56 protein-coding genes and 3 pseudogenes are annotated in these 55892 nt (G+C 73.2%); 36 read left to right on the top strand and 23 right to left on the bottom strand.

What is annotated here, in order from left to right; all coding sequences use genetic code 11:
* Nucleotides 1-168: 168 nt before the first annotated feature.
* The 5 genes from recA to ACR9E3_RS14855 all read left to right on the top strand — a co-directional run bounded on the left by recA (nt 169) and on the right by ACR9E3_RS14855 (nt 5863).
* Nucleotides 169-1209, top strand: a complete 1041-nt coding sequence (gene recA / locus ACR9E3_RS14875) for a recombinase RecA (protein WP_460381067.1) — start codon at nt 169-171, stop codon at nt 1207-1209.
* A gap of 4 nt (nt 1210-1213) precedes the next feature.
* On the top strand, nt 1214-1876 hold the full coding sequence (locus ACR9E3_RS14870; protein ID WP_460381066.1) for a regulatory protein RecX: 663 nt from the start codon (nt 1214-1216) through the stop codon (nt 1874-1876).
* Nucleotides 1877-2157: 281 nt separating this feature from the next.
* Nucleotides 2158-2994, top strand: a complete 837-nt coding sequence (locus tag ACR9E3_RS14865; RefSeq protein ID WP_460381065.1) for a hypothetical protein — start codon at nt 2158-2160, stop codon at nt 2992-2994.
* Entirely contained in the window at nt 2994-5000 is a 2007-nt protein-coding gene (locus ACR9E3_RS14860; RefSeq protein ID WP_460381064.1) for a fumarate reductase/succinate dehydrogenase flavoprotein subunit, read from the top strand. The genes ACR9E3_RS14865 and ACR9E3_RS14860 overlap by 1 nt, the downstream gene beginning before the upstream one ends.
* Before the next feature lie 2 nt (nt 5001-5002).
* On the top strand, nt 5003-5863 hold the full coding sequence (locus ACR9E3_RS14855) for a succinate dehydrogenase/fumarate reductase iron-sulfur subunit (RefSeq protein ID WP_460381063.1): 861 nt from the start codon (nt 5003-5005) through the stop codon (nt 5861-5863).
* A 76-nt stretch (nt 5864-5939) separates the two neighbouring features.
* On the opposite strand, the gene ACR9E3_RS14850 is transcribed toward ACR9E3_RS14855, so the two are convergent.
* The 3 genes from ACR9E3_RS14850 to ACR9E3_RS14840 form a co-directional block, all read right to left on the bottom strand.
* Nucleotides 5940-6386 (bottom strand): nuclear transport factor 2 family protein, encoded by a 447-nt coding sequence (locus tag ACR9E3_RS14850; protein WP_460381062.1) that lies wholly within the window; start codon nt 6384-6386, stop codon nt 5940-5942.
* 89 nt (nt 6387-6475) lie between these two features.
* Complete coding sequence (locus tag ACR9E3_RS14845; RefSeq protein ID WP_460381061.1) at nt 6476-6904, bottom strand: hypothetical protein; 429 nt, start codon at nt 6902-6904, stop codon at nt 6476-6478.
* A 105-nt stretch (nt 6905-7009) separates the two neighbouring features.
* Nucleotides 7010-7708: a GNAT family N-acetyltransferase gene (locus tag ACR9E3_RS14840; RefSeq protein ID WP_460381060.1), complete on the bottom strand. Its 699-nt coding sequence runs from the start codon at nt 7706-7708 to the stop codon at nt 7010-7012.
* On the opposite strand from ACR9E3_RS14840, the gene ACR9E3_RS14835 reads away from it, so the two are divergent.
* Genes ACR9E3_RS14835 through ACR9E3_RS14825 form a run of 3 tightly spaced genes read left to right on the top strand, consistent with a single transcriptional unit; the run spans nt 7614 to nt 11051 of the window.
* Nucleotides 7614-9026 carry an APC family permease gene (locus tag ACR9E3_RS14835; RefSeq protein WP_460381059.1) on the top strand — a complete coding sequence of 471 codons (1413 nt, stop codon included), beginning with the start codon at nt 7614-7616 and terminating at the stop codon, nt 9024-9026. The two genes, ACR9E3_RS14840 and ACR9E3_RS14835, sit on opposite strands and share 95 nt — an antisense overlap.
* 22 nt (nt 9027-9048) lie before the next feature.
* Entirely contained in the window at nt 9049-10605 is a 1557-nt protein-coding gene (gene miaB, locus ACR9E3_RS14830) for a tRNA (N6-isopentenyl adenosine(37)-C2)-methylthiotransferase MiaB (RefSeq protein WP_460381058.1), read from the top strand.
* On the top strand, nt 10602-11051 hold the full coding sequence (locus ACR9E3_RS14825; protein ID WP_460381057.1) for an Rv2732c family membrane protein: 450 nt from the start codon (nt 10602-10604) through the stop codon (nt 11049-11051). Before miaB ends, ACR9E3_RS14825 begins: the two co-directional genes overlap by 4 nt.
* A 7-nt stretch (nt 11052-11058) precedes the next feature.
* Here ACR9E3_RS14825 and ACR9E3_RS14820 read toward each other — a convergent pair whose 3' ends face one another.
* Nucleotides 11059-12279 carry a DUF349 domain-containing protein gene (locus ACR9E3_RS14820; RefSeq protein ID WP_460381056.1) on the bottom strand — a complete coding sequence of 407 codons (1221 nt, stop codon included), beginning with the start codon at nt 12277-12279 and terminating at the stop codon, nt 11059-11061.
* A 478-nt stretch (nt 12280-12757) separates the two neighbouring features.
* Between ACR9E3_RS14820 and ACR9E3_RS14815 the strand changes: the two genes are divergently transcribed.
* Together ACR9E3_RS14815 and miaA are read left to right on the top strand one after the other, a co-directional pair.
* On the top strand, nt 12758-13480 hold the full coding sequence (locus tag ACR9E3_RS14815; protein WP_460381055.1) for a class III extradiol ring-cleavage dioxygenase family protein: 723 nt from the start codon (nt 12758-12760) through the stop codon (nt 13478-13480).
* Nucleotides 13477-14412, top strand: a complete 936-nt coding sequence (miaA, locus tag ACR9E3_RS14810; protein WP_460381054.1) for a tRNA (adenosine(37)-N6)-dimethylallyltransferase MiaA — start codon at nt 13477-13479, stop codon at nt 14410-14412. The genes ACR9E3_RS14815 and miaA overlap by 4 nt, the downstream gene beginning before the upstream one ends.
* Nucleotides 14413-14481: 69 nt before the next feature.
* Here the strand turns inward: miaA and ACR9E3_RS14805 are convergent, their stop codons facing one another.
* Both ACR9E3_RS14805 and ACR9E3_RS14800 read right to left on the bottom strand, forming a co-directional pair.
* The gene (locus tag ACR9E3_RS14805) at nt 14482-16437 is read right to left on the bottom strand and encodes an MDR family MFS transporter (RefSeq protein ID WP_460381053.1); all 1956 of its coding nucleotides are present in this window, start codon (nt 16435-16437) and stop codon (nt 14482-14484) included.
* 59 nt (nt 16438-16496) lie between these two features.
* Nucleotides 16497-17120, bottom strand: a complete 624-nt coding sequence (locus ACR9E3_RS14800) for an acyl-CoA-like ligand-binding transcription factor (RefSeq protein WP_460381052.1) — start codon at nt 17118-17120, stop codon at nt 16497-16499.
* A 107-nt stretch (nt 17121-17227) separates the two neighbouring features.
* Between ACR9E3_RS14800 and dapF the strand changes: the two genes are divergently transcribed.
* From dapF to ACR9E3_RS14765, 7 genes are all read left to right on the top strand, one after another.
* A complete protein-coding gene (dapF, locus tag ACR9E3_RS14795; RefSeq protein WP_460381281.1) occupies nt 17228-18085 on the top strand; it encodes a diaminopimelate epimerase in 858 nt (285 codons plus the stop codon).
* Nucleotides 18086-18156: 71 nt separating this feature from the next.
* Complete coding sequence (gene hflX / locus ACR9E3_RS14790) at nt 18157-19683, top strand: GTPase HflX (protein WP_460381051.1); 1527 nt, start codon at nt 18157-18159, stop codon at nt 19681-19683.
* A 23-nt stretch (nt 19684-19706) separates the two neighbouring features.
* Nucleotides 19707-20669 (top strand): hypothetical protein, encoded by a 963-nt coding sequence (locus ACR9E3_RS14785; RefSeq protein WP_460381050.1) that lies wholly within the window; start codon nt 19707-19709, stop codon nt 20667-20669.
* Nucleotides 20670-21005: 336 nt separating this feature from the next.
* Nucleotides 21006-21341, top strand: coding sequence for a hypothetical protein (locus tag ACR9E3_RS14780; protein WP_460381049.1), 336 nt, complete (start codon nt 21006-21008; stop codon nt 21339-21341).
* A gap of 250 nt (nt 21342-21591) precedes the next feature.
* The gene (locus ACR9E3_RS14775; protein ID WP_460381048.1) at nt 21592-22770 is read left to right on the top strand and encodes a hypothetical protein; all 1179 of its coding nucleotides are present in this window, start codon (nt 21592-21594) and stop codon (nt 22768-22770) included.
* A gap of 26 nt (nt 22771-22796) precedes the next feature.
* A complete protein-coding gene (locus tag ACR9E3_RS14770; protein WP_460381047.1) occupies nt 22797-23681 on the top strand; it encodes a LysR family transcriptional regulator in 885 nt (294 codons plus the stop codon).
* Between the two features lie 64 nt (nt 23682-23745).
* On the top strand, nt 23746-24039 hold the full coding sequence (locus ACR9E3_RS14765) for a hypothetical protein (RefSeq protein ID WP_460381046.1): 294 nt from the start codon (nt 23746-23748) through the stop codon (nt 24037-24039).
* Here the strand turns inward: ACR9E3_RS14765 and lexA are convergent.
* Nucleotides 23970-24737, bottom strand: a complete 768-nt coding sequence (lexA, locus tag ACR9E3_RS14760) for a transcriptional repressor LexA (RefSeq protein WP_460381045.1) — start codon at nt 24735-24737, stop codon at nt 23970-23972. The genes ACR9E3_RS14765 and lexA overlap by 70 nt on opposite strands.
* 211 nt (nt 24738-24948) lie before the next feature.
* Here lexA and ACR9E3_RS14755 point away from each other — a divergent pair, with 211 nt between their 5' ends.
* The 3 genes from ACR9E3_RS14755 to ACR9E3_RS14745 all read left to right on the top strand — a co-directional run bounded on the left by ACR9E3_RS14755 (nt 24949) and on the right by ACR9E3_RS14745 (nt 29577).
* On the top strand, nt 24949-25524 hold the full coding sequence (locus ACR9E3_RS14755; RefSeq protein ID WP_460381044.1) for a LysM peptidoglycan-binding domain-containing protein: 576 nt from the start codon (nt 24949-24951) through the stop codon (nt 25522-25524).
* Between the two features lie 583 nt (nt 25525-26107).
* Entirely contained in the window at nt 26108-26629 is a 522-nt protein-coding gene (nrdR, locus tag ACR9E3_RS14750) for a transcriptional regulator NrdR (RefSeq protein WP_460381043.1), read from the top strand.
* An 83-nt stretch (nt 26630-26712) separates the two neighbouring features.
* Entirely contained in the window at nt 26713-29577 is a 2865-nt protein-coding gene (locus tag ACR9E3_RS14745) for a vitamin B12-dependent ribonucleotide reductase (RefSeq protein WP_460381042.1), read from the top strand.
* Between the two features lie 178 nt (nt 29578-29755).
* Here ACR9E3_RS14745 and ACR9E3_RS14740 read toward each other — a convergent pair whose 3' ends face one another.
* Both ACR9E3_RS14740 and ACR9E3_RS14735 read right to left on the bottom strand, forming a co-directional pair.
* The gene (locus tag ACR9E3_RS14740) at nt 29756-30046 is read right to left on the bottom strand and encodes a hypothetical protein (protein ID WP_460381041.1); all 291 of its coding nucleotides are present in this window, start codon (nt 30044-30046) and stop codon (nt 29756-29758) included.
* A 228-nt stretch (nt 30047-30274) separates the two neighbouring features.
* A complete protein-coding gene (locus ACR9E3_RS14735; RefSeq protein ID WP_460381040.1) occupies nt 30275-31027 on the bottom strand; it encodes an endonuclease/exonuclease/phosphatase family protein in 753 nt (250 codons plus the stop codon).
* A 43-nt stretch (nt 31028-31070) separates the two neighbouring features.
* Between ACR9E3_RS14735 and ACR9E3_RS14730 the strand changes: the two genes are divergently transcribed.
* From ACR9E3_RS14730 to ACR9E3_RS14705, 6 genes are all read left to right on the top strand, one after another.
* Nucleotides 31071-31805 (top strand): HipA family kinase, encoded by a 735-nt coding sequence (locus ACR9E3_RS14730; protein ID WP_460381039.1) that lies wholly within the window; start codon nt 31071-31073, stop codon nt 31803-31805.
* A complete protein-coding gene (locus ACR9E3_RS14725) occupies nt 31802-32179 on the top strand; it encodes a DUF3037 domain-containing protein (RefSeq protein ID WP_460381038.1) in 378 nt (125 codons plus the stop codon). The genes ACR9E3_RS14730 and ACR9E3_RS14725 overlap by 4 nt, the downstream gene beginning before the upstream one ends.
* 115 nt (nt 32180-32294) lie before the next feature.
* Nucleotides 32295-34685: a phosphoenolpyruvate synthase gene (gene ppsA, locus ACR9E3_RS14720; protein ID WP_460381037.1), complete on the top strand. Its 2391-nt coding sequence runs from the start codon at nt 32295-32297 to the stop codon at nt 34683-34685.
* 122 nt (nt 34686-34807) lie between these two features.
* Entirely contained in the window at nt 34808-35770 is a 963-nt protein-coding gene (locus ACR9E3_RS14715; RefSeq protein WP_460381036.1) for an esterase-like activity of phytase family protein, read from the top strand.
* A 51-nt stretch (nt 35771-35821) separates the two neighbouring features.
* Nucleotides 35822-36724 carry a patatin-like phospholipase family protein gene (locus tag ACR9E3_RS14710; RefSeq protein ID WP_460381035.1) on the top strand — a complete coding sequence of 301 codons (903 nt, stop codon included), beginning with the start codon at nt 35822-35824 and terminating at the stop codon, nt 36722-36724.
* A complete protein-coding gene (locus ACR9E3_RS14705) occupies nt 36721-37920 on the top strand; it encodes a CynX/NimT family MFS transporter (RefSeq protein ID WP_460381034.1) in 1200 nt (399 codons plus the stop codon). The genes ACR9E3_RS14710 and ACR9E3_RS14705 overlap by 4 nt, the downstream gene beginning before the upstream one ends.
* 99 nt (nt 37921-38019) lie before the next feature.
* Here ACR9E3_RS14705 and ACR9E3_RS14700 read toward each other — a convergent pair.
* Both ACR9E3_RS14700 and ACR9E3_RS14695 read right to left on the bottom strand, forming a co-directional pair.
* Nucleotides 38020-38622: pseudogene (locus tag ACR9E3_RS14700) on the bottom strand (alpha/beta fold hydrolase); the annotation flags it as partial.
* 31 nt (nt 38623-38653) lie between these two features.
* Nucleotides 38654-39391: a TetR/AcrR family transcriptional regulator C-terminal domain-containing protein gene (locus ACR9E3_RS14695; RefSeq protein ID WP_460381033.1), complete on the bottom strand. Its 738-nt coding sequence runs from the start codon at nt 39389-39391 to the stop codon at nt 38654-38656.
* Between the two features lie 66 nt (nt 39392-39457).
* Between ACR9E3_RS14695 and ACR9E3_RS14690 the strand changes: the two genes are divergently transcribed.
* From ACR9E3_RS14690 to ACR9E3_RS14680, 3 genes are all read left to right on the top strand, one after another.
* Nucleotides 39458-39835 (top strand): VOC family protein, encoded by a 378-nt coding sequence (locus ACR9E3_RS14690; RefSeq protein ID WP_460381032.1) that lies wholly within the window; start codon nt 39458-39460, stop codon nt 39833-39835.
* Nucleotides 39836-39842: 7 nt separating this feature from the next.
* Nucleotides 39843-40331: a GNAT family N-acetyltransferase gene (locus ACR9E3_RS14685; RefSeq protein WP_460381031.1), complete on the top strand. Its 489-nt coding sequence runs from the start codon at nt 39843-39845 to the stop codon at nt 40329-40331.
* 81 nt (nt 40332-40412) lie between these two features.
* On the top strand, nt 40413-40817 hold the full coding sequence (locus tag ACR9E3_RS14680; protein ID WP_460381030.1) for a hypothetical protein: 405 nt from the start codon (nt 40413-40415) through the stop codon (nt 40815-40817).
* A gap of 3 nt (nt 40818-40820) precedes the next feature.
* Here the strand turns inward: ACR9E3_RS14680 and ACR9E3_RS14675 are convergent, their stop codons facing one another.
* A complete protein-coding gene (locus ACR9E3_RS14675) occupies nt 40821-41093 on the bottom strand; it encodes a plasmid mobilization protein (protein ID WP_460381029.1) in 273 nt (90 codons plus the stop codon).
* Between the two features lie 107 nt (nt 41094-41200).
* On the bottom strand, nt 41201-41494 hold the full coding sequence (locus ACR9E3_RS14670) for a hypothetical protein (protein ID WP_460381028.1): 294 nt from the start codon (nt 41492-41494) through the stop codon (nt 41201-41203).
* Between the two features lie 185 nt (nt 41495-41679).
* Between ACR9E3_RS14670 and ACR9E3_RS14665 the strand changes: the two genes are divergently transcribed.
* The 3 genes from ACR9E3_RS14665 (at nt 41680) to ACR9E3_RS14655 (ending at nt 44171) form a co-directional block, all read left to right on the top strand.
* Nucleotides 41680-41955, top strand: coding sequence for a helix-turn-helix domain-containing protein (locus tag ACR9E3_RS14665; RefSeq protein WP_460381027.1), 276 nt, complete (start codon nt 41680-41682; stop codon nt 41953-41955).
* 1133 nt (nt 41956-43088) lie between these two features.
* Nucleotides 43089-43961: a helix-turn-helix domain-containing protein gene (locus ACR9E3_RS14660; RefSeq protein ID WP_460381280.1), complete on the top strand. Its 873-nt coding sequence runs from the start codon at nt 43089-43091 to the stop codon at nt 43959-43961.
* A gap of 3 nt (nt 43962-43964) precedes the next feature.
* On the top strand, nt 43965-44171 hold the full coding sequence (locus tag ACR9E3_RS14655; RefSeq protein ID WP_460381026.1) for a DUF397 domain-containing protein: 207 nt from the start codon (nt 43965-43967) through the stop codon (nt 44169-44171).
* A gap of 96 nt (nt 44172-44267) precedes the next feature.
* Here ACR9E3_RS14655 and ACR9E3_RS14650 read toward each other — a convergent pair whose 3' ends face one another.
* Nucleotides 44268-46313: a prolyl oligopeptidase family serine peptidase gene (locus ACR9E3_RS14650; RefSeq protein WP_460381025.1), complete on the bottom strand. Its 2046-nt coding sequence runs from the start codon at nt 46311-46313 to the stop codon at nt 44268-44270.
* An 87-nt stretch (nt 46314-46400) separates the two neighbouring features.
* Here ACR9E3_RS14650 and ACR9E3_RS14645 point away from each other — a divergent pair, with 87 nt between their 5' ends.
* The gene (locus ACR9E3_RS14645; RefSeq protein ID WP_460381024.1) at nt 46401-47447 is read left to right on the top strand and encodes an alpha/beta fold hydrolase; all 1047 of its coding nucleotides are present in this window, start codon (nt 46401-46403) and stop codon (nt 47445-47447) included.
* Here the strand turns inward: ACR9E3_RS14645 and ACR9E3_RS14640 are convergent.
* The 9 genes and pseudogenes from ACR9E3_RS14640 to ACR9E3_RS14600 all read right to left on the bottom strand — a co-directional run.
* Complete coding sequence (locus tag ACR9E3_RS14640) at nt 47444-48406, bottom strand: alpha/beta fold hydrolase (RefSeq protein ID WP_460381023.1); 963 nt, start codon at nt 48404-48406, stop codon at nt 47444-47446. The genes ACR9E3_RS14645 and ACR9E3_RS14640 overlap by 4 nt on opposite strands.
* Before the next feature lie 100 nt (nt 48407-48506).
* Nucleotides 48507-49289 (bottom strand): PadR family transcriptional regulator, encoded by a 783-nt coding sequence (locus ACR9E3_RS14635; RefSeq protein ID WP_460381022.1) that lies wholly within the window; start codon nt 49287-49289, stop codon nt 48507-48509.
* Nucleotides 49290-49430: 141 nt separating this feature from the next.
* The gene (locus ACR9E3_RS14630; RefSeq protein ID WP_337718912.1) at nt 49431-49688 is read right to left on the bottom strand and encodes a DUF6295 family protein; all 258 of its coding nucleotides are present in this window, start codon (nt 49686-49688) and stop codon (nt 49431-49433) included.
* Nucleotides 49689-50435, bottom strand: coding sequence for a dienelactone hydrolase family protein (locus tag ACR9E3_RS14625; protein ID WP_460381021.1), 747 nt, complete (start codon nt 50433-50435; stop codon nt 49689-49691).
* A gap of 43 nt (nt 50436-50478) precedes the next feature.
* Entirely contained in the window at nt 50479-50967 is a 489-nt protein-coding gene (locus tag ACR9E3_RS14620; RefSeq protein ID WP_460381020.1) for an endonuclease/exonuclease/phosphatase family protein, read from the bottom strand.
* Between the two features lie 76 nt (nt 50968-51043).
* A complete protein-coding gene (locus ACR9E3_RS14615; protein WP_460381019.1) occupies nt 51044-51508 on the bottom strand; it encodes a cupin domain-containing protein in 465 nt (154 codons plus the stop codon).
* Nucleotides 51505-52065, bottom strand: a complete 561-nt coding sequence (locus tag ACR9E3_RS14610; protein WP_460381018.1) for a fumarate hydratase C-terminal domain-containing protein — start codon at nt 52063-52065, stop codon at nt 51505-51507. The genes ACR9E3_RS14615 and ACR9E3_RS14610 overlap by 4 nt, the downstream gene beginning before the upstream one ends.
* Nucleotides 52062-52907 (bottom strand): fumarate hydratase, encoded by an 846-nt coding sequence (locus ACR9E3_RS14605; protein ID WP_285649796.1) that lies wholly within the window; start codon nt 52905-52907, stop codon nt 52062-52064. The genes ACR9E3_RS14610 and ACR9E3_RS14605 overlap by 4 nt, the downstream gene beginning before the upstream one ends.
* 17 nt (nt 52908-52924) lie before the next feature.
* Nucleotides 52925-53644: pseudogene (locus tag ACR9E3_RS14600) on the bottom strand (class I SAM-dependent methyltransferase); the annotation flags it as partial.
* A gap of 26 nt (nt 53645-53670) precedes the next feature.
* On the opposite strand from ACR9E3_RS14600, the pseudogene ACR9E3_RS14595 reads away from it, so the two are divergent.
* The 3 genes and pseudogenes from ACR9E3_RS14595 to ACR9E3_RS14585 form a co-directional block, all read left to right on the top strand.
* A pseudogene (locus tag ACR9E3_RS14595) lies at nt 53671-53757 on the top strand (AsnC family protein); the annotation flags it as partial.
* A 15-nt stretch (nt 53758-53772) separates the two neighbouring features.
* Nucleotides 53773-54609, top strand: coding sequence for an Lrp/AsnC family transcriptional regulator (locus tag ACR9E3_RS14590; protein ID WP_460381017.1), 837 nt, complete (start codon nt 53773-53775; stop codon nt 54607-54609).
* Nucleotides 54610-54698: 89 nt separating this feature from the next.
* Nucleotides 54699-55826 (top strand): baeRF2 domain-containing protein, encoded by a 1128-nt coding sequence (locus ACR9E3_RS14585; protein ID WP_460381016.1) that lies wholly within the window; start codon nt 54699-54701, stop codon nt 55824-55826.
* Nucleotides 55827-55892: the final 66 nt, after the last annotated feature.

The following is a 55892-nucleotide window of genomic DNA, read 5'->3' as shown; positions in this document are numbered from 1 at the left end:
TCGTCTACTCTGCTCCGTACGGCCTCTGCGCGGCGTCAGCGTCGCCGGCGTCCGTCCACAACCGTTCCGTCCGTCCCCAGGGCGACCGGCTCCGGCACCACGCTGTCGGACCCTCCGCCTACCGTCGGCGTCTGAGAGTCGACCCCTGACCCCGAAGGTGACATCCCCATGGCACAGGCACCGGATCGCGACAAGGCGCTCGAGCTCGCCCTCGCCCAGATCGACAAGCAGTTCGGCAAGGGCTCGGTCATGCGGCTCGGCGACGAGGGCCGGGCGCCGGTCAACATCATCCCCACCGGCTCGATCGCCCTCGACGTGGCGCTCGGGGTCGGCGGCCTGCCCCGCGGACGCGTGGTCGAGATCTACGGCCCGGAGTCCTCGGGCAAGACGACCGTGACGCTGCACGCCGTCGCCAACGCCCAGGCCCAGGGTGGCATCGCGGCCTTCATCGACGCGGAGCACGCGCTCGACCCGGAGTACGCCAAGGCGCTCGGTGTCGACACCGACGCGCTGCTGGTCTCGCAGCCCGACACGGGTGAGCAGGCCCTCGAGATCATGGACATGCTGATCCGCTCGAACGCCCTGGACGTCATCGTGGTCGACTCGGTGGCGGCGCTCGTGCCGCGCGCCGAGATCGAGGGCGACATGGGCGACAGCCACGTCGGCCTGCAGGCGCGGCTCATGAGCCAGGCGCTGCGCAAGATCACCGGTGCGCTGCACGCGTCGGGCACCACGGCGATCTTCATCAACCAGCTGCGCGAGAAGGTCGGCGTGATGTTCGGCTCGCCGGAGACCACCACGGGCGGCAAGGCGCTGAAGTTCTACGCCTCGGTCCGGCTCGACATCCGCCGCATCGAGACGCTCAAGGACGGCGCCGACGCGGTCGGCAACCGCACGCGGGTCAAGGTCGTGAAGAACAAGGTGGCCCCGCCGTTCAAGCAGGCCGAGTTCGACATGCTCTACGGCCACGGCATCTCCAAGGAGGGCTCGCTGATCGACATGGGTGTCGAGCAGGCGATCGTCCGCAAGTCGGGGGCCTGGTACACCTACGAGGGCGACCAGCTGGGCCAGGGCAAGGAGAACGCCCGCAAGTTCCTCAAGGACAACCCCGACGTCGCGCTCGAGATCGAGAAGCGGATCAAGGAGAAGCTCGGCATCGGCGCCAAGCTCGATGCCGAGGAGACCGCGCCCGCCCCGGTCGACTTCTGAGCCGGTGGGGCTCCGCGAGAGGTCCGGACGGCGCCGGGCGTCGCCACGACGCCCGGCGCCGGAGCCTCCCGACCCGGACGGCACCGGCAGCACCCACGCCACCGGTGACGACCCGCCCGCCGACCCGGAGTCGGTCGCCCGCACGATCTGCCTGAACCTGCTCACCACGCGCGCCCGGTCCCGCGCCGAGCTGGCCGACTCCCTGGCGCGCAAGGGCGTCGAGGACGACGTCGCCGGCCGGGTGCTCGACCGTCTCGCCACGGCCAAGCTCGTCGACGACGCCGCGTTCGCCGAGCAGTGGGTGTCGTCGCGCCACCGCCACCAGGGCCTGGGCAAGCGGGCGCTGGCCGGGGAGCTGCACCGCAAGGGCGTCGACCGCGAGACGGCGACGACGGCGGTCGAGGAGATCGGCCGCGACGACGAGCGCGCCCGCGCCCGGGCGCTCGTCGACCGGCGACTGCCCTCCCTCGCCCGCCACGACCACGCGGTGGCCGCGCGCCGCCTCGTCGGGATGCTGGCCCGCAAGGGCTACGACGCCGGGGTCGCGTACGGGGTGGTCCGGGAGGCGCTCGCCGATCGGCCCGCTCCGGAGGGTGAGCACGACGCGCTCGACGACGCGCTCGCCGGCGTGGATCCCGAGCCCGACGAGCCCGGCCACGGGCGCTGATCCGGAGGCCGGCGTCCGAGGGGCGACCGGCCGCCGACCCCGTCGTGACCGGCGCGATGATCGCTCTCGATCTCGGACGTGGCCATCGTCACGCCCGGCCACGGGGGTGGCCCGGGCGACATGACGGATTGACGCGTCGTAGTGTGCGGCGCACCACAGAGCGTGGCGTCCGCGGGTTCTCCGCTCCGTCGCCGGCCACGGCCGGGCGCATCGGGCGGTGCCGCCACCCGCCGACGCGTGCGCGTCACCGCAGACGAGACCACGCAGACAGGACCGGTGCCGTGACCACCACACACGACTCCGGGACGTACCGGCCGCCGGCGCCGGGACGCCCCGACATCCGACAGCGCACCCTGCGCACCGACCGCTGGTGGCTGCCGCCGCTGGCGAACGCGCTGGGCCTGGCCACGTTCGTCGTCTACGCGACGATCCGGTCGCTCTGGGGCGCCGCGTACTACGTCGACGAGTACCACTACCTCTCGCCGTTCTACTCGCCGTGCGTGAGCGCCTCGTGCGTCCCGGAGGCGAGCCACCTGGGCCAGTGGTTCGGCGAGATGCCGTGGTTCCTGCCCTACGCGCTGGTCTCGCTGCCGTTCCTGCTGCTCTTCCGGCTCACGTGCTACTACTACCGGAAGTCGTACTACCGGGCGTTCTGGTCGTCGCCGCCCGCGTGCGCCGTGGCCGAGCCGCACACGAAGTACACCGGCGAGACGCGCTTCCCGCTGATCCTGCAGAACGCGCACCGGTACTTCTTCTACGTCGCGTTCGTGATCTCGCTGCTCAACACCTACGACATGGTGCTGGCGTTCCAGAGCACCGACCCCGCCACCGGCCAGACGTCGTTCGGGCTGGGGCTCGGCACGCTGATTTTGCTGATCAACGTGGTCGGTCTGTGGCTGTACACGCTGTCGTGCCACTCGTGCCGCCACATCACCGGCGGGCGGCTCAAGCACTTCTCGAAGCACCCGGTGCGCTACAAGATCTGGACGGGCGTCTCCAAGCTGAACACCCGCCACATGCTGTTCGCGTGGCTGACGATCGGGACGCTGATCCTGACCGACTTCTACATCATGCTCGTCTCGAGCGGCACCATCTCCGACCTGCGGATCGTGAACTGATGACGGACCCCGGCACCACCACCGCCTTCGAGGCGGCCGACGCGAGCACCACCGGCGACACCCCGGTCACCCACCACACGTACGACGTCCTCGTGATCGGGGCGGGCGGCGCGGGTCTGCGTGCCGCGATCGAGGCGCGCCTGCGCGGCAAGCGGGTCGCGATCATCTGCAAGTCGCTGTTCGGTAAGGCCCACACGGTCATGGCCGAGGGCGGGATCGCCGCCTCCATGGGCAACGCGAACCCGCGCGACAACTGGGAGGTCCACTTCCGCGACACCATGCGCGGGGGGAAGTTCCTCAACAACTGGCGCATGGCCGAGCTGCACGCCAAGGAGGCGCCGCAGCGGGTCTGGGAGCTCGAGACCTACGGCGCGCTGTTCGACCGCACGCCCGAGGGCAAGATCAGCCAGCGGAACTTCGGCGGGCACAACTTCCCGCGTCTCGCCCACGTCGGTGACCGCACCGGGCTCGAGCTGATCCGCACCCTGCAGCAGAAGATCGTCTCGCTGCAGCAGGAGGACTTCGCGCGCACCGGCGACTACGAGTCCGACCTCGCGGTCTTCCACGAGTACACGATCACGGAGCTGCTCAAGGACGGGGAGCGGGTCGCCGGGGCCTTCGGCTACCGCCGTCCGACGGGTGAGCTGGTCTGCTTCCACTCGGCGGCCGTGGTGCTCGCGACCGGCGGCGTCGGCAAGTCGTTCAAGGTCACCAGCAACTCGTGGGAGTACACCGGCGACGGCCACGCGCTCGCGATGCGCGCCGGCGCGAAGCTGCTGAACATGGAGTTCGTCCAGTTCCATCCCACCGGGATGGTCTGGCCGCCCAGCGTCAAGGGCATCCTCGTCACCGAGTCGGTGCGGGGCGACGGCGGCGTCCTCAAGAACTCCGAGGGCAAGCGGTTCATGTTCGACTACATCCCCGAGGTGTTCCGCGAGCAGTACGCGACCAGCGAGGCCGAGGGCGACCGCTGGTACACCGACGCCGACAACAACCGGCGCCCGCCGGAGCTGCTGCCGCGCGACGAAGTCGCGCGCGCGATCAACAACGAGGTCAAGGAGGGCCGCGGCTCCCCGGCCGGCGGTGTCTACCTCGACGTCTCGAGCCGCATGCCCGCCGCGGAGATCACGCGCCGGCTGCCGTCGATGTACCACCAGTTCAAGGAGCTGGCCGATGTCGACATCACCGCCGGGCCGATGGAGGTCGGACCGACCTGCCACTACGTCATGGGCGGCGTCGAGGTCGACCCGGACACCGCGGCCTCCGCGGTGCCGGGGCTCTTCGCGGCCGGCGAGGTCGCGGGCGGCATGCACGGCAGCAACCGCCTCGGCGGCAACTCGCTGTCGGACCTGCTGGTCTTCGGCTGCCGCGCCGGCGCGGGTGCCGCGGCCTACCTCGACGGACTCGGGAACGTGCCGGCGGTCTCCGACGCGTCGGTGACCGCGGCGCGGGAGGACGTCGAGCGCCCGATCGAGAGCTCGGGCGGCGAGAACGCCTACACCGTGCACCAGGAACTGCAGCAGACGATGAACGACCTCGTCGGCATCATCCGCAAGGCCGACGAGATGGAGCTGGCCCTCAAGAAGCTGCACGAGCTCAAGGACCGCATCCCGCGCGTCGCGGTCGACGGGCGCCGCGCCTACAACCCGGGCTGGCACCTCGCGCTCGACCTGCGCAACATGCTCATGGTCAGCGAGTGCATCGCGATGGCCGCGCTCGAGCGGCAGGAGAGCCGCGGCGGCCACACCCGCGACGACTACCCGACGATGGACGAGACCTGGCGGCGCGAGCTGCTGGTCTGCTCGCTGCGCGACGGCGAGGTGCATCTCGAGCACCAGGGCCAGCCCGACATGCGCACCGACCTGTTCGACCTCTTCGAGCTCGACGAGCTGAAGAAGTACTACACCGGCGACGAGCTCGGCGGGCACCGCAGCGACGCTCCGGTCCGCAAGGACGAGGTCAACGCCGACGACCCCGGTAGCGAGCACACCGGAGGGGGAGCCTAGGCATGGGATACGCAGCGAGCTTCAAGGTCTGGCGCGGCGACGCCGAGGGTGGCGACTTCGTCGACTACACGGTCGACGTCGAGGAGGGCGAGGTCGTCCTCGACATCATGCACCGCCTCCAGGCCACCCAGGCCGGGGACATGGCGGTGCGGTGGAACTGCAAGGCCGGCAAGTGCGGGTCGTGCAGCGCCGAGGTCAACGGGCGCCCGCGCCTCATGTGCATGACGCGCATGTCGACGTTCACCGAGGACGAGACGATCTCGGTGGCGCCCATCCGGACGTTCCCGGTGATCCGCGACCTCGTCACCGACGTGGACTTCAACTACCAGAAGGCCCGCGAGGTCCCGGCCTTCGCGCCGCCGGAGGGGGTCGCCCCCGGCGAGTACCGGATGGCGCAGGCGGACGTCGAGCGCTCGCAGGAGTTCCGCAAGTGCATCGAGTGCTTCCTGTGCCAGAACGTCTGCCACGTGGTGCGCGACCACGAGGAGAACAAGGAGCCGTTCTCCGGCCCGCGCTACCTGATGCGCTTCGCCGAGCTGGACATGCACCCGCTCGACGTGCGCAACCGCAAGGAGGACGCGCAGGAGGACGCCGGCCTCGGCTTCTGCAACATCACAAAGTGCTGCACCGAGGTGTGCCCCGAGCACATCAAGATCACCGACAACGCGCTCATCCCCATGAAGGAGCGCGTGGTCGACCGCAAGTACGACCCGCTGGTGTGGCTGGGCAAGAAGATCTTCAAGCGTGAGGACCTGGAGCAGGAGCAGCGCGGCGCCACCGGGGCCCGCTCGCTCGAGAACCCGGGACCGGACAACGGCTCGTCGCTCGACGCCGACCGGATCGGCCCGGTCGGCACCACCTGAGGTCGACCCCCCGCGACGGACCCGTGTCCGGAGGGACACGGGTCCGTCGTGTGTCCGTCGTGGATCGGGAGGGGAGTCAGCCGGCGGCGTGCAGCGCCGCGGGCCCGCCGACCGCGGCCCAGAAGCGCTCGTTGGCCTCCCGGTCGCGGTCGTAGGTCTCCAGGCGCGCCCACTGCCCGTCCCGCATCGTGATCACGTACACGGCGTGGTTGTCGAACACCGCGTCGCCGCGCCGTCCGGTCTCGTGGACGAGCATGACCACGCGCTCGGCGTCGCCGTAGATCCCGAGCGGCTCCTGGGCGAAGGTGCCCTCGAAGAATGTCAGCCACCGCCCGTAGAAGCCGAAGAACGCGTCCTTGCCGACGATCTCGGCCTGGTCGGCGGCGCCGTTGTCGTGGTTCACCATGACGAAGTCGTCGGGGAGCATCGCGTCGAACGGCCCGACGTCGCCCTGCTGGGCGGCGAGGAACGCGTCGCGGGTGTGTGTGACGTTCGGGTGCTCGGCGAGGCCGGTGCTGGTCATGGTCGTCCCCCAGGGAAGGCGAGCGGTACGCGCCGGACGCTAGGGACCCCGGGGCGCAGGATCGTCTGCCGGACGGCAGATGCCGCGGATCAGAAGTCGACCCGCAGGCCGATCCGCGCGTCGCCCATCGACTTCGCGACGAACACCGTGTGCGCCCCCGCCCCGACGGTGCAGGTGACCACGCGCGGTGGCTCCGAGGGCCGGATCGTGCCCCGGCACGTGTCCACGTCGACGATCCAGACGTGGTCGTCGTCGCGCTCGATGCCGCGGAGCGCGATCACGTCGATCGTGATCCGCGCCGTGGTCGTCCCCGCGACCGTGAAGTCGGCGGTACAGGGCGCGGCGTTGCCGAAGGCGTCGTAGTACTCCGCGGACACCGGGTGGTCCTCCCCGCAGCTGCGGCCGAGGACGGTGTCGGCGTGCGCGACGCCGGCGGTGCCCGTCGCCGTGCCGAGCCCGACGGCCAGCACGACGGCCAGCACCCGCAGCGCCGCCGACCGGCGTCCCCCTCGGCCCATCTCCCGACCTCCGATCGCGCGGTCCGCCCACCACGCGGGACGGTACGGAGCACGAGGCGGGCGCCGTGGCCGTTCCGGGAAAGTCGTCGCGCCGGACCGCGGTCGCTACAGCGTGCGGCGCATCGCGAGCCGCGGCTGACGGTCGAGGCCCCGGGCGGTCTCGGCGGCCCGGATCGCCCGCAGGCCCGGCCCCAGTTCGTCGTCGGCGAGCGGCCGGAACCCGAGGCGCTCGTAGTACGGCCCGTTCCACGGCACGTCGCGATACGTCGTGAGCGTCACCGCGCCGAACCCGGCCGCGCGGGCGCGGTCGACCAGGTGCTCGACGAGCCGCGCACCGAGCCCGCGCCGCGCGCCGTCGGGGTGCACCGAGACCTGCTCGAGGTGGGCCTCGCCGTCGACGACGTCGTCCATGAGGTAGGCGAGCGGACGTCCGTCGGCCTCGAGGACCCACAGCCCGCCCCGGTCCAGCGCGCCGTGCAGGACGACCGCCGAGGGCGGGGCCTCGTCGGCGACCGCGCCGAGGCCCACGTCGCGGAACAGCGCGCCCGCGGCCACCTCGATCGCGCGCAGGACCTCGAGCTCGTCGGTCCGCGCCGGCCGGATCGTGCCGTCCACCCGCCGGAGCGTACGGCCGGTGCGGCGATCGGCCGAAACGGATACTTCATCCGAAAGCGGAACACCACGGCCCGAATACGGCAGGATGCCGGGCGTGACCACGGACGACACCACGGCGACCCGGGACGAGGGCTCGAGCGACCAGGGCCTCGTGCGCGCGATCGGGCCCAAGCTGCTCGTGTTCTTCATCATCGGGGACATCCTCGGCACGACGATCTACGCGCTGACCGGGACGGTGTCCGAGCGGGTCGGCGGCGCGCTGTGGCTGCCGTTCCTGCTGGCGTTCGTGGTCGCGTTCATGACCGCGTTCAGCTACCTCGAGCTGGTCGGCAAGTACCCGCGGGCCGCCGGCGCCGCGCTGTACACGCAGAAGGCGTTCGGCCGCCCGTTCCTGACGTTCCTCGTCGCCTTCACGGTCATGTGCTCCGGGATCACCTCGGCGGCCTCGGCGGCGCAGGCCTTCGGCGGGCGCAACCTCGAGGCGATCGTCGGCGAGCTGCCGGGATGGGTGACGCCGCTCGTGGTCGTGGCGTTCCTGGTGATGCTCGCGGTGATCAATTTCCGCGGCGTGGGCGAATCGGTGCGGGTCAACGTCGTGCTGACCTGCATCGAGATCCTCGGCCTGCTCATCGTGATCGTCCTCGGCGCCTGGGCCGTGATCAACGGGATGGGCGACGCCTCGCGGCTCACGGAGTTCGCCACCTCGGCCCCGGAGAGCTCGATCTTCTCCGAGCCCGCGGTGCTGCTCGCGATCTCCTCGGCGACCGCGCTGGCGTTCTTCGCGATGGTCGGGTTCGAGGACTCGGTGAACATGGCCGAGGAGACGGTCGACCCGCCGCGGACGTTCCCGCGGGCGATGCTCCTGGCGATGGGCATCACGGCGACGATCTACCTGGTCGTCGCCCTGCTCGCGTCGACGCTCGTGCCCACCGAGCAGCTGGCCGAGGCCGAGAGCGGGGCACTGCTGCGGGTGGTGCAGACCGCCTCGCCGTCGTTCCCGGCGATCGTCTTCGCGGCGATCACGTTGTTCGCCGTCACCAACACCGCCCTGATCAACATGATGATGGCGAGCCGGCTGCTCTACGGCATGGCGCGCGAGCGGATCATCCCGAACATCTTCGGGCGCGTGCACCCGCGCCGCCGTACCCCGTGGTTCGCGATCGTCGTCACCAGCGCGCTGGCCGTCGTCCTCGTGCTGCTGCTCGAGATCTCCGAGCTCGGCAGCATGACGTCGCTGCTCCTGCTGGCCGTGTTCACGCTGGTCAACATCGCCGTGCTGGTGCTGCGCCGCGACGAGGTCGGTCACCGGCACTTCCGCGCGCCGACGGCGATCCCCGTGGTGGCCGCCGTGCTGTGCGCGTTCCTCGCGAGCCCGTTCTCCGGGCGCCCGCCCAAGGAGTACCTGTTCGCCGGGATCCTCATCCTGCTCGGTGTCGTCCTGTGGGGCGCCAACCGCGCGACGGTGGGCAAGGTCGACGACTTCGACGCGGAGAAGCTGGGCAAGTAGCGGGCGCCTACCCTGGGACCCGATGAGCGCAGGAGACGCAGCGCAGCGGAGCTCGACCATCGATGGGGCCCGCGCGACCTTCCACATCCGCACCCACGGGTGCCAGATGAACGTGCACGACTCCGAGCGCCTCGCCGGGGTGCTCGAGGAGGCCGGCTACGAGCACACGCCGGACGCCGACGGCGCCGACCTCGTCGTGTTCAACACGTGTGCGGTGCGCGAGAACGCCGACAACAAGCTCTACGGCCAGCTCGGCCGCCTCGCCCCCGAGAAGGCCCGTCGGCCCGGCATGCAGATCGCGGTCGGCGGGTGCCTCGCGCAGAAGGACCGCGACACCGTGGTGGCGAAGGCGCCGTGGGTCGACGTCGTGTTCGGCACCCACAACACCGGGTCGCTGCCGGCCCTGCTCGAGCGCGCCCGCCACAACGGAGAGGCCCAGGTGGAGATCCTCGAGGCCCTCGAGACGTTCCCGTCGCACCTGCCCGCGCGGCGCGACTCCGCCTACGCGGGCTGGGTGTCGATCTCGGTCGGCTGCAACAACACCTGCACCTTCTGCATCGTCCCTTCGCTGCGCGGCAAGGAGGTCGACCGGCGGCCGGGGGAGATCCTGGGCGAGGTCGAGGCGCTGGTCGCCGAGGGCGTGCTCGAGGTGACGCTGTTGGGGCAGAACGTCAACGCCTACGGCGTGTCGTTCGACGACCGCGCGAGCGGGCGCACCGCGTTCGCCGACCTCCTGCGCTCCTGCGGCCGGGTCGACGGGCTCGAGCGGGTGCGGTTCACCAGCCCGCACCCGCGCGACTTCACCCACGACGTCATCACCGCGATGGCCGAGACCCCGAACGTCTGCCCGCAGCTGCACATGCCGCTGCAGTCCGGCTCCGACCGCGTGCTCAAGGCGATGCGCCGCTCGTATCGGGCGAAGCGCTACCTCGACATCGTCGACGACGTGCGTGCGGCGATGCCGGACGCGGCGCTGACCACCGACATCATCGTCGGCTTCCCCGGCGAGACCGAGGAGGACTTCGCCGCGACGCTGCGCGTGGTCGAGGCCTCGCGGTTCAGCCAGGCCTTCACCTTCCAGTACTCGCCGCGCCCGGGCACGCCGGCCGCGTCGCTGCCCGACCAGGTCCCGAAGGCCGTCGTGCAGGAGCGTTACGACCGCCTCGTCGCGCTCCAGGAGGAGATCTCCCTCGAGCTGAACCGGGAGCAGGTCGGGCGCGAGCTCGAGCTGATCGTCTCCACCGGCGAGGGCCGCAAGGACACCGCGACCCGGCGGATGAGCGGGCGCGCCCGCGACGGGCGGCTGGTGCACTTCACGCCGACGGGGACCGCGGAGGAGATCCGGCCCGGCGACGTCGTCACCGTCCGCGCCACCTACGGCGCGCCGCACCACGTCGTCGCCGACGGCGACCTCCTCACCCACCGCCGCACCCGCGCCGGCGACGCCCACGAGGCGGGACAGCGGCCCAGCACGCCGCGCACCACCGGCCTGGGCCTGCCGACGCTCGGCCCGCCCGCCCCGGCGCCGGAGCCCGTCGCGGCCGGGTGCTCGGCGGCCCTGCAGGAGGTCCCGTCATGAGCGAGAACGGCACCGACACCGACGCCCGCGCGCCGGAGCCCTCGGCCGCAGGCGCCCGCGTCGACTTCGGTCCCGGCGCTCTCGTCGCGGCCGTCGCCGTGCTCGTGCTGCTCCTGGCCGCGGTCCTGCCGTGGACGGGTCTCGGAGCGTCGGGCTGGGAGGTCGTCCTCGGTCGCCCCGGCGTCACCGGCCTGCCGCGGCTGTTCGGCACGCTCGCCGTGGTGTTCGGGGTCGTCGGCACCGCGGTGACGCTGTCGACGCGGCGCTGGCCCGCGGTGTTCGTCACCGCGGCCGGCTGCACGATCACGTCGGTCACGGGGCTCTGGGCGATCTGGTCGCAGAACACCAGCGCGGGCGACGGGCCCGGCGTGGGGCTGTGGCTCGCGCTGCTGGCGATGATCGTGCTCGCGGGACGCTGGGCGTCCTACGCGCTCTCGCGGCGGTAGCGCGCCCTCAGCGGGTGGCCTGTTCGGCGGCGGCGAGCCACTCGCGCCACTGGGCGGCCTGGCGCTCGGCTTCCTTCGCGCGGCGGTGGTCGCCCGCGGCGTGGGCCTTCGCCGCCTGCGCCTCGTACTGCTCGACCCGGCTGCGGAACTGGCCGACACGCGCCTCGGTCTCCGGGTCGGCGGTCTGCCAGCGGCGGTCGACCGCGGCCCGGACGCGGTCCTCGACCTCCTTGAGACGGGTCGAGAACTCCCGGACCCGCTCGCGCGGCACCTTGCCGATCTCGTCCCAGCGCTCCTGCACGTCGCGCAGGGCGGCGCGTGCGGCGTCGACGTCGGCGAGGTCGATGCGCCCGGCCTCGACGAGCAGCTCCTCCTTGGCGCGCGCGTTCGCGACGAACTCCGCGTCCCGTGCCGAGAACGCCTCCGAGCGGCGGGAGAAGAACGTGTCCTGGGCGCCGCGGAACCGTGCCCACAGCGCGTCGTCGGCGTCCTTGCTCGTGCGGCCGGCGGCCTTCCACTCGACCATCAGTTCCTTGTAGCGCCCGGCGGTGGGTCCCCAGTCGTCGGAGTCGACGAGCGACTCGGCCTCGACGACCAGCTCCTCCTTGCGCGCCTTCGCCGCGGTGCGGGCCCGGTCGAGCTCGGCGAAGTGCGCGCCCCGGCGGCGGGCGAACGTCTCGCGGGCCCGGGAGAAGCGCTTCCACAGGGCGTCGTCGGTCTTGCGGTCGATCCCCTTGACCGCCTTCCACTCCTCGATCATCGACGAGAAGCGGTCGCCTGCGTGCTTCCAGCGCGTGGTCTCCTCGGCCAGCGACTCGGCCTCGGCGATGAGGGCCTCCTTGCGCGCGACCGCGTCCTCGCGCGCGCCGGCGCGGGCCGCACGCTCGGTCTCCTCGGCCTGCTCGGCCGCCGTGACGACGGCGTCGAGGCGCCCGCCGAGGCCGACGACGTCGCCGACCACCGCGGCCTCGGCGAGGCGCTCGCGCAGGGCGGTCGCGCTGCGCAGGGTCGAGCGGGCGTCGCCGCGACCCGAGGTCAGGCGCCGGACGAGCAGGTCGACCTCGGTGCGGAGATCGTCGAAGCGCACGGCGAAGTGGGCCAGACCCTCCTGGGCGTCACCGGCCTGCCAGGAGCCGACGGAACGTTCGCCGTCGGCCGTGCGGACCCACACCGTGCCGTCGTCGTCGACGCGGCCCCAGCGCCCGGGATCGGTGGCCGCGGACGTCACGGTCGGGAACGTCGGTGGGGTCGTGTCGGACGCGCCGGCCCGGCCGGTGTCCCCGTCGCCCGCGACGTCGGGAGCGGGGCCCGGGGTCGTCGGGGGTGACGGGGTCGTCGGAGGCGCCGGGCTCGTCGGGGCTGTGGGGGCCGTGGGGGCCGTGGGGGCCGTGGGGGCCGTGGGGGCCGTGGGGGCCGTGGGGGCCGTGGGGGCCGTGGGGGCGGCCTGAGCAGCCGGGACCGCGGGCGCCGATGCCTCTCCGTCCGGCGTCGACGTGTCGTCGGGCTGATCGGCCACGGCACCGTCGGCGGCCCCCGCAGCCTGCTCGTCGGTCATCGGCCCCGACACCTCCCGCTCCTACGGTCCGGGCATTCAAGCAGGTCGGCCGACCGCACAGGAACTCCCTTCCCCCCGTGCGGCGGTGGGGAGCCGTGGCGGAGCGCTCGCCCGCATGCCGGTGCGCGCGGCCCCGGATAGCCTCGGTCCAGTGATCCTCACGGCGGCGGTGGTGCCCCATCCGCCCCTGCTCGTGGCCGAGCTCGCGGGCACGGCGGCGGCCGAGACGGCGGCGCTGCGCGCGGCGTGCTGCGACCTCGCCATCCGTCTCGCGGGTGTCGGCGACCGGTGGCTCGCGGTGGGCGCCGCGCCGGAGGCGTCGACCCACACCCCGGACACCCGGGGCACGTTCGTCGGGTACGGCGCCGACGTGCGCGTCGCGCTCGGGCCCGGGGCCGCGACGCTCGACCCGGAGCTCCCGCTGCCCGTGCTGATGGCCGGCTGGCTGCGGGCCCAGGCCGGGACTGCCGGCGCGCGGGTGCGGATCGAGGCCCACGTCCTCGCCGGCACGACCGACCCCGACGACGCCCGGAAGGCGGGGGAGGAGCTCGCGCAGTCCGACGGCGCCGACGTCCTGCTCGTGCTGGGCGACGGCGCGGCGACGCACACCGCCCGGGCGCCGGGGGCGTTCGACGAGCGTGCCGAGGGCTACGACCGCGTCGTCGCCGACGCCCTCGCGACCGGGGACGCCGCCGCGCTCGCGGGCCTGGATCCGGGCCTGTCCGACGAGCTGCTCGCGGCGGGGCGTGTGCCGTGGCAGGTGCTGGCCGGGGCGGTGCCCCACCCGGCGGCGGCCCGCCTGGAGCACTCCTCGGCGCCGTACGGGGTCGCCTACCACGTGGCGGTGTGGGAGCTGGGATCCTCCGGGACGTGACCACAGCCGCTCGCCCGATCGCCCTGCTCGGGCCGACGGCGACCGGCAAGTCCGACCTTGCGCTCGACGTCGCGGCGGAGCTCGGCCGGCTCGGCGTCGGGGCGGAGGTCGTCAACGCCGACGCCATGCAGCTCTACCGCGGGATGGACGTCGGGACCGCCAAGCTCCCGCCCGACGCCCGCCGCGGGGTGGCGCACCACCTGCTCGACGTCCTCGACGTCACCGACACCGCCACCGTCGCGGCCTACCAGCGGGACGCCCGCGCCGCGGTCGCGGCGGTCCGGGAGCGGGGACGCGTCCCGCTGGTGGTCGGCGGGTCGGGGCTCTACGTCCAGGCCCTGCTCGACGACCTCGACTTCCCCGGCACCGACCCGACCCTGCGCGCCCGCCTCGACGGCGAGCTGGCCGAGGTCGGGCCGGCGGCCATGCACGCCCGTCTCGCCACCCGCGACCCCGACGCCGCCCGCGGCATCCTCGCGAGCAACGGGCGGCGCATCGTCCGGGCCCTCGAGGTCGTCGAGCTCACCGGCCGGCCCTTCGCGGCGAGCCTGCCCCGCCCCGGCCGGCCGCGGGACGACGCGGTGCTGATCGGGCTCGACCGCGACACCGCGGTGCTCGACGAGCGGATCGCGCGGCGCGTCGACGGCATGCTCGCCGCCGGGCTGGTGGACGAGGTGCGCGCCCTCGCGGCCCGTGGTCTCCGCGACGGCGCCACGGCGTCCCGCGCCGTGGGCTACCGCGAGGTCCTCGAGCACCTCGACGGCGCGATCGACCTCGACGAGGCGCGCCGGCGCACGGTCGTCGCCACCCGGCGGCTGGTGCGCCGCCAGCGCTCGTGGTTCCGCCGCGACGCGCGCGTGTGCTGGCTCGACGCCGGCGCCGACGACCTCGTGGCGACGGTGCTGGCGGCGTGGCGGGCACCCGTGGGCTGAGCGAAGGGCACCTTCGGTCGGTCCGGCCGACCGGAGGTGCCCCTCGCTCAGAGACGACGCCGGCCCGAGCTACCGCTCCGCGCCCATCGTCACCGTCGGCGCGTCGAGGGCGTGCCGTCCGGTGGCGGGCCGATCGTCCGGGGCGGGGGTGAGCACGACGTCGCGGTGCTGGGGCCCGGTGGCCCCGCCCAGCGCCTCGACGTGCGGCGTGCCGCGCCACTGGACGACGAGCAGGTGCGGGCTCCCGGTCGCGGAGGCGTACACCGCGTAGCTCCCGTCCCGGCCGGCGACCGCGCGGCCGAGCTGGCGGCCGTCCGCGTCCACCATCGTCAGCACGGCCTTCGCCGCCGGCTCGCCGGCGTGGCGGACCGTCCCGGACAGGATCGGGCGCGCCGCGGGCACCGGCGCGGTGACCAGACCGGTCTCGGGGTCGTGCACGGCCGCCTCCGCCGCGGGCTCGGCGGCGGTCGTGCCCGTCTCCTCGACGTCGATCGTGCGGCGCAGGGGCACCTCGCGCAGGAAGACGATCGCGACCAGCGCGATCAGCGCCAGGGGCGCCGCGGCCAGGAACAGCCAGGCGATGGAGTCGCCGTACGCGTTCTCGATCACCGAGCGCACCGGGGCGGGCAGCGTGGCCAGGTTCGGGATCTGGCCCGACGAGCCCGTCGCCGCGGCCGGGACGCCCAGGGCGGCGAGGCCGTCGCTGATCCGCGTGGTGACCTGCGAGCTCAGCAGCGCACCGAGGGCGGCGACGCCGGCGGCGCCACCGAGCGAGCGGAAGAACGCGACGGTGGAGCTGGCCGCGCCCATCTCCTTCATCGCGACCTGGTTCTGCACGGCGAGCACGAGGTTCTGCTGGGTCGCGCCGACGCCGATGCCGACCATCGCCATGAACACCCCGAGCAGCCCGTAGGGCACGGTCGCGCTGACGAAGAGTCCCTCGCCCAACAGACCGGCGGTGAGCAGGACCCCGCCGCCGACCAGATAGGGCTTCCAGCGGCCGTACCGGGTGATCAGCTGACCCACGATCGTCGAGGACAGGAACAGCCCGGCGATCATCGGCAGCGTCAGCAGGCCGGCCTCGGTGGCCGTGGCCCCGCGGGCGAGCTGGAAGAACTGGGAGAGGTACACCGTCGAGCCGAACATCGCGACGCCGACGAACAGCCCGGCGACGGTGGCCAGCGCGACGGTCGGGTTGCGGAACAGGTGCAGCGGCACGATCGGCTCGCGCACCGTCGACTCGACGACCACGGCGAGGACGAGGGCGAGGACGCCGCCGCCGACCCAGGCCACCGACGCCCACGAGCCCCAGGCGAACTGGTGGCCGGCCAGGGAGGTCCAGATGAGCAGGGCCGAGACGCCCGCGGCGATGAGGACCGCGCCGAGGTAGTCGATGTGCACCTCGCGCTTGACGGTGGGCACCGTCAGCGTGCGCTGCAGGACGACGAGCGCCACGACGGCGATCGGCACGGTGACGTAGAAGCACCAGCGCCAGCCGATGGTGTCGACGATGACGCCGCCGATCAGCGGGCCGCCGACCGTCGCGACGGCCATGATCGCGCCGAGGTAGCCGGAGTACCGGCCGCGCTCGCGTGGCGGGATGATCGCCGCGATCACGACCTGGGCCAGCGCCATGAGCCCGCCCATGCCGAGGCCCTGGATGATGCGGAAGCCGATGAGCTCGGCGGTGCCCGTGGTCAGGCCGCAGAGCATCGAGCCGACGATGAACAGCGTGATCGCGATCTGGACGAGCAGCTTCTTCGAGAAGAGGTCGGCGAGCTTGCCCCAGATCGGCGTCGAGGCCGTCATCGCCAGCAGCGAGGCGGTGACGACCCACGTGTACTGCGCCTGGGTCCCGCCGAGGTCGGCGAGGATCCGCGGCAGCGCGTTCGACACGATCGTCGACGAGAGGATCGCGACGAACAGGGCCATGAGCAGGCCCGACAGCGCCACGAGCACGTGGCGGGTGGCCGGCGCGGCGTCGGGAGCGGACGTCGCGGGTGCGGACGTCGCGGGTGCGGACATGAGCGTGTTCTCCGGGAGGGGAGCGGCGTGGGTGGTGGGCGGTGCGCAGGGGGCGGCCGTCAGGGCGCTCGTGAGGACGCGTGGCCCGGGACCGGCGGGTTCTCCAGACCGTGGGCCAGCAGGTCGAGCGCCTCGTCGAGGCAGGCGGTGAGGTCGGCGCGCCCGTCCGCAGCGAGCCAGCGGGTGGTCGCGGCCCGCGTCGCGGACATGACGGCCGCGGCGGTGACGGCGGGGTAGAGGTCGTGCGCGTCGAGCCCGGTGCGCTCCGCGATGACCTCCGCGAGGTGCGACTCGATGGTCGCGTAGGCCGCGAGCTGGTGGGGCACGAGCGTCGGGTTGGCGCGCACGAGGCGGACCTGGCCGATCCACTCGCGCTGCCGGTCGCCGGCGCCGGCGACCATCTCGCGCACGACGGCCCGGACCGACGACAGGACGGGCTCGTCCGCCGGCCGGGCCGCGAGGCGCTCACCCATGAGGCGGGCGCGCTCGACGTCCGCGGCGACGATCGCCTCCTCCTTGGAGGAGAAGTAGTTGAAGAACGTGCGGGGCGAGACGTCGGCGGCCTCGGCGATCTGCTCGACGGTCACCTCCGCCAGGCCGTGCCCGACCGCCAGCTCGAGGGCGGCCGCGCCGAGCGCGTGCCGCGTCCGCAGCTTCTTGCGCTCGCGCAGTCCCGTGGTCATGTCCCGGACACTACGCCGATCTTGCAGTCCGTGCACTTTTGCGGAGAGCGTTGTTTTGCAGATCACGCAGTCGACGCCTCGCGGGCCTGACGGACGGCGTCGCTACCCTGGGTGGTGTGGAGTTCGTCAAGGGGCACGGCACCGAGAACGACTTCGTCGTGCTCACCGACCCCGACGGCGAGATCGACCTCGACGGCGACCTGGTACGCGCGCTGTGCCACCGCCGCCGCGGCATCGGCGCCGACGGCGTGCTGCGCGTGGTGCGCACCGACGCGCCCGCCGCGGTCGCGGCCGGGGTCGGCGGCGGCGAGGCGACGTGGTTCATGGACTACCGCAACGCCGACGGCTCGCTCGCCGAGATGTGCGGCAACGGCATCCGGGTCTTCGCGCGCCATCTGCTCGTCGCGGGCCTCGTCGCGCCGGGCACCCACCCCGTCGCCACCCGCGCCGGCACCCGCTGGGTCACCGTCGACCACGAGGGCCCGGTCACCGTCGACATGGGCCCGGCGATCCTCGGGCCCGCCTCCCGCGCCGTCGTCGACACGCTCGAGATGGCCGGGGTCGCGGTCGACGTCGGCAACCCGCACCTGGCCTGCGTCCTGCCCGCCGACCTCGCGGGCACCCTCGACGACCTCGATCTCGCCCGCCCGCCCCGCCACGACGGGGCGCTGTTCCCGCACGGCGTCAACGTCGAGGTCCTGACGCCGCTGGTCGACGGGGCGGTGCGCCTGCGCGTGCACGAGCGAGGCTCCGGCGAGACCCGCTCGTGCGGCACCGGGACCGTCGCCGGCGCCGTCGCCGCGCTGCAGGCCGACGGGCGGGGCACGGGCTCCGTCACGGTGCACACCCCGGGCGGCGTGCTCGTCGTCGGTGTCGACGGCGCCACCACCACGCTCACCGGGCCCGCCGAGCTCGTGGCCCGCGGCACCTGGGGTGCGCCCGTCCCCGCGGCGCACCGAGGCTGATCGACGGCGCCGCTCCGTCTCCCGCGCGAGGTGGTTTTCGCGTTGCCCGTCGTGGAACCATGGGCGGCAACATGACAGAACCCGCACCGCAGGCCCCCCGCACCGCGACGCCGCACGCCCCCACGGGCCGTCGCGACCGCAGCAGCGACATCCGGCTCGATACCGGAGCGGCCGCCCCCGACGAGTCGCTCGAGCCCACCGGCGGTGCGCTCGACCTCGAGGAGCGCTCGTCGCTGCGGCGCGTCCCAGGTCTCACCGGCTCGTCCACCGAGCTCACCGACGTCACCGAGGTCGAGTACCGGCAGCTGCGCCTCGAGCGCGTCGTGCTCATCGGTGTCTGGACCCAGGGCACGTCCCGCGAGGCGAAGGCCTCGCTCGTCGAGCTCGCGCGCCTGGCCGAGACGGCGGGGTCCGAGGTGCTCGACGGGCTCGTCCAGCGCCGGCAGACGCCCGACCCCGGCACGTTCGTCGGCTCGGGCAAGGTCGCCGAGCTCCGCGAGACCGTGCAGGCCACCGGCGCCGACACCGTGATCGCCGACGGCGAGCTCTCGCCGGGCCAGCTGCGCCAGCTCGAGGAGAAGCTCAAGGTCAAGGTCGTCGACCGCACCGCCCTGATCCTCGACATCTTCGCCCAGCACGCCCGCTCCAAGGAGGGCAAGGCCCAGGTCGAGCTCGCGCAGCTGCGCTACTTCCTCCCGCGCCTGCGCGGGTGGGGCGAGTCGCTGTCCCGGCAGGGCGGCGGCGCCGGCGGCGGTGGCGGCGCGGGCGGCGGCGGAGTCGGCACCCGCGGGCCCGGTGAGACCAAGCTCGAGACCGACCGCCGGCGCATCCACCGCCGCATCGCCAAGCTCCGGCGCGAGATCGAGGCGATGTCGACGGTGCGCGAGACGAAGCGCGGCGGCCGCCGGCGCAACGCCGTGCCGTCGGTCGCGATCGCCGGGTACACGAACGCCGGCAAGTCGAGCCTGCTCAACGCCATCACCGACGCCGGGGTGCTCGTCGAGGACGCCCTGTTCGCGACCCTCGACCCGACCACGCGGCGCTGGGAGACCGGGGACGGGCGCGAGGTCACGCTCACCGACACGGTCGGCTTCGTGCGCCACCTGCCCCACCAGCTCGTCGACGCTTTCCGCTCGACGCTCGAGGAGGTCGCCGACGCCGACCTGCTGCTCCACGTCGTCGACGGCTCCGACCCGTCGGCGCAGGACCAGATCGCCGCGGTCCGCGAGGTGATCAACGGCCTCGACTCCCCGGCGCCGCAGGAGCTGCTCGTCGTGAACAAGGTCGACGCCGCCGAGCCGATGGCGCTCGCGGAGCTGCGCGGGGCCCTGCCCGGCGCGGTGTTCGTGTCGGCGCGGACCGGCGAGGGGCTCAACCGGCTCCGCGCCCGCCTGGCCGAGGAGCTGCCGCACCCCGACGTCGAGCTCGAGGTGCTCCTGGGCTACACCGACGGCGCCCTCGTCGCCCGCGCCCACGCCGAGGGTGAGGTGCTCGCCGAGCGCCACACCCCCGAGGGCACCGCGCTGCACGCCCGCGTCTCCGAGGAGCTCGCCGCCTCGCTGCGCGCCGCGGCCGTCGACCCCGCGCGCGTGCCCTGAGGCAGGTCGCGCTCGTCCTGCTCGTGCTCGTCGGGGTCCTCGGGCTCCCGGCGGTGGCGGCGGCGGACCCGGCCGTGCGCTGCACCCTCGACGACGAGCGGCTCGCGGAGGCGTCCGGGCTCGTCGCCGATCCGGCGGGCGGCTACGAGGTCGTCGACGACAGCGGCAACCCCAGCACCGTCTACCGGCTCGACGACCGCTGCGCCGTGGTCGGGGAGCGCGCCGTGCCGCACCGGGGCCGCGACGTGGAGGACCTCGCCCGCACCCCCGACGGCACCCTCTGGCTCGCCGACGTCGGCGACAACGGGCGCCGGCGGGACACGGTCGCGGTGCTGCGCCTCGACGCCGCCGGGGCGGAGACCGTCGAACGCCTGACCTACCCCGACGGCCCGCACGACGCCGAGTCGCTGCTCGTGCCGGCCGACGCCCGCCCGGTCGTCGTCACCAAGGACCTCAGCGGGCGCAGCGGGGTCTACGTCGTCGACGGGTCGACCCTGCGGAAGGCGGGCGAGGTCGTCGTGCCCGGCGAGGCGATGACGTCCCTGGGCGCGGGCACCTTCACCGGCGGCGCCCTCTCGGCCGACGGGCGTGTCGTCGCCCTGCGTACGTACACCGACGCCTGGCTCTACCCGGCGCCGCGGGGCACGGCCACCGCGGAGGACGTCGTCGCCGCCCTGGGTGCCGCGCCCGTGCGCGTCCCGCTGCCCGGCGAGACCCAGGGCGAGGCGCTGGCCTTCGCGCCCGACGGCACGCTGCTGACCACGGGGGAGACGCCCGCCGGGGAGGCGCCCGCGCCGCTGCACGCGATCCCCGGGGCGACGGCCCTGATCGGCGGGGCACCGACGTCGCCCTCCACCGCGCCCGCGCCCACCTCGGAGCGCGCCGGGCTGCCCCAACCGCTCGCGAGCATCGGCGTCGTCCTCGCCGTCGCCGTGGCGGTCGTCGCGCTCCTCGCCGTCGTCGCCCTGGTGCGTCGCCGGCGATAGGTGTCGCAGCGCACGCCCTCCCGGCGTGCTCAGCTGGATGTTCGCTCCTTCCCGGCGTCCGGAGTCCCCGGTCGCTCGCACATCTGTCGCCACCGCGCCACCCGGTCGGAGCAGCGTCGTCGCCCGGACGAGGGTCGGGGCGCCCCGGCCCTCCCGGGCCCTCCACGGAGATCCGGAGGGCACGTCGTCGCGGGCGTGCGGCGGTGTCACCGATCGGATCTTCGTGGTCTCGCCCACGGTGTCCGCGACCCCGGTCCGGGCCAGCCTGGGGCTGCGGATCGAGATCGATCCGTGCCCCGCCGGGACTCCGGTGGGGGCGTCGATGGAAAGGTGATCATGCCTGAGCTGCACAGCATCGAGCTCGACGAGCAGTCCGTCGAGTTCCTGCCCGCACGCACGGTCATGACCGTCCTGGGTCTCGGTGACGACGGCGACGCCGGCGGTGGCACCGACTCCGGTGACTCCGGTGACTCCGGCGACGGCGGTGACGCCGACGGCGGCTCCGGTGGGCTCGCCGTGAACGCGGCGAACATCGGGGACGACCAGGCCAACAGCGCCGGTGCGGACGCCGGTGACGCCGGCACCGCCGGCGACGCGGGGGACTCCGGTGACTCCGGGGACTCCGGTGACGCCGGCGGCGGTGCCGACTCCGGCGACGACGGCCTCCTGTAGGAGGCCGCACCCGTGAGCGAGGGCGGGGCGGGGCTCGACCCGCGAGCCCCGCCCCGCCCGCTCATCCTCGCGCCACCCGATCCCGGGAGTCGAACTGAGCACCCGCGCCGACACCCCGACGACCCGGCCGACCGCTGCGCCGGCGCCGGTACCGGGCGTCGAACTGCTGGGGCCGTACCAGGGCTCCGGTTTCCGCGAGACCCGCTACCTGGTCCGCCGCGGCGACGGGCAGATCGCGCAGCTGCCGGCGGTGCTGTACCGGATCGCCTGTCTCGCCGACGGCCGTCGCGACGCCGACGCCATCGCGGCCGCGCTCGCCGCCGAGTTCCCCGAGCACGCCGACGACCTCGCCGGCGAGCAGGGCCGCGACCGCGTGACGACGCTCGTCGAGCGACGCCTCGCGCCGGCCGGGATCACGACGGGGACGTCCGTGCCCGCGCCCGGGGACGGCCCGCCCCCGCGCCGCGACCATCTCCTCATGCTGCGCCTGCGGCGCGCGCTCGTGCCCGCCCGCGTCGTGTGGCGGATCGCCGGACTCTTCGCCGTCCTCTTCCGCCCGGTCGCCGTGGCCGCCCTGCTCGCCGCCTTCGTCGGGGTCGATCTGCTCGTCGCGGCCGGCTCCGGCTGGTCCGCGTTCGTCGGGAGCGGCCACCACCTGATCAGGGACCCGGTCTGGACCCTGGCCGTGATCGGGGTCGTGGTCGTCGCCGGGATGTTCCACGAGTGCGGGCACGTCGCGGCCTGCCGCTACGGCGGCGCGGTGCCCGGCACGATGGGCGTGGGCCTCTACATCGTCTGGCCGGCGTTCTACAGCACCGTCACCGACGCCTACCGGCTCCCGCGGCGCGGTCGCCTGCGCACGGACCTCGGCGGCGTCTACTTCAACGCGATCGCCATGACCGTGCTCGGGGCCGCCTTCCTGGCGACCGGCACGCCCTGGCTCCTGGCCGCGCTCGCCCTGCTCCACCTCGAGACCGCCTGGCAGTTCCTGCCCTCGCTGCGGCTCGACGGCTACTACGTCCTGGCCGACCTGGTCGGCGTGCCCGACCTCTTCGCCCGCATGCGCCCGATCCTGCGCGCGCTCGCCCGGCCCGGCCGCACGCCGCCCGCGGCCGTGCGCGAGCTCAAGCCGTGGGTCCGCCACACCGTCAGCGCCTGGGTGGTGCTGGTCATCCCGTTCCTGAGCTGGTGGGTGGTGCTGTTCGTCGTGCTCGCCCCCGAGCTGGCCCCGGCCGCGTGGGACGCGCTCGGCGCGCAGGCGGCGACGGTGGTCCGCGAGGCCGCGGCGCTCCGCCCTGCCGGTGCCCTGCTCGCCGTCGTGCAGATCGTCCTGCTGGTCCTCCCGTGGGTCAGCGGCACCGTGCTCGCCGTGAACCTGGCCCGCCGTCTGCTCCGCGCCCCCGTGCGGGCGCTGCGCCGTCGCCGCTGACTCTCCCTGCGCCGTAGGCTCAACGCGTGCGGTACGACCTGCTCGACCTGCGCCTGTTCCGCGCCGTGGTGGCGGAGGGGTCGATCACCGCGGGCGCGGCGCGGCTGCACCTCAGCCTGCCGTCGGCGAGCGCTCGCATCCGGGTGCTCGAGCACCACGCGGGGGTCGACCTGCTGCTGCGCGGGCGCCGCGGGGTCCGTCCCACCCCGGCCGGCAGCGCGCTCGCGCGGCACGCCGGCGAGGTCCTCGACGGCCTCGCGCGCCTCGAGGGCGCGGTCGCCGGCTACCGGCGCGCGGCCGGCACCCCGCTGACCCTGGTGGCCGGGAGCTCGGCGATGCGCCGGCTCGTGCCGCGCGCGCTCGTGGGCTTCCTCGTCGCCCACCCGGACGTCGACGTCGTGACCCGCGAGCGCCGCAGCGCGGACTCGGTGCGCCTGCTCGCCGACGGCGACGCCGACCTGGGCGTCGTCATCGCCGACGCGCGGCACGACCCGCCCGCCCCGGAGGACCGGCTGGCCGACGACTCGCTCGTGGTCGTCGGCCCGCCCGGAGGTGTCGCGTCCGCCCGGGACGCCATGACGTTCCGGGAGGTCGCCGAGCACCCGCTCGTCGGGCTCGAGCCGGACGCGCCGCTGGCGCGCACCCTCGAGGCGAACCTCGGGGACGGCGCGCCCGTCGCCCGCTACCGGGGCCGCGCGGTCGACCTCGGCACCGTCGTCGACCTGGTCGCGGCCGGCGTAGGCCTCGCCGTCGTGCCGCGCCACACCGTCGACCCGGCGCGGGGCCTCGCGGTCTGCGACCTGGCGGAGCCGTTCGCCCGGCGCACGCTCGTGCTGCGTCGCGGGGCCCGCCCCGGACCCGGCGTGGACGACCTCGCCGAGCACCTACGGCGCGCTGCTGCCTCTGCCTGAGCCGAAGGCAGGGTTCCGCGATCGCGCATGGTGCCGGCGGGCGGTGAGAGCGACGCTCGACCACGTGGAGCGCTCACCCCGGCCCGTCGCCCGCCGCGACCCGTCGCCCGCGCTCGGGACGGCGGTGCGGCGCGCCCTGCCGTCGCTGCTCGTCCCGGCCGTGCTCGTCGGTGGGGTGCTGGCCTCGCGGGGCGGGTCGGCGGAGCGGGCGCTCGGTGTCCTCGTCCTGCTCGCGGTGCTCGGCGGCGCAGCCCTCGTGGCCGCGGCCGGCCTGTGCGCCGCCGCGCGTCAGAGGCGACGCAGGACGGCCACGACCTTGCCGAGCACGGTGGCGTCCTCACCGGGGATCGGGTCGTAGTCGGGGTTGTGGGGCAGCAGCCAGACGCGCCCGTCCGTGCGCTTGAACGTCTTGACCGTGGCCTCGCCGTCGATCATCGCGGCGACGATCTCGCCGTTGTCGGCGACGGGCTGCTGGCGCACGACCACCCAGTCGCCGTCGGTGATCGCGGCGTCGACCATCGAGTCGCCGGCGACGCGCAGGAGGAACAGCGACCCCTCGCCGACGAGCTCGCGAGGCAGCGGGAAGACCTCCTCGACGGCCTGCTCGGCGAGGATCGGGCCACCGGCGGCGATGCGGCCGACGACCGGCACGAAGGTGGGCGCGGGGCGGTCGGCCCGGAGCTCCTCGGTGTGGTCCGCCGCCTCGGCGCCCTCGAGCTCCTCGGGGAGGCGGACGTCCAGCGCGCGCGGACGGTTGGGGTCGCGCCGCAGATAGCCCTTCTTCTCGAGGGTGCGCATCTGGTGGGCCACCGACGACGTGGACGTCAGCCCGACCGCGTCGCCGATCTCACGGACGCTCGGCGGGTAGCCGTTGCGCTCGACGTGGTCGCGGATGACCTCGAGGACCTTGCGCTGACGGGGCGTCAGCCCGGGGGAGGCGTCGGCGTCGGCCGGCTCCGGGAACGGGTGCACCCGGGCGGGGACGACGGCGTCGGCCATCTCGGCCCGGGCCCCGGGCTCCTCGGGGCCGTCCGGGCCCTGGGGCGTGCGTGCCATGGCCGTGTGTCCTTCCGACGGTCCTGTCCTTCCGTCCCGGCGGGCGGCACGCCCGCAGGGGTCTCGAGCAGCGAAGTTAGCGCCGCGGACCGGCGGGATCAAACACGTGTTCGAACGACACGCCGTGCGATCCGTCGACGTTGTCGGGGGTCGATGCTAGACATCGCACACGCGTTCGATCGAACGCGTGTGCGAGCCGAGGAGGTCGACCATGTTCGTCGGGACGAGCCGCTGCGACGTCGAGGTGCCGGGTCCGCGCGAGGAGGGCCCGTCCGGGGCGAGCCCCGCCCGTGCCGTCGCCACCCGCCCCGCCGCGCGGCCCCAGCCCGCCGGGTCGCGGCCCGCGCGGCCGGAGGAGACGCGGGGGCCGGTGCGTCCGGCCGGCCGGCGCTCCCCGGCGGCGCTGCCCCCGGTCCGCCCCCGGGTCGCGGGCGGCGGCGTGCACGCCCCGGTCGCCGCGCCCTCGGTCGCGACCCCGGCGGTGCTGCGGCGGCGGCGGGTCGCCGCCGTCCTGGTCCTCGGGGCCCTGCTGGGTGTGCTGGTCGGGGTGCTCGTCGGCCTCGTCGTGCCCGACGCCGCGGCGCCCACCGTCCCCGTGCCCGCGGGCACCTCCGTGGCCGTCGTCGGTGCCGGCGAGTCGCTCGACGACGTGGCCGGCCGTGTCGCCCCGGGTGCCGACACCGGGGCCGTCGTGGCCCGTATCCGCGAGCTCAACGGGCTCGAGGGGTCCGCCGTCGCGACGGGGCGCCCGCTCGTGGTCCCGGGGTCCTCGTCCCTCGCGGGGTGAGGCCCGGGGTCGCCCCGGCCGGCGCCGGAGGCTCGCGGAGATCGCCGATCCGATGACGATCGGCCGCCCCGTGGCGGCATCTCGTCACCCGATCCGTGCTCTCCGACCCACCTCCGCCGCGCCGTTCCCGACGGCCGGCATCGCGGCCCGCGAGGCGGCCGGCGCCCTCTGCTGTCCGGTCCGCGCCGCCGCCCGAGGTCCGTGTCCACCCACTCGGGCACCGCCCGTCTCCCTGGTCCCCGCGGAGATCCGCTGATCCACGGGTGACGGCCGTTCGGCGCCCGGGTGTCCGGCAGCGGTCCGGTGGCTTGCGCGGCGTGTCCGCGCGTCGCTACCGTCCCACCCCAACATCTAGTGGTTACACTGGTGTAGTTAGTCCACAGCTTGTGCACACCGGTCGGGCGGCTCTCCACAGGGCTTTCCACCGGAACGGCGGTGGTGCTCCACCGGCGGGGGCGCCCGATCCACGGACCGGGCCCGGCGATCCCCAATCCGTCCCCAGGGCGGAGGGGAATCCAGGCGCGGTCCACGCGTGGGTGGGGACAACTCCGGTCGGGGCGCCCACGGGGGAGGAGGAGTCCGCATGCGCTGTCCGTTCTGCCGGCACACCGACTCCCGCGTGGTCGACTCGCGCGAGGCCGACGAGGGTCAGGCGATCCGGCGACGCCGGTCGTGCTCGTCGTGCGGGAAGCGGTTCACCACCGTCGAGGAGCCGGTGCTCGCCGTGCTCAAGCGCAGCGGGGTCACCGAGCCGTTCAGCCGCGACAAGGTCGTGCGCGGCGTGGCACGGGCCTGCCAGGGACGCCCGGTCGACCCGGACGCCCTGGCGCAGCTCGCGCACAAGGTCGAGGAGACCGTCCGGGCCGGGGGCACCGCCGAGGTGCCCAGCCAGGAGGTCGGCATGGCGATCCTCGGCCCGCTGCGCGAGCTGGACGAGGTGGCCTACCTGCGCTTCGCGAGCGTCTACCGGAACTTCTCGTGCGTCGCCGACTTCGAGGCCGAGATCGCCGACCTGCGCGGATCGCGGGGCGGCGCTGTCGGGGGTGCGGGCGACACTGCGGACGAACCGGCGGCGGACACCGTCGGGGCACGGGCCGGGGACTGACAGTCGGGGACACGGGTGACGGGTCGGAGCGCGGGGAAGCGCCGCCGGACCGTCGCAGAACGACGAGTAGAGGGATGACACGGATGACGGAGACCGTCGGCACCACGTCCGGGGAGTCGGACACCGCCGCGCCGCGGCGGGGCCTGACCATCGAGCGCGTCCACACCACCCCGGGTGTCCACCCGTACGACGAGGTCGTGTGGGAGCGCCGTGACGTGGTGATGACGAACTGGCGCGACGGCTCGGTCAACTTCGAGCAGCGTGGTGTCGAGTTCCCGCAGTCGTGGTCGGTCAACGCCGTCAACATCGTCACGAGCAAGTACTTCCGCGGGGCGCTCGGCACCGAGGCGCGCGAGTCGAGCCTGCGTCAGCTGATCGACCGGGTGGTGGGCACCTACACCGGGTCGGGCACGCACCACGGCTACTTCGCGACGCCGGAGGACGCCGAGGTCTTCTCCCACGAGCTGACCTGGATGCTGCTGCACCAGTACTTCAGCTTCAACTCGCCGGTCTGGTTCAACGTCGGCACCAGCTCGCCGCAGCAGGTCAGCGCCTGCTTCATCCTGTCGGTCGACGACACGATGGAGTCGATCCTCAACTGGTACCGCGAGGAGGGGCTGATCTTCAAGGGCGGCTCCGGGGCCGGCCTCAACCTCTCGCGCATCCGCTCGTCGAAGGAGCTGCTGTCCTCGGGCGGCACCGCGTCGGGCCCGGTGTCGTTCATGCGCGGGGCCGACGCCTCGGCCGGCACCATCAAGTCCGGCGGCGCCACCCGGCGCGCGGCGAAGATGGTCGTCCTCGACGTCGACCACCCCGACGTCGCCGAGTTCGTCGCCACCAAGCGCGACGAGGAGCGCAAGATCCGCGTCCTGCGCGACGCCGGGTTCGACATGGACCTCGGCGGCAGCGACATCGCCTCGGTGCAGTACCAGAACGCCAACAACTCGGTGCGCGTCTCCGACGAGTTCATGCGCGCCGTCCAGTCCGGCTCGGAGTTCGGCCTGCGTGCGCGGATGACCAATGAGGTCATCGACTCCGTCGACGCCAAGCAGCTCTTCCGCAGCATGGCCGAGGCCGCCTGGGAGTGCGCCGACCCGGGGCTGCAGTACGACGACACGATCAACGACTGGCACACGTCGCCGGAGTCGGGGCGCATCACCGCGTCCAACCCGTGCTCGGAGTACCTGCACCTGGACAACTCCAGCTGCAACCTCGCGTCGCTGAACCTCATGAAGTTCCTCGACGACGACAACACCTTCCGCGTCGACGACTTCGTGCGCTCGGTCGAGCTGGTCATCACCGCGATGGACATCTCGATCTGCTTCGCCGACTTCCCCACCGAGGCGATCGGGGACACCACCCGCGCGTTCCGCCAGCTCGGCATCGGCTACGCCAACCTCGGCGCGCTGCTGATGGCCACCGGCCGGGCGTACGACTCCGAGGGCGGCCGCGCCCTCGCGGCGTCGATCACCTCGCTGATGACGGGCACCGCCTACCGCCGCTCCGCCGAGCTCGCCGGCGCCGTCGCGCCGTACGACGGCTACGCCCGCAACGCCGACGCGCACCGCCGGGTCATGCGCAAGCACGCCGCGGCCAACGACGCCATCCGCACCATGCACCGCGAGGACGGGCGCATCCGTGACGCCGCGACGCAGCAGTGGCAGACCGGTCTCGAGATCGGGTCGAAGGACGGCTGGCGCAACGCGCAGGCCAGCGTGCTCGCCCCCACCGGCACCATCGGCTTCATGATGGACTGCGACACCACCGGGGTGGAGCCGGACTTCTCGCTGGTCAAGTTCAAGAAGCTGGTCGGCGGCGGCTCGATGCAGATCGTCAACCAGACCATCCCGCGCGCGCTCGACCTGCTCGGCTACCAGGCCGAGCAGAGCGAGGCGATCGTCGAGTACATCGCCGAGCACGGCCACGTCATCGACGCCCCGGGCCTGCGCCCCGAGCACTACGAGGTGTTCGACTGCGCGATGGGCCAGCGCTCGATCGCCCCGATGGGCCACGTGCGCATGATGGCCGCGGTCCAGCCGTTCATCTCCGGCGCGATCTCGAAGACGGTCAACATGCCCGAGCAGGCGACCGTCGAGGACGTCGAGGAGATCTACTTCGAGTCCTGGAAGATGGGGCTCAAGGCGCTCGCGATCTACCGCGACAACTGCAAGGTCGGCCAGCCCCTGTCCACCGGCAAGTCGGGCAGCGGCGAGAAGGCCACCGAGACCGCCGCTCCGGCCGTGGTCGAGCAGCGCCCGGTGCGCAAGCGCCTGCCGAAGAAGCGCCCGAGCGAGACGGTGTCGTTCACCGTCGCGGGCGCCGAGGGCTACATGACGGCGGGGTCGTACCCCGACGACGGTCTCGGCGAGATCTTCGTCAAGATGTCGAAGCAGGGCTCGACGCTCGCCGGCGTGATGGACGCCTTCTCGATGTCCATCTCCATCGCGCTGCAGTACGGGGTGCCGCTGGAGACCTACGTCTCGAAGTTCGTCAACATGCGCTTCGAGCCCGCCGGCATGACCGACGACCCCGACGTCCGCATGGCCACCAGCGTCGTCGACTACCTGTTCCGGCGCATCGCGCTCGACCACCTGCCCTACGAGAAGCGGGCCCAGCTCGGCATCTTCTCCGCGGACGAGCGCTCGGCCCAGGTCGCGGCCACCGACTACGGCACCGGGGCCCCCACGGCACCGGCGCCGGCGGCCGATCCCGCGATCGACGTCGACGCGCTGCGCACGTCGCTGGACGTGTCGACCTCGGAGTCCGAGGAGCGCACGCCGGCGCAGCGCAAGGCCGACGTCTCGGTCGGCAGCTCCACGGAGCTGCTCGAGCTGCAGCAGGGGAAGGCGGCCGACGCGCCGCTGTGCCTGACCTGCGGCACGAAGATGCGTCCGGCCGGGTCCTGCTACGTCTGCGAGGGCTGCGGCTCCACCAGCGGCTGCAGCTGACACACCCCGGATCCGCTCCCCGGCACCGCCGGGGCGCCCGGAGCCCCCGTCCGGCTCCGGGCGCCCCCGGTGGGGGACCGTGCCCGCCGCCATTGTGTGTCGAATTGCTCGGGGCAGCTGGAACGAGTTCCCCGCCCCGGTCGGGAAAGATGTCCCGGCCGAGGCGGGAAATCCTGCCCTACGAGAACTTCGACCACTCCGTCCACGCGGCGTTCGGATCCGTCGACACCTTCCACATGCTCCAGTCCTGGTTGTCCACGTCGACCGCGAAGACCTGGATACGGCCGTCCTCGAGCCGGCCTGCGGTGATGGAGCGCAGGGACGCGGGCGAGGCGAACTGCTGCCAGCCCGACCACGGCCCGTCAGGGCTGGTCGTGGTCTTGAAGCGGGTCCACAGATTGTTGTTCGTGTCGATCTCGAAGATCTGCAGACGGCCGTCGGACAACTGCTCGACAGTCAGGTCACTCATGTCTTCCCCCTCGATTCCCCGGTGTCGTGCGACATCGCGGTTCGCCGAGGTTAGGGAGGTTCGATCAGGGCGGGAACTCCGCCAACCGGGGAGTATGCGCACTGCTCGCGATCAGTAGCGCGTCGTGGCGATTGATTGTCCGTGTTGTCGTTCTCGGTCGGCCATCAATGTCCCTCTTGGGCCGATTCGGAGTATCGCCGAAGCGTGATACGCAATTCTGCTTATCTCTCAGCCGGCGGGGACCACGGTCGCCGAGAGCGCCCGGTGGTCCGACAGCGGCGGGTGGTGCACGCGCGGGGCGGAGGCGAGGACGCCCCGGCCCAGCAGGTGGTCGATCTGGCGGCGGGGAGCGTCGGCGGGGAAGGTGCGCCCGCTGACGAGTCCGGTCAGGCCGCCGACGAGCCGGGCGCGCCGTACGCCGAGGTTGAGGTCGCCGGTGAGCACGAGCGGGTCCTCGGTGCGCAGGCGGCGCGCGAGGTGGCGCAGCTGGACGAGGTTCCAGCCCGGGATGAACGACAGGTGCGTGGTCACCACCGTCACCGGCCCGTGGGGGCCGACGACGCGGGCGGCGACGGCGGTGCGGGGCTCGTCGCGCACCACGACCAGGCGGCGGGGATGGCCGAGCACCAGGGGCACGTCGCGGGGCAGCCGCGGCAGCGTCACCACCCGCCAGTCGACGACGGGCAGCCGCGAGAGCAGCGCGATGCCGTACGCCGGCGAGCTCCCTGCCCCGTTCTCCGGCGTCCACGCCTCGGGCACGCCGTGCAGGGTGGGCACGAACCGGTGCTCGACCGCCCCCATCGCGTCGGCGGCGACCCGGGTGAGGTCGAGGCCGCCGGACCGCGGCTGGGCGCGGTCGACCTCCTGGAGCCCGAGGACGTCGACGTCGAGGCCGGCAACCGCGTCGGCGAAACGGCCGCCGTCGACGGGGCCGTCGGCGGTCGCGGCGCCGTGCAGCACGTTCCAGGTCCCGAGGCGCACGGCCCCCAAGGTTGCCCGGTGGGCGACCGGGGAGGATGACCGGGTGTCCGCACTGCGCCGGGTGACCGCCACCCGGTACGTCACCCCGCTCCGTGAGGGCGGCTCGCTCCCGGGGCTCGTCGAGGCCGACGACCTCGGCACGTACGTCGCCAAGTTCACCGGTGCCGGACAGGGACCCACGGCGCTGGTCGCCGAGGTCGTCGCCGGGGAGCTCGCCCGGCGGCTCGGGCTGCGGGTGCCCGAGCTGGTGGTGCTCGACCTCGATCCCGTCATCGCCCGCGCGGAGCCGGACTGGGAGGTCCAGGAGCTCCTCGCCCGCAGCGGCGGCGCGAACCTCGGCATGGACTTCCTGCCGGGCGCGATCGGCTTCGACCCGGTCGCGCACGCCGTCGAGCCGCTCGAGGCCTCCCGGGTCCTGTGGTTCGACGCCTTCGTCGAGAACGTCGACCGCTCCTGGCGCAACCCCAACCTGCTGCGCTGGCACCGCGAGCTGTGGCTGATCGACCACGGCGCCTGCCTGTACTTCCACCACAGCTGGGCCCGCGCGGCCGCGGTGGTCGCCCGTCCCTACGACCTCGCCGACCACGTCCTGGCACCGGTCGCGACCGCCCGCGCCGAGGCCGACCGCGAGCTCGCCGCGCGGATCGACCGGGCGCTGCTGACCGAGGTCGTCGCGCTCGTGCCGGACGAGTGGCTGGACGACGGCGGTCAGCGCGCCGCCTACGTCGAGCACCTCCTGGCCCGGCTCGCCGAGCGAGAGGCCTGGGTGCCGACGTGAAGGACACCTTCGAGTACGCCCTGCTGCGCGTGGTGCCCGACATCGAGCGCGGCGAGCTGGTCAACGTCGGCGTGCTCCTCTACTGCCGCCACCGCGAGCACCTCGCGGCGCGCATCGCCCTCGACGTCGACCGCGTCCGCGCGCTCGACCCGCACACCGACCTCGACGCCGTCCGGGACGCGCTCGACGCCTGGGAGCGCGCGGTGCGGGGGGAGGGGCCGGCCGGCGTCCTGTCGGCGGGCGAGCGGTTCCGCTGGCTGACCGCGCCGCGCAGCACCGTCCTCCAGCCCGGCCCGGTGCACACGGGGCTCACGGCGGACCCGGAGGCGGAGATCGACCGGCTGGTCACGCGACTGGTCCGCCCGACCTCCTGAATCGGTCCGCCGTTTCCCGGGGGTGCCGGGGCGGGGACTCCGCCCGGTGCTCGGCCGTGCGCAACCGACGTGGCGGGAACGTCGGAGCGCCCGGCCCACGACGGAGGAGGACACGGTGGCGGACGAGGTCCGGTGGCTGGAGTCGGTGGGGTCCGGCGACGTCGAGGAGGTGGGCGGCAAGAACGCCTCGCTCGGCGAGATGATCGGCAACCTGTCCGAGAGGGGCATCCGCGTCCCCGGCGGCTTCGCGACCACCGCGACGGCGTACCGGTCGTTCCTGGCGGAGAACTCCCTCGACGAGAAGATCGCCGACATCCTGTCCGAGCTGTCGGACGGGAAGCGCGAGCTGGCGGACGCCGGGCAGGCGATCCGCGACCTCTTCGCCCAGGCCGAGTTCCCGGCGTCGACCGCCGAGGCCATCCGGTCGGCCTACGCCGAGCTGGGCGAGCGCCACGGCACCGAGGACATCGACGTGGCCGTGCGCAGCAGCGCGACCGCCGAGGACCTGCCCGACGCGAGCTTCGCCGGCCAGCAGGACACGTACCTCAACATCACCGGCGCCGACGCGCTGCTCGCGGCGTGCCAGGACTGCTACGCCTCGCTGTTCACCGACCGCGCGATCAGCTACCGCGTCGAGCAGGGCTTCGAGCACACCGACGTCGCCCTCTCCATCGGCATCCAGACGATGGTCCGCGCCGACCTCGGCTCCGCGGGGGTCATGTTCACGATCGACTCCGACACCGGCTTCCCCGACACCGCGATCATCAACGCCGCCTGGGGCCTCGGCGAGAACGTCGTCGGCGGTGAGGTGACCCCGGACCAGTACACGGTCTACAAGCCGTTCCTCGACCGCGAGGAGCTGCGGCCGATCATCGCCCGCACGGTCGGCGCGAAGGAGCGCAAGCTCGTCTACACCGACACCTCCGACCCGTCCGACGAGCCGACGGAGAACGTCGACACCACCGACGAGGAGCGGCGGTCCCTCGTCCTCGACGACGACGAGATCCTCCAGCTCGCCCGCTGGGGCACGGTCATCGAGGAGCACTACGGCCGTCCGATGGACGTCGAGTGGGCCAAGGACGGGCGCAGCGGCGAGCTCTACGTCGTCCAGGCCCGCCCGGAGACCGTGCAGTCGCGCACCGGCGCCGGGACGCTGTCGACGTTCCACCTCACCGAGTCCGGCGAGGTGATCGTCTCCGGGCTCGCGATCGGGCAGCAGGTCGCGGCCGGCGCAGTCCAGGTGATCGCGTCCGCCGACGACGTCGACCAGTTCACCGACGGCAAGGTCCTGGTCACCGAGATGACCGACCCGGACTGGGTGCCGATCATGCGGCGCGCCGCCGCGATTGTCACCGATCGGGGCGGACGCACGTCGCACGCCGCGATCGTCAGCCGCGAGCTCGGTGTGCCGGCGATCGTCGGGACGGGCAACGCCACCGAGATCCTCGGCGAGGGCCGCGAGGTGACGATCTCCTGCGTCGAGGGCGACGAGGGTCACGTCTACGAGGGCCTGCTCGACTACGAGGAGCGCGAGCTCGACCTCGACGGTGTCCCCGAGCCGACGACCCGCGTGATGATGAACATCGGCAGCCCGGCGGCCGCGATGCAGTGGTGGCGCCTGCCTGCGCACGGCATCGGGCTGGCGCGCATGGAGTACCTGGTCAACAACGTCATCCAGGCCCACCCGCTGGCGCTGCTGCACCTCGAGGACGTCGAGGACGACGACGCGAAGCGGCAGATCGAGGAACTGACCGCCGGCTGGGACGACAAGGGCGAGTACTTCGTCGACCACCTGGCCCGCGGCATCGCCACGATCGCCGCGTCCCAGTACCCGGAGCCGGTGGTCGTGCGGCTCTCGGACTTCAAGACCAACGAGTACGCCGGGCTGATCGGCGGGACGCAGTTCGAGCCCGACGAGGAGAACCCGATGCTCGGCTGGCGCGGGGCGTCGCGCTACTACAGCGACGACTACAAGGAGGCGTTCGCGCTCGAGTGCCGCGCGCTGCACCGCGTCCGCACCGAGATGGGCTTCACCAACGTCATCGTCATGGTCCCGTTCTGCCGCACCCCCGAGGAGGCCGACCGGGTCCTGGAGACGATGGCCGAGTTCGGGCTCGAGCGCGGCCGGGACGAGCTGCAGGTCTACGTCATGGCGGAGATCCCGTCGAACATCCTGCAGGCCGACGAGTTCGCCGACCGCTTCGACGGCTTCTCCATCGGCTCCAACGACCTCACCCAGCTGACCCTGGGCATCGGGCGCGACGACGACCGCCTCACCCACCTGTTCGACGAGCGCAGCCCCGCGGTCAAGAAGATGATCACCATGCTGCTCGAGGCGGCGCACGCCAAGGGCCGCTACGTGGGCATCTGCGGCCAGGGCCCCAGCGACCACCCCGACCTCGCCGAGTTCCTCGTGGAGCAGGGGATCGACAGCATGTCGCTGAACCCCGACAGCGTGCTGACGGTGATCGAACGCGTCGCCGAGGCGGAGTCGCGTCGGGGCTGAGGTGTGTCAGCGAAGTGCCCCTATCGGCGTGCTCCTCTCATCGACACTCAGAGCGTCCGTATCGGTACTTCGATCACCGAGGAAGCACGCGCCGTTCACCCTGATGCGGCACGGTGGCGGGCATGAGGAGAGCAGCGCTGCTCGGGGTGCTGCTGGCCGCGCTCGGCGCGTGCGGCGGGCCGCCCGCGTCCGCCGTCCCGCCCCTACCCGAGAAGTGCTCGGCGAGCGTCGCGATCGCCGGGTACTCCGACGTCCTCGACGGGGCCGAGTACGGCGCGCGACGGGTCTGGCCGGTCATGGGGCTCTCGGGACTCGCGGTCGACCGGGGCGGGTCGCTGCTGGCGCTGAGCGACCGTTCGGTGCTGTTCGCCCTCGACCCGCGCACCCGGCGGCCCGTCGGCGCGACGCCGCTCGCGGACGAGGCGGGCCGCCCCCTCGACGCCGAGGGTCTCGCCGTCGATGCGGACGGCACGCGGCTGGTCACCTCGGAGACCGAGCCGTCGGTCCGCCGGTACGCGCCCGACGGCCGGCTGATCGGGCGCCTCGACCTCCCGCCCGACCTCGCCGGCCGGGCGACGCCCAACGAGTCCCTCGAGGGCGTCGCGGTGAACCCCGGCGAGACCGTCGTCGGCGCCCTGGAGGGCGCGCTCGCCGGTGACGACCCCGGCCTCCGGCGGTTCCCGACGTGGAACGGCCCGGCGCCCGGCCCGACGTACGCCTACCGGCCCGACGCCGGCCTCGACGTCTCCGAGATCGCGGCCGTCGGCGACGGCCGGCTCCTGGTGCTCGAGCGCTCGTACACCGACGGCGTCGGCAACACCGTGCACCTCGCCGTCGCCGACCCCCGCCGCGGCACCGACCCGATGCCCCGGACCCTGCTCGCCGACCTCGGCACCTGCCCGACGCTCGGGGCCACCGCGCAGCAGGCGCAGGCCAACCCGTTGCTCGACAACATCGAGGGGATGACGGTGCTCGGTCGAGCCCCGAACGGTGCCCTGCGCGTCCTGCTCGTCAGCGACGACAACCAGGACCCGACGCAGACGACCCGTCTCTACGACCTCGTGGTGACCGTGCCCGCGGCGTGAGATGCCCGATCCGGCCGTGCGGAGCGGGCCGCGCGGGTGGAGGGTGACCCGGTGACCGCCGACGCTCCTCCCTCGATCACGCGCGCCCTCGTCCTCGGGGGAGGTGGACTCGCCGGGATCGCCTGGGAGGTGGGTGTCCTCGTGGGCCTCGCCGAGGGTGGCGTCGACCTGGCGCTCGCCGACCGGGTCGTCGGCACCTCGGCCGGGTCGGTCGTCGGGACGTTGCTGACGACGGGCGTGGACCTCGCGGAGCTGCACGAACAGCACCTCGCGGGCGAGGCGGCCGGTACCTCCGGACCGCCCGCGACCCTCGACATGGAGGTCCTCGGGACCGAGCTCGCCGCCGCGATGGACGGTGCCCGCGACGCCGCCGACATGCGGGCACGCCTCGGCGCGTGGGCGCTGGCGGCCGACACGCCGCCCGAGTCGGAGCGGCGCGAGGCCATCGACGCCCGCCTGCCGGTCAAGGAGTGGCCCCCGACGGATCTGCGGATCTCGGCCGTGGACGCGGAGACCGGCGAGCTCGCGGTCTTCACGCGCGACGCCCGCGTCGGGCTGGTCGACGCCGTCGCGGCGAGCTGTGCCGTGCCCGGGGTCTGGCCGCCGATGACGGCCGCCGGCCGGCGCTACGTCGACGGCGGCGTCGCCTCGATCGTGCACGTGGCGCGCGCCGACGACGACGGCTTCGAGATCGTCGGGCCTGCCGACCGCGTGCTCGTCGTCGCTCCGCTCGACCCGCCGGCCGGCGGCCCGTTCCGCTCGGTGACCCAGGAGATCGAGTACCGCCAGGAGCAGCATCCCGAGACGTCCGCCGCCTCGATCATCGCCGACGAGACCTCCGTCGGGGCCTTCGGCACGAACGTCCTCGACCCCGCGACGATGCCGGCGTCGGCGAAGGCGGGGCGGGCGCAGGGCCGGGCGCGGGCCGAGGAGATCGCGCGGTTCTGGACGTGAGCACGTCCACCACGTCGCCGACGGCGGTCCGTCGCGGCGGCGCGCTGGCCGCCTTCGCGGTCCTGCTGCTCGCGGCCAACCTGCGGCCGCCGGTCGTCGGGGTCGCGCCCCTGGTCGACCAGGCCCGCGAGGACCTGGGCGTCTCCAGCGGCGTCGCCGGGCTGCTGACGAGCCTGCCGGTGCTCTGCTTCGGGCTGCTGTCGCCGGTGGCACCGCGGCTCGCGCGCCGGTGGGGTCTCGAGCGTCTCCTCGTCGCCGCCCTGCTCGTGCTCGGGGTGGGCATCGCCCTGCGCCTCGTCGACGCGCTCCTCGTCATCCTCGTCGGCAGCGTGCTCGTGGGGACGGCGATCGCCGTCGGCAACGTGTCGCTGCCGACCCTGGTCAAGCGCGACTTCCCGCACCGCACCGGTGCGATGACCGGCGCCTACTCGATGGTGCTCACCGGCGGCGGCGCGGTCGCCGCCGCCGTCACCGTCCCGCTGCAGCGCATCACCGGGCTCGACTGGCGCTGGACCCTCGGCCTGTGGGGCCTCCTCACGGTGGCGACGCTGGTCGTGTGGCTGCCGCGGGCCCGTCGTCGCACGGTTCCGCCGCCCCCGCGCGAGGGTCCGCCGCTGTGGCGGGCGCTGGCCCGCGACCGCCTCGCCTGGCAGGTCACGCTGTTCATGGGCCTGCAGTCGTTGCAGTTCTACGCGATCACGGCCTGGGTCCCGACGATCTTCGTCGACGCGGGGCGCGAGCCCACCGAGGCCGGGCTGCTCCTGTCGCTCGCGGGGTTCGTCGGGCTGTTCTTCTCCGCGATGGCGCCGTCCCTCGCGATGCGCCGCCCCTCCCAGGGCTGGCTCATCGTGCTGACCTGCGCGTTCTACGTGGTCGGCTACATCGGCCTGATCACTGCTCCCGGCTCGCTGGCCGTGCTGTGGATGATCGTGCTCGGGATCGCGCAGGGCTCGAACATCGCCCTCGGGCTCCTGCTGATCACGCTGCGCTCGCCCGACACCGAGCACACCGCCGAGCTGTCGGCGATGGCGCAGGGTGTGGGCTACACGCTGGCGGCGATCGGGCCGTTCGCGCTCGGTGCGCTGCACGACCTCAGCGGCGGGTGGACGGTGCCGCTCGTCGTGATGCTGGTGCTCGTCGTGCCCACCGTCCTCATGGGCGTCGGCGCCGGCCGGGACCGGCACGTGCTCAGCTGACCAGCGCCAGGAGCACCTGCGCGGTCTCCTCCGGATCGGTGACCATGGCGTCGTGGCCGGTGTCGAGGACCTCGACACCTCGCCACCCCGCGGCGGCGGCGAACCCGGCGAAGGCGTCGCCTGTCGGCTTGTCGCGGCAGTGGACGAACCAGCGGGGGAGTGCCGATGCCGGGCCGTCCGGGAGCGGATCGGCGAGCCCGCGCCGCGGGTGGGGACGCAGTCGCGGGCCGACCCAGGCCCGGGCCGCCGGGCCGCCGGGTCGCGGATCGCCCAGCCGTCCATGGCGACGTCCGGGTCGAGAGCGATGCGGTCGTCGGCGTCGACGTTGTCGAGGAAGAAGGCGCGGCGCGCCGCCGGGAGCAGGTCGAGGACCGACTGACCCGGCTCCGGCACGAACGCGTCGAGGTAGACCAGCCCGGCGAGCCGCGCGGCGGCCCGCTGCGCGACGCCGGTGACGACGGCGCCGCTCGAGCTGTGCCCGACGAGCAGCACGTCGCGGAGATCCTCCATGACGAGCGTGGCGACGACGTCCTCGACGTGCGTCGCGAGCCCGACGTGCGGTCCGTGCAGGTGCGCGCGTTCACCGACCCCCGTCAGCGTCGGCGCGTGCACGTCGTGGCCGGCCGCCCGGAGCCGCGCCCCGACCGGGCGCCACACCCAGCCGCCGTGCCAGCCACCGTGCACGAGGACCACCGCCGCCATCGGTCCATCGTGCTCGATGGGTCGGTCCGGTTCACTCGACCATCGCCCCGAGACCGTCGAGCACCCGGGCGAGGCCGAACCGCCACGCGTGGTCGGGCGCGCGCGCCGACCCCTGCGCCGCGCCCGCGGCCGTCCCGACGCGGACCGCGCGCGGGTAGCGCTCCGGGTCGAGGACGCGGGCGAGCACCGGCGCCCGCGCGGCCCACCAGGCGCCGGTGTCGTCGCCGGCCGCGCCCTGCTCGACGAGGGCCGCGGCGCGGGTGACGTCGAGCAAGAAGGTCAGCGCGGCGTCCCGGTCGACGTCGTCGAGCCCGGCGAGCTCCGCGAGCTCGTCGAACGCGGCGAGCTCGTGCTCGTACTTGCCGGTCTCGCCGGGACCCAGCACCGGCCGTGACGGGTCGACGCGGGCCGCCCACGGGTGCCGGCGGTGGAGTGCCCGGTTCTCCTCGGCGATCGCCGTGAGGCGCTCGCGCCAGGGGCGGCCCGTCGTGTCGGACCGGGGCATCGCCGCGTACGCGGCGTCGACGACGAGATCCGCCAGCTCCTCGCGGCCGGGCACGTAGGTGTAGAGCGTCATCGGCGCGACCCCGAGCTCTCTCGCGAGGGCGCGCACGGTCAGCGCGTCCAGGCCCTCGGGGCCGCCCGCGTCGGCGAGCGCGGTCGCGCGGGCGACGACGACGTCGAGGTCGAGGCCCCGCCGCGGACCACGCGTCCCGGGCTCGTCGATCCGCCAGAGCAGGGCGAGCGTGCGGGACGGGTCGTCGCTCATCGGCCGCATGCTCCCACGATTTCCTGTACAACGTACGATGTACAGCGTACGGAGAAACGAGGAACCATGAAGATCACCGCCTCCGCGGTCTCCCTGAACGTCGCCGACCCCGCCGCGTCGGCCGCCTTCCTCGTCCGGCACTTCGGCTTCACGCAGGCGATGGCTGCCGACGGGTTCGCCTCGCTCGCGCGCGACGACGCCGGGATGTCCGTCGTGTTCCTGCGCACCGGCCTCGACTCCCTGCCGGCCGACCAGCGTGACGACCATGCGGCGGGGCTGATCCTCGCGTTCGTCGTCGACGATCTCGAGGGCGAGCTCGCGCGGCTCGAGAGCGAGGACGTCGTGATCACCATGCCTCTCACGGTCGAGCCCTGGGGCGAGCGCGCGTTCCAGGTCCGCGATCCGAACGGGGTGATCGTGCAGCTCGTCGACTGGAACGGATGATGGGCGTGTGGAGATCGTCCTGGCTGCCGTGCGCCCCGACTCGCCCGACGGGCTGACCGCCCTGCGCGCCTACGCGGGAGAGCTCGCCCGGCGCTGGCCGGAGAAGGCGCCGGAGCCGTCGTGGTCGGAGGATTTCCTCGCCGACGACCCGTTGGCGTTCGCGCCGCCGCTCGGCGTCTTCGTCGTCGCGAAGCGGGGCGACCGGGTCGTGGGCTGCGCCGGCCTGCGGTTCGAGGGCGCCGACGTCCCGCCGGGGGCGGGCGAGATCAAGCGGATGTGGGTCGATCCCGGGACGCGGGGCCACGGCCTCGGGCGACGCCTGCTCGCCCATCTCACCGACCTCGCTCGCGAGGCCGGCCTGCGTCGTCTCGTCCTCGACACCGCCGGCGACCTGACCGAGGCGCGCGCGCTCTATGCCGCCGAGGGTTTCGTCGAGACGGAGCCCTACAACGCCAACCCGTACGCCCACCACTGGTTCAGCCGCGACCTCTGGTGACGAGCGATCACGTCCGACCCCTGTCGTTCGGCCGAGTGAATGCCTACCGTTCGTGCAGGTGCTGGATCGGGGGGTGACCGGGTGCGATCCGAGGGCGACAAGCCCCAGGAGGTGCTCGACCTCCACGGACTGTCCGGTCGTGTCTTCGAGGCGCTGCGCGACGGGTTCGACGTCCCGGCCCAGTTCCCGCTCGCCCTGCACGACGTCGACCACGTCGTCGACGGCGCCTCGTCCGTGGAGATCGCGGCGTACGCGATGCGCTACCTGCAGATCGTGCGGCACTACGCGGCGCCGAACCAACCGGTCGACACGGAGAGCCTGGTCGGCGTGCTGGTCCTGCTCAGCCCGGTGCTCGAGGATCTCGCCGCACGGTCGAGCGAGCACCGCGCGCTGTTGAACCTCGCCCGCGATCGTCTCTACGAGGCGGCCTGGTCGATCGTCCGCGACACCGGCGGCCCGCCCACCGGGCTCTTCACCGTCCGGTAGTGCTCAGCGGGTGTCGTCGTGCGACATCTCCCGCTGGTGCTCGAGAGCCCGGCGCCGTTCCTCGATCGTGAGCCGGCCCTTCTGGCTCCACTCCCGGTCGCCCTCGAGGACCGCTTCGGGTCCGGCGTCGTCGACGACCTTCCGGGCGAGGACGAGCGCCGCCTCGCGCACGAACGCCGACATCGTCTTCCCGGTGTAGTGCGCCACGGCTTCGAGGAGATAGCGCTCCTCCGGGCTCACGCGGAACGTCGCCGGCGACGAGTCGGCGGCCGCCATCAGTCGGTTCCCGGAGTGCGCATCGCCCGACTGTATTACGTAGCACAGACGACAGTCCAGGAAGGTCGGACGTCAAATGCAACGGCGTCTGATCAGGGCGTCTGCGCTCACGCCGGTTCGAGCGTCGACGGGGGAGCGGGCCGCGGGTCCAGGTCGGGGAGGCGCGCCCGCAGGCAGCTGAGCTGGTACGCCATCACCGTGCACCGCTGATCGTCCGGTCCCAGCTCTTCCTGACGGCCGAAGGCGCGCATGTTGGCGAGCATCGCCTCGACCCGGCGGCGGAGGTTGAACTCGACTCCCGCGGCTCGCTTCGCCCGCTCCAGCACGTCGCGCGGTCGCCGTGACCGCTGCTCGGGTGCTGCTGTGCCGGGTACGTCGTCGCCTGCTGGAACCGGTGCCATGTGAGTGCCTCCCCCGCGAGGTGGTGCTGGTGCGTGCTCTCCCAACCGTGTGTCGTCGTTCTGTCGAACCCTGAGCCCCTGTGTCGTGCCCACGTGGTGCGACGGTGCGATGACTCGACGCTAGGGTGCGCCGTCGCGGGAATCAACGTTTGAGCAAGGGTCTAACGTGCAAGTTGCACGGCTGAATGCTTGCAGAAGTCCGCACTTATGGGTCGGTGGACGCGAGGAGAAGGTCGGTGGCTGAGGGCTCCTTCGGGCCTGTTGTCGTCCGGCGGCGTCTGGGCTCGGAGCTGCGTCGGCTCCGAGGGCGCGCCGAGATGAGCTTGGAGCAGGCTGCTCGCGCGCTCGAGGTCTCCCCGAGCAAGATCAGTCGGCTGGACTCCCGGCCGCGGTTCGGGACGTCGCCACCTTGCCGAACTCTCATGTCGAGGGCCAGGACTAAATACGCTGTGGAGCGGTGAGCCGGGAAGCAGCGAAATCGCGCCACCCCTTCGAGCCGACCCAATGGGCCTGGCCAAGCATCTCTTTCGAATCGAAGGACGAGGTGCGTGACGCCACGTCGGTGCCTTGGCGGCAAGTACTGCAGCGCGGTCGATAGTGGCTGCCCTGAAAGCAGTTCCTGGCCCTCGCTTCTTAGTCTCTAGGACATTCTACGGCGTCGAGGCCTGAGCTCGATGTCGGGGCATCGCACATTTCAAATGCCTTCAGGGGTGTATTGCCAGCGCTTCGGTTTGGAGTCTCTGGGGCGCGCTCGAACGGCCTGCACGTCGCGTACTCTGCTTGGGCACCGTCAGTCCTGCGCATACCCCAATCTAATGGGTGAGAGCAACTGCATGCGTTGCATCAACACGATGACGACTCACTTGTCTGGCGAGTAGCTCGAGCCCCTGCAGGCTCTTTGAATTCGCTTTCCACGACTCATAATGAAAGACACTCGCAAGAAGGTCCTGGCCCTGAAGGGGTCACAGGAGGCCCGCGGCGAACTCAAGCGAGATACGAGAGAAGGTGAGATCATATCGAAGGATCGAAGAACGAATACCGGCTCGGACGCCATGATCGTGCGTTTCGGTCGAGTAGTTCCGCCGCCGGTCACCGGAGGAGAGCGAAGCACGGGTTTCGTAAGCTCCTCAAGAGATATGTCGCTTGTACGATCCATTCTGGTGGTGCCGCCGTGCTGGATGATTGAGAGATCTTTCAGCAAGAGAGTCGATCTCCTGACGCAGTAACTCGTGGGGTCGATTCGCACGAATGGGACCGGCTCCACAAGCCTGGGCGGCTGGATAGCTAGAACTTGGTGCGGTCTGCAAGATCCTGTTGTTTGCAGCACAAATCTCACAGCGATTTGCAGCCTTGGAGGTCCCGGCGCAGCCGTGCGCGGCCGGCTTCTTTGATCTCTAGCGGGTGGTAGAGGATCGGGGCGGCGTGTCTCGTCGCACCCAGCGTTACTGCAGGGCCCGAGTGCGCTACGGTCCGTGCTCGTGAGAAGGTGCGGCCGCGCACGCGGCCGTTGGTGCAGGCGGCTGCTTGTGCAAGATGCATAGCCCATGTCCGCAGCGTCGGGCTCTTTGGAAACTGGCTCTGACTTGGGGGGTTGGTGGCAGAGCGATCTTTCGGGCCGGTCGTCGTCCGGCGCCGCCTGGGGTCCGAGCTGCGTCGTCTCCGGGACCGTGCCGGCATGAGCCTCGACCAGGTCGCCCGCGAGCTCGAGGTCTCGCCGAGCAAGATCAGTCGGCTGGAGAACGGCCAGTCCCCTGCGAAGGTCTGGGACGTCCGCAATCTGCTGACCCTCTACGGCGTCGAGGACGAGGACTACCGCCGTCGCGCGGAGCGATGGGTCAACGAGGGCAAGTCGCAGGGCTGGTGGCATCCGTACTCCGACGCCACTCCCGCGGACCTCGACTATTACGTCTCGTTGGAGGCCGAGGCGGCAGAGATTCGTTCGTACTGCGCCCCGTTTCTGTACGGCCTCCTGCAGACGCGGGAGTACGCCGAAGCGTTGATCCGTGCACTGAGCCCGAATCTCACCGAAGATTCGGTGGCCGGTCTCGTGACAGTGAGGATGGGCCGCCAGGAGATTCTCGAGGCTGCAAGCCCTCCGACGGTGAGGGTGATCGTCGACGAGTCGGTGCTCTGGCGCTTCGTCGGTGGCGAGGCCGTCATGCGGAGACAATGGGAGCGGCTCGCGGACCTGACCGACCGCTTCGATATACGCATTCGCCAACTGTCCGCGGGGCCACACGAGGCGCTGTACAGCCCGTTCACCGCATTCATGCCCCGCGAGACCGAGATCGACCCGACGGTGGTCAACCTCGAGGGTGCGCTGCACGACGCGTACTTCGAGGACAAGGAAACCGTCGGGCGCTTTCTCGTGTCATTCGAGGAACTCCGGAGTTCCTCGCTGTCCCCCGAAGAGAGTGATGACCTCGTGCGCCGACTCGTGCGCGAGGGAATCCCGAGAGAAAGGTGAAGAGTGTCATTCTCGGCTCCCCGTTTCCGGAAGTCTTCATTCAGTGGTATGGGTGGTTGTGTCGAGGTCGCGAGACTTCCGGCCTCCGGTCACTTCGCCGTGCGCGACTCCAAGAACCCCGAGCTCGAGGCCCGCGTGTTCACCCTTCGCGAGTGGAACGCGTTCATCGACGGCGTGAAGGCCGGTGAGTTCGACCCGGAGACTCTCTAGCACGCTGCGGCAGTCCAGGCACCGAGTGTGCGTCCATCGTGGTCGACAAGCTACGTTGATCATTATGGACGCACGCTCGGTGTCCGCTGACCCTCCTCAGCCCACCTGCCGCCAACAGAACTCGAACACCAGCGCCCACTGGAAGGCGCGTTGCTCGTTGTCCGCCGCGCCGCCATGGCCGCCTTCGATGTTCTCGTAGTACTCGACGGCATGCCCCTGCTCCCGCAACCGCGCCACGGCTTTCCGGGCATGCCCCGGGTGCACGCGGTCGTCGCGGGTCGACGTCGTCACCAGCACCGGCGGGTAGGCATCACTGGCCGAGAGGTTCTGGTACGGCGAGTACTGCGCGATCCACGCCCACTCCTCCGGAACGTCCGGGTCCCCGTACTCCGCCATCCACGACGCCCCGGCCAGCAGCAGGTGGAACCGGCGCATGTCGAACAGCGGCACCATCACCACGATCGCCCCGAACAGCGACGGGTAGCGCGTCAGCATCACGCCCATGAGCAGCCCGCCGTTGCTGCCCCCGTGGATCGCCAGTTGCGACGCTGTCGTGATGCCGCGGGCGACGAGGTCCCGCGCGACGGCGGCGAAGTCCTCGTACGCGCGGTGGCGGTGCTCCCCGAGGGCGGCGGTGTGCCAGGTCGGCCCGTACTCGCCGCCGCCGCGGATGTTCGCGACGACGTAGGTGCCGCCGCGCGCGAGCCAGCCGCGACCGATGACCCCGCTGTAGCCCGGGGTCAGCGCGATCTCGAAGCCGCCGTAGCCGGTCATCAGCGTCGGGCCGGGGACGTCCGCGACCTGCCCGACCACGAAGTACGGGATCTGCGTCCCGTCGTCCGAGACGGCGAAGAACTGCCGCACCTCGAGCCCGGTCGCGTCGAAGCGCGCGGGCGCCGTCCGCAGCACCTCCGGCTCCGGATCGGACTCCGAACCCAGCTCACCGCGCAGGAACGTCGACGGCTGCACGTAGCTGTCGGTGTCCAGGAAGTACTCGTCGCCGCGGTCCGGGTCGACCCCGATGAGGTCGACCGATCCGAGCTCCGGGCCCGCGGGCAGCTCCCGGCGGGCCCAGTCCTGCGCCGGGGTCAGCACCTCGAGACGCGTCACCACATCCGTGAGCACCGCCAGGACCAGGTGGTTCTTCGTCCAGGCGTGGTAGCTCAGGGAGCTGCTCGGGGTGGGGGAGAAGAGCACCCGCGAGGTCCGGTCGCCGGCGAGATAGGCCTCGAAGTCGAAGCACAGCAGCGATCCGGCCGGGTGCTCGACACCCTCCACCGTCCACGGCGACCTCGTCCGCACGAGCAGCCACTCGCGCTCGACGTCGGTCTCGGCGTCGGGCGGGACGTCGATGAGCACCTGCGTCCCGTCCGGGCGCAGGAGGAACTCCTCGGTGGTGTGGAAGTCGGGGCTGCGGCCGACGAAGTCGCGCTCGTAGCCGGGGGTGTGGTCGTGGCCGGCGAAGGCCGACACGTCGGTCTCGTCGGCCGTGAACACCACCTCGGCGTCGGTGACGTCCTGGCCGCGTCGCCACCGCCGCATCACCCGCGGGTAGCCCGACGTGGTCTGCGATCCGGGCCCGAGGTCGGTGCCGACGAACACGGTGTCCTCGTCGATCCATCCGACGCGGCTCTTGGCCTCCGGCAGCGTGAACCCGTCGGTGATCCACTCCTTCGATCCCAGGTCGAACTCCCGCACGACCGTGGCGTCGGCCCCGCCGCGTGAGAGCTGGACGAGCGCGCGCGAGTAGTCGGGGTAGCGCACCGCCGCGCCCGCCCACACCCAGTTCTCGTCCTCGGCCGTCGCGAGGTCGTCGACGTCGAGCAGCAGCTCCCAGTCGGGGTCGCCCGTGCGGTAGCTCTCCAGGGTCGTGCGCCGCCAGAGGCCGCGGGTGTGCGTGGCGTCCTGCCAGAAGTTGTAGAGCAGATCTCCGCGACGGCGGACGTAGGGGATGCGGTCGTCGGCGTCGAGCACCGCGCGCAGGCCGTCGCGGGTCCCGCTGAACCGCTGCGAACCGGTCAGGACCTCGAGCGACTCGGCGTTGCGCTCCCGGACCCAGGCCAGGGCGTCGTCACCGGTGACGTCCTCGAGCCACAGGTAGGGGTCGTCGGTGTCGGTGGTCGGGGAGCTCGCGGAGGTCACCGAACCATCCTCACCCATCGCGGGACGGCGACGCTCGCAGCCGTGATCTGATGACCTCCCGCGAGGCGACGACGTGAGGGGCGAGGGGTGACCGACGGGCGCGGTTGGTACACGCACGCACAGCAGGGCGAGCACGAGTACCTCGACCTCGGCCCGTTCGTGCTGCAATCGGGCTACACGCTGCCGAACGCGTCGCTGGCGTACCGGACGCACGGCACGCTGAACGCCGCGAAGGACAACGCGGTGCTCGTGCCGCACATGTACTCGGGGTCGCCGTCGTCGCTCGACATGCACATCGGGCCCGGGACGCCTCTGGACCCGGCGAGGTACTTCGTCATCTGCCCCGGCCAGATCGGCGGCGGGATGTCGAGCTCGCCGTCCAACACCCCGGCGCCCTTCGACCGCGGGCAGTTCCCGCCCGTGGCGATCGCCGACGACGTCGTCGCGCAGTACCGTCTCGTCACCGAGCACCTCGGCATCGAGCGCCTGCACGCCGTGCTCGGGTGGTCGATGGGCGCCCAGCAGACCTACGAGTGGGCGGTGCGCCACCCGGACATGGTGCCGCGGGCGGCGGCCTTCGCCGGAACGGCGAGGACTCCGGCCCACAACCGGATCTTCATCGACCTCCACCTCGAGCTGTTGCGCTCCGACCCGGCCTTCGCCGGCGGCTTCTACGCCGACTCCGGCGACGTCCGGCTCGGCCTGACCCGGCACGCGCTCGCGTTCTCGCTGCTCGGCTTCACCCCCGCGTGGTACCGCGACGAGCACTGGCGCCGGCTCGGCTTCGCGTCGGTCGACGACTTCCGCCAGGGCTTCATCCGCGGCTACTTCGCGCCGATGGACCCGAACAACCTGGTCACGCAGGCGTCGAAGTGGTGGCGCGCCGACCTCTCGCCGCACGGCAACGGCTCGCTGCACAAGGCGCTCGGGAAGATCCCCGGGCACTTCTTCGTCGTGCCGTTCGGCGGCGACCAGTTCTTTCCCGTCGAGGACTGCGAGATCGACGCCGGCCACATGCCGCACGGCGAGCTGCGCGTGATCGACACGCCGGCCGGGCACTTCGCGATGTTCGGTCTCCTCGACGAGGACACCCGGCGCATCCACGAGGTGATGGCCGAGATGCTGGCGAGCTAGCGGCCCCGGCGCAGCAGGTCCCGCCACTCCGCGGCGCTCCAGTGTGCGGGCTCGCTGCCGGCGAGGAAGGCGCGCATCGCACCGAGCACCTTCTCCGGGTGGGAGTGGAACGGGAAGTGCCCGGCACCCTCGAACACCTCGAGCCTGCTGCCGGGCATGGCGTCGTGCGCCATCTGCGCGTGCTCGACCGGGACGATCATGTCGTCGGAGCCCCACAGCAGCAGCGTCGGCATGCCGGCGGTGAGGTAGCAGCGGTCGAGCATGGTGACGACCTGGCCGCGCCAGTCGACCACCGCGCGCAGTGTGCGCAGGAAGGCGCTGCGGCTGGTGGCGTCGGGGAGGGCGTCGACGAGACGCACGAGGTCCTCGGCGTCGCGGCCCAGCGGGTGGTCGAGGCGGGTCAGGGCCCACATCACGGCCTCGGTCTGGGTGCGCATGCCGGGCAGGCCGAGCATCCCGAGGACGATCTGCGCGCCGGGCAGCGAGGCCGCCCGCAGCGCGGGGCTCACCGACTGGGAGACCCCGCCGGCGCCGATCAGGATGATCCGCTCGGTGCGTTCGGGGTACTGGTACGCGAACTGCATCGCCACCCCGCCGCCGAGCGAGTGCCCGACGAGCGTGGCCCGGTCGATGTCGAGGACCCCGAGGAGATCCCGCATCCCGTTGGCGTAGGCGGCGACCGAGTAGTCGCCGCGGGGCTTGTCCGAGCCGCCGTGGCCGAGCAGGTCGGGGGCCAGGACCGTGTGGTCCCTGGCGAGGTCGTCGAGGAGCGGACCCCAGGTCGACGAGTCGTCGCCGATGCCGTGGATCAGCAGGAGGACCGGCCCGGACCCGGCCATGCGGAAGGCACGGCGGTACCCGTGGACGGTGCGGTACTGCAGGGCCCAGTCCTCGCCCGGAACGTCCCGGAGGACGGGTCCGGGCGAGGGGGGTCCCGACGGGGGTCGGCGCAGGAGCACGGCCGGTCCTCAGGCCTCCTCGATCTCGCGATCAACTCCGCCCGGAGCCTAGGCCGGGCGTGTGACGTGGTGTCACACGCGTGTTGCCGGCCCGTGACGCTCACCCGGCCGTTCCCGCCTCGTCCCCGTCCTCCGACGGGGTGGCGGTGTCCTCACCCGCGAGCAGCAGGTAGAGGCGCCGGCGGGTCTCGTCGAGCAGCCGGACCGCCTCGGCGATCTGCTCCTCGCTGCCGACCTGCGCGACCTGCGCGACGGCGCCCATGACGGAGCGCCCGGACTCGCGCAGACCGGTGAAGCCGTCCTCGGCCGCGGCCGTGTTCCAGACGGCGTCGAGCTCCTCGCGGTGCTCGTCGACATACGTGCGCCCGGCGTCGGTCAGGTGGATCACCGACCGGCCCTCGGACTTCTCCGTGCGCACCAGGCCCTCGTCGGCCAGCTGCGACACGGTCGGGTAGACCGAGCCGGGGCTGGGGCGCCACGCGCCGCCGGACCGCTCACCGATCTCCTGGATGATCTGGTAGCCGTGCATCGGCTCCTCCGCGAGGAGGGCCAGCACCGCCGTGCGCACGTCACCGCGCGCCCGACGCCCGCGGTGACCACCGCGCGGGCCGCCGAAGCCGCCCGGGCCGCCGAAACCGCCGGGGCCACCGAACCCACCCGGGCCGCCGAAGCCGCCCGGTCGGCCGAACGGGCCGCCCCGCCGGCCACGGCGGAACTTCCCCCGCGGACCGCCGGGGAACTCGCCGCCGAACATCGCCTCCCGGCCGAAACCGGGGTGCCGGCGCGGGCCGTGCCCGCGTCCGTGCTCACGCCCGCCGGGGCCGTCCCCGAACGGGCCGTCTCCGAAGTCCCGGCGTCCGCCGGGAGTCTCGTAGCTCGTCATGTCGCTCCTCCTTCTTCGTTCGTTCGCGACACTTCAACGATATATCGCGACTGTCGGCATGGCAAGCCCCTCGTCGACGAGCGAAGGGCCCCGTCGATCGATTGGTTCGATCGACGGGGCCCTTCACTCAGGTCCGCGGGCTCAGTGGTGGGCGGCGCGCTCCACGGTGACGGCGAGCGCGGCCAGCAGCTCGCGGGCGGAATCGAGGCTCAGCTCGACGGCGACGCGGGCGCCCGGGCCTCGGTCGGGGTTGAGGAAGTCGATGTTGACGGTGTGCTCGTCCGGGGCGTGGACCGGGTGGTCGTAGTAGACCGTCGCGGTCTCGAGCGGGAACCAGCCGTCGGGCCCCTTGCCGCTCGACTTCGCCAGCGCCAGCTTCTCGGTGCTGTAGGTGCACATCTAGTCCCCCAGGTGGCGCGCGAGGAAGTCGCGGATCTTCTCCCAGCCGTCGACGGCGGCGGCGACGCGGTAGGCCGGCCGGTCGACGGAGAAGAACGCGTGCCCGGCGTCGTCGTAGCGGTAGAACTCGTAGGGCTTGCCGTTCTCCTGCAGCAGCTTCTCGAGCTCGTCGACCTGGTCGGGGGAGGGGTAGGAGTCCTCGTTGCCGAACAGGCCGAGCAGCGGCGCCGAGAGCTCGGGGATGCGGTCGGCGAGGGGCGAGACCTGCAGCGGGAAGCCCTCCGGGGGTGTGCCGACGACGAACGCCCCGTAGCAGTCGATCGCGGCCTGGACGTCGACGGCGATGCCGGTGAGCACGGCCTGGCGCCCGCCCGAGCAGAAGCCGATGGCACCGACCTTCCCGTTGGCCGTCGGCAGCGACCGCAGCCAGCGCGCGGCGCCGGCGGCGTCGCCGACGAACCGCTCGTCGGGCACGCCGCCCTGCGCGCGAGCCGTGGCGGCGGCGTCGTCGGGGTCCGCGCCCGGCGCCTCGCGTGTGTAGAGGTTCGGGCAGATCGCGTGGTAGCCCATGGTCGCGAAGCGCCGCGTGATCTCCTTGGTCGCGGCGTCGTAGCCGGGCATGTGGTGGATGACGATCATGCCGCCGCGCGGCGCGCCGTCCATGGGGCGTGCGGTGTAGGCCTCGATCTCGTCGTCGCCGTGCCCGCGGATGCCGATCGTCTCGGCCAGGACCGCGTCGTACTGCATGCTGCGACCTCCGCTCTCGTGCTGGTGTGCTCGATCAGAGCACTCAGGGGCCCGTGCGGCACGGCGGGGGCGAGGTTCGACCGGAGTGCCCCGTCCGCAGGTCGACCACCACGCCGGCGTGGTCCGACGGCCACACCCCGACCTCGGGACCCGTGCCGACCAGTCCGACGCGCTCGACGCGCACGGGCACCGGTCCGCGTCCGAGCCCGAGCAGGACGCGGTCGACGCGCGACGGCGGGTCGCCCAGCGCGGCGACGTACGGGTTGTCGGGCCGCCAGGTCGCCCTGTCGAAGGGGTCGGCGCCGTCGGCCCACCGCCACGCGTCGGCGAGCAGCAGGCCGGGCTCGGCGGGTGCGGTGAGGTGTCCTTCGAGCAGGCGCATCTCGTCGGACGCGGGCTCGGCGTTGAAGTCGCCGGTCACGACCGGAGGCAGGTCGGTCGGGTCCGCGCCCGCCACGTGTCGTGTGATCGCCCGGACCTGGAGGACGCGGAGGGCGGAGTCGGTCAGCGCCGGGGTGAGGTGGGTCGTCACCAGACGCACGGAGCCGGCCGGGGTGTCGGCTCGCCGAAGCGCCACCAGAGGTTCCAGGTGGCGATCCGCAGCACGGTCACCGGTCGCCTGCCCACCGCGCGAGCAGCGCCCAGAGCAGCCGTTGCGGTCGGTCGGGGAGACCGGCCACGGTGAACGAGAAGCCGTGCTCGGCGTTGATGCGGGCGAGCTCGCGCAGCGGCGGGCGGCCCGGCGCGGCGGCCATGGCCTGGAGCTGGGCCTGCAGCGGTCCCGCAGGTGTCTCGATCGTCCGGAGACGGACCGGCTCGTCGAACGGGTTGGCGAACGCGTGGGTGGTCCCCGGCGGGACGGCGACCGTCTCGCCCGGCTGCACCAGCCGTCGCTCGGGACCCAGCCGCACCACGAGGAGACCCGACGCGACGGTGAACACCTCGCGCTCGCGACGGTGCCGGTGTGCGGGCGGGCCGGCGTGGCGCGGCGGCAGGACCGCGGAGAAGACGAAGTCCGGGCCGGAGGCCTCGACGGAGATCTCCTGGCCGTCGGGGAACGCGATCGTGCTCACGGCGACGACGGCGCGCGGCGCCAGCGCGCCGGGCCGTCGCGGTAGAGGTCGCCGCCGTGGAGGTCGTTGACGACGAGGGCGGGGAAGTCGCGGACCTCGAGGCGGCGCACGGCCTCGGCGCCCAGGTCCTCGTAGGCGATGACCTCGCTGGCGGTGATGCACTGGCTGAGCAGCGCCGCGGTGCCCTCGATCGCCCCGAAGTAGACGCAGCCGTGCTCGAGCATCGACTCCTTGACGGTCTCCGAGCGCCGGCCCTTGCCGATCATGCCGCGCAGCCCGCGCTCGACGAGCAGCGGCGACCACGCGTCCATCCGCGACGCGGTCGTCGGTCCGGCGGCGCCGATAGCGTGGCCGGGCCGGGCGGGCGTCGGGCCGACGAAGTAGAGCGTCTCGCCTGCCGGGTCGAAGGGGAGCCGCTCGCCGCCCTCGACGGCCCGCGCGAACCGTTCGTGGGCGGCGTCCCGCCCGGTCACCAGGGGGCCGGAGAGGAGCACGGAGTCCCCGCTGTGCAGCGCGCGGATGGCTTCGGCGTCGAGGGGCAGGGACAGCGCCGTCACAGGGTCACCGTCCGGACGCGGTGGGAGTGGCAGTCGAGGTTGATCGCCACGGGGAAGGCGGCGATGTGGGTCGGGTAGGCCTCGACGTGCACGGCCACGGTCGTCACCGTGCCGCCGAAGCCCGCGGGCCCGATGCCGGTCGCGTCGATGGCGTCGACGAGCTCGGCCTCCAGCTCGGCGAGCTTGGGGTCGGGCGACGGGGAGCCGGTGGGCTCGCGCGTCAGTGCCTTCTTCGCGAGCACGGCCGCGCGGTCGAAGGTCCCGCCCATCCCGATGCCGACGGTGACCGGCGGGCTCGCGCTGGGCCCGGCGGCCTCGATCGTCTCGACGACGAACTTCCGCATGCCGGCGACGCCAGCGGCCGGTGTGAGCATCCGCAGCGCCGACATGTTGTCGCAGCCCGCGCCCTTGACCAGCAGCGTCAGGCGCACACCGTCGCCCTCGACGAGGTCGTAGTGGACCATCGCCGGGGTGTTGTCGCCGGTGTTGACGCGGTCGACGGGCGAGCGCACCAGCGAGGCGCGCAGATATCCCTCGCGGTAGCCCTCGGCGACACCGCGGTCGAGCGCGGCGGCCAGCGAGCCCCCGGTGAAGTGGACGTCCTGGCCGATCTCGAGGAAGCACACCGCGTAGCCCGTGTCCTGGCAGAACGCGATCCGCTCGCGGGCGGACACCTCCGCGTTCGCCAGCAGGCGGTCGAGCACCTCCTGCCCGATCGGCGACCGCTCGCGGTCACGGGCGCGCTGCAGCGCCTCGACGTGGTCGCCACGCAGCTCGTGGTTGGCCTCGACGCAGAGCTTCCGGACGGTGTCGGCGACGTCGTCGACCGCGATCTCCCGCACGCGCCCGTCCTACCGCCTCAGCGGGTGGCGTGCACGAGGTAACCGTCGGGCCCGCCCTCGGGGGTCGCGGGCGGTCGGCCGAGGGCCGCCGACACGGCGGTCACGGTGTGGATGTCGCTGCACCATCCGTGCGCGGCGAGCAGCGCGGCCGGCGCGTCGGTCCCGAACACCCACGGCATGCCGAGCCGGGCGAAGCGCTCGAGCATCGGGGTCGTCGCGAGCAGGTCGAGCAGCGCCCGGCCGACGACGTCGGTGAGCAGGTGGCTTCCGGGCGACGAGAGCTGGGTGACGCGGCCGAGGAGGCGGTCGACGTCGTCCGCCGCGAGGTACTGCAGCAGGCCCTCGAGGAGCCAGCAGGTCGGTCGCGCGGGGTCGACGCCCGCCGCGAGGAGGCCGTCGCGCCAGTCGTCGCGGAGGTCGACGCCCACGGCGACGCGTGCGGCGGCGGGCGGGGCCGCATCCGTCAGCAGGTCGGCCTTGAGGGCCAGGAGCTCGGGCCGGTCCAGCTCGACCACCCGCGTTCCCGGGCCGACGCCGAGCCGCCAGGCGCGGGTGTCCATGCCGGCGGCGACGACCACCACCTGGTCGACGCCGGCGGCGACGGCCGCGGTGATCCGGTCGTCGAACCAGCGGGTGCGCACCGGGATGACGTCGCCGGAGATGTCCTGGGCGGCCATGGCCTCGCCCTGCTCACCCGCGAGCAGGGCCGCGAGGGGGTCGTCGACGAGGCGGTCGGCGCGGCGGGACTCCCGACGCGGTCGACCGCCGCATCGTCCACGCCCTGCACCTCGACGGGCGCGTCGCGTTCGCCGACGTCGCCCCCGTCGTCGGGCTCTCCGCCCGGACGGTCGCCCGGCGGTACGGCGTGCTCCGCTCGTCGGGCACGGTGCGGGTGGTCGGCCTGCCCGACCCGCGCGCCGTCGCTCGGACGGACTGGCTGGTCCGCCTGCGCGGCGACCCCGCCACCTGCCGGCGCACGGCCGGAGAGCTCGCCCTCCGGGACGACGTGCGGTGGGTCGGCCTCGCCTCCGGGGGCACCGAGGTGACCGCCGTCGTACGGGCGGCGGCCGGGAGGACGCCGCTGCCCGTGGCGCCGCGGGGCCCCACGGCGGTCACCGCCCAGTGCCTGATGCGGCCGCTGGCGGGCGTCGGCGGCTGGCCCGGGAACCTCGACGCGCTGACCGCCGCCGAGGCGGCGCCCCTGCGCCGGACGGCCGTGCCGTCCTCCCGGCCGACGACACGGCCGCTCGACGCGGCGGAGCACCGGTTGCTCGACGCCCTGGCACGCGACGGGCGCACCCCCGCGCCGGCGCTCGCCTCGGCGACCGGGTGGTCCGAGTCCTCGGTCCGCCGGCACCTCGACCGCCTGCGCGACGAGGGCGTCCTGCGCTTCGAGGTGGACGTCGAGCCCCGTGCCGTCGGCATGGCGTGCGAGGCGGTGCTGTGGCTCACCGTCGCCCCGTCCCGTGTCCCCGCGGTCGCGTCGGCGCTCGACGAGCACCCGGCCGTCGCGTTCGCGGCGTCCACGACGGGCGCCACCAACGTGGTCGCCTTCGTGCTCTGCCCCGACATCGACGCCCTGCACGAACTGCTCGTCGGGGACCTCGGCGCGACCCCGGGGATCGACGGGGTGGACACGGCGCCGGTGGCGCGCCACGTGAAGCGTGCCGGCGCCCTGGTCCTCCCACCGGCGGGGCGCTGAGGCATGTGCCGGCGGGTGTTCGGGTAGGCGGAGGGCAACCCCGAGACACGACCCCGCGAACACCCGCGGGCCCAGAGGAGGAACACCGGATGGACCTGTCGCGCACGCGTGAGATCTTCGAGCGGCCGGGACCGTTCGCGACGGTGTACCTGGAGGCCGTGCAGGCAGGGGAGAACTCGGCGAAGCAGGTCGAGCTCCGCTGGCGGGATCTGCAGAACCAGCTGCAGCAGCAGGGCGCCGACGACAAGACGATCGCCGCGCTCGACGACGAGCTCGGCGACGACCGCGCCGGCTCCCTCACAGAGGTCGGGCGGGTGCTCGTCGCCTCGGCGGACGGCGTGCTGTTCGACGACGAGGTCGAGGCCGTCGGTGCGGCGGGTGACGTCGCGATCTGGAGCCCGCTGCCCGAGCTGGGGCGCTACTACCGGTCGCAGTCGAGCTCGGTGCGCACGCTCCTGGCGATCGTCGACCAGACCGGTGGCGACCTCTACGAGCTCGTCGCCGCCTACGAGACCGGCGCGCGCGAGCTGGACGAGCAGCACATCAGCGGCAGCGCGGTCGAGAACGTGCACAAGGCGCGCGAGGGCGGCAACGCACACAAGCAGCGCCAGCGCCGCCACGAGAAGGCGACCTACCAGAACGCCGAGGAGGTCGTCGCCGGGCTGCGCAGCGCCGCCTCGTCGTTCCGCCCGCAGGTCCTCGCCCTCGCCGGCGAGGTCCAGGGCCGGCAGGCCGTGCGCTCGCAGCTGCCGACGGAGCTGTCGGAGATCACCCAGGAGCTCGACGCCGGCAGCCGCGCGGCGGGCGCCTCGGAGTCGGCGCTCGAGGACGAGCTGCTGCGCGTCGCCGGCACGATCGCCACCGGCGAGGAGGGCCGCGTGCGCGAGCAGCTCCTGGAGGGCAAGGCGCACGCCAACGCCGTCGAGGGCCTCGAGCCCGTGCTGGAGGCCGCGCGCACCGGCGCCGTCGACACCCTCGTGCTCGTCGACGGCCAGGAGATCCCCGGTGAGCTCTACGTCGGTTCCTCGCCCGAGCAGATCTCGACCGACCCGAAGAACCTCGCGCAGCTCTCCGACACCGAGCCCGTCGCCCGCCCGGCCGAGCAGGTGCTCCTGCGCGCGGTCGGCGCCCTCGGCGGCAGCGTGTCGGTCCTCGGCGGCGGCACGTCGCTGCAGGACGGCGTCGGCGCGCTCCTGCGCTTCCCGACCGGCAGCTGATCGGAGTAGCGCCAGGTGACCAGCGAAGTGGGGGGGGGGGGCCGCCCCGGGGCGGGGGGGGGGCGC

The organism is Actinomycetospora sp. C-140, assembly GCF_054796175.1.
This window is presented reverse-complemented; position numbering and strand designations above follow the sequence as displayed.

Coding starts and splice junctions, on each gene's coding strand:
- recA (WP_460381067.1), top strand. CDS start 169: ATGGCACAGGCACCGGATCGCGACAAGGCGCTCGAGCTCGCCCTCGCC.
- ACR9E3_RS14860 (WP_460381064.1), top strand. CDS start 2,994: ATGACGGACCCCGGCACCACCACCGCCTTCGAGGCGGCCGACGCGAGC.
- ACR9E3_RS14855 (WP_460381063.1), top strand. CDS start 5,003: ATGGGATACGCAGCGAGCTTCAAGGTCTGGCGCGGCGACGCCGAGGGT.
- ACR9E3_RS14850 (WP_460381062.1), bottom strand. CDS start 6,386: ATGACCAGCACCGGCCTCGCCGAGCACCCGAACGTCACACACACCCGC.
- ACR9E3_RS14845 (WP_460381061.1), bottom strand. CDS start 6,904: ATGGGCCGAGGGGGACGCCGGTCGGCGGCGCTGCGGGTGCTGGCCGTC.
- ACR9E3_RS14840 (WP_460381060.1), bottom strand. CDS start 7,708: ATGAAGAACACGAGCAGCTTGGGCCCGATCGCGCGCACGAGGCCCTGG.
- miaB (WP_460381058.1), top strand. CDS start 9,049: ATGAGCGCAGGAGACGCAGCGCAGCGGAGCTCGACCATCGATGGGGCC.
- ACR9E3_RS14825 (WP_460381057.1), top strand. CDS start 10,602: ATGAGCGAGAACGGCACCGACACCGACGCCCGCGCGCCGGAGCCCTCG.
- ACR9E3_RS14805 (WP_460381053.1), bottom strand. CDS start 16,437: ATGTCCGCACCCGCGACGTCCGCACCCGCGACGTCCGCTCCCGACGCC.
- ACR9E3_RS14800 (WP_460381052.1), bottom strand. CDS start 17,120: ATGACCACGGGACTGCGCGAGCGCAAGAAGCTGCGGACGCGGCACGCG.
- hflX (WP_460381051.1), top strand. CDS start 18,157: ATGACAGAACCCGCACCGCAGGCCCCCCGCACCGCGACGCCGCACGCC.
- ACR9E3_RS14780 (WP_460381049.1), top strand. CDS start 21,006: ATGCCTGAGCTGCACAGCATCGAGCTCGACGAGCAGTCCGTCGAGTTC.
- lexA (WP_460381045.1), bottom strand. CDS start 24,737: ATGGCACGCACGCCCCAGGGCCCGGACGGCCCCGAGGAGCCCGGGGCC.
- ACR9E3_RS14755 (WP_460381044.1), top strand. CDS start 24,949: ATGTTCGTCGGGACGAGCCGCTGCGACGTCGAGGTGCCGGGTCCGCGC.
- nrdR (WP_460381043.1), top strand. CDS start 26,108: ATGCGCTGTCCGTTCTGCCGGCACACCGACTCCCGCGTGGTCGACTCG.
- ACR9E3_RS14745 (WP_460381042.1), top strand. CDS start 26,713: ATGACGGAGACCGTCGGCACCACGTCCGGGGAGTCGGACACCGCCGCG.
- ACR9E3_RS14740 (WP_460381041.1), bottom strand. CDS start 30,046: ATGAGTGACCTGACTGTCGAGCAGTTGTCCGACGGCCGTCTGCAGATC.
- ACR9E3_RS14715 (WP_460381036.1), top strand. CDS start 34,808: ATGAGGAGAGCAGCGCTGCTCGGGGTGCTGCTGGCCGCGCTCGGCGCG.
- ACR9E3_RS14695 (WP_460381033.1), bottom strand. CDS start 39,391: ATGAGCGACGACCCGTCCCGCACGCTCGCCCTGCTCTGGCGGATCGAC.
- ACR9E3_RS14690 (WP_460381032.1), top strand. CDS start 39,458: ATGAAGATCACCGCCTCCGCGGTCTCCCTGAACGTCGCCGACCCCGCC.
- ACR9E3_RS14675 (WP_460381029.1), bottom strand. CDS start 41,093: ATGGCGGCCGCCGACTCGTCGCCGGCGACGTTCCGCGTGAGCCCGGAG.
- ACR9E3_RS14670 (WP_460381028.1), bottom strand. CDS start 41,494: ATGGCACCGGTTCCAGCAGGCGACGACGTACCCGGCACAGCAGCACCC.
- ACR9E3_RS14665 (WP_460381027.1), top strand. CDS start 41,680: ATGCTTGCAGAAGTCCGCACTTATGGGTCGGTGGACGCGAGGAGAAGG.
- ACR9E3_RS14635 (WP_460381022.1), bottom strand. CDS start 49,289: ATGACGAGCTACGAGACTCCCGGCGGACGCCGGGACTTCGGAGACGGC.
- ACR9E3_RS14630 (WP_337718912.1), bottom strand. CDS start 49,688: ATGTGCACCTACAGCACCGAGAAGCTGGCGCTGGCGAAGTCGAGCGGC.
- ACR9E3_RS14625 (WP_460381021.1), bottom strand. CDS start 50,435: ATGCAGTACGACGCGGTCCTGGCCGAGACGATCGGCATCCGCGGGCAC.
- ACR9E3_RS14585 (WP_460381016.1), top strand. CDS start 54,699: ATGGACCTGTCGCGCACGCGTGAGATCTTCGAGCGGCCGGGACCGTTC.